At 74.6% G+C, this 56,944-nt stretch carries 51 protein-coding genes, 2 pseudogenes and 1 riboswitch (1 of these 54 cut by a window edge); of the genes and pseudogenes, 39 read left to right on the forward strand and 14 right to left on the reverse strand.

Translation table 11 applies throughout. From position 1 onward, the window contains the following. Positions 1-86: 86 nt before the first annotated feature. The 6 genes from ACPXCB_RS28695 to ACPXCB_RS28720 form a co-directional block, all read right to left on the reverse strand. Complete coding sequence (locus ACPXCB_RS28695) at positions 87-1,046, reverse strand: TIGR03557 family F420-dependent LLM class oxidoreductase (protein WP_357576306.1); 960 nt, start codon at positions 1,044-1,046, stop codon at positions 87-89. Between the two features lie 396 nt (positions 1,047-1,442). Beyond that, the gene (locus tag ACPXCB_RS28700; RefSeq protein ID WP_091630565.1) at positions 1,443-1,649 is read right to left on the reverse strand and encodes a hypothetical protein; all 207 of its coding nucleotides are present in this window, start codon (positions 1,647-1,649) and stop codon (positions 1,443-1,445) included. Positions 1,650-1,910: 261 nt separating this feature from the next. After that, positions 1,911-3,149, reverse strand: a complete 1,239-nt coding sequence (locus ACPXCB_RS28705) for a helix-hairpin-helix domain-containing protein (protein WP_425878997.1) — start codon at positions 3,147-3,149, stop codon at positions 1,911-1,913. Between the two features lie 269 nt (positions 3,150-3,418). Continuing rightward, positions 3,419-4,768, reverse strand: a complete 1,350-nt coding sequence (locus ACPXCB_RS28710) for an FAD-dependent oxidoreductase (RefSeq protein WP_425878999.1) — start codon at positions 4,766-4,768, stop codon at positions 3,419-3,421. A gap of 15 nt (positions 4,769-4,783) precedes the next feature. Further along, positions 4,784-5,134: a TcmI family type II polyketide cyclase gene (locus tag ACPXCB_RS28715; RefSeq protein WP_151456453.1), complete on the reverse strand. Its 351-nt coding sequence runs from the start codon at positions 5,132-5,134 to the stop codon at positions 4,784-4,786. 123 nt (positions 5,135-5,257) lie between these two features. Next, positions 5,258-6,067, reverse strand: a complete 810-nt coding sequence (locus tag ACPXCB_RS28720; protein WP_425879000.1) for an AfsR/SARP family transcriptional regulator — start codon at positions 6,065-6,067, stop codon at positions 5,258-5,260. A 417-nt stretch (positions 6,068-6,484) separates the two neighbouring features. Here ACPXCB_RS28720 and ACPXCB_RS28725 point away from each other — a divergent pair, with 417 nt between their 5' ends. The 10 genes from ACPXCB_RS28725 to ACPXCB_RS28770 all read left to right on the forward strand — a co-directional run bounded on the left by ACPXCB_RS28725 (position 6,485) and on the right by ACPXCB_RS28770 (position 16,834). Continuing rightward, positions 6,485-6,823: a TcmI family type II polyketide cyclase gene (locus tag ACPXCB_RS28725; protein ID WP_425879002.1), complete on the forward strand. Its 339-nt coding sequence runs from the start codon at positions 6,485-6,487 to the stop codon at positions 6,821-6,823. Beyond that, entirely contained in the window at positions 6,820-8,541 is a 1,722-nt protein-coding gene (locus ACPXCB_RS28730) for an acetyl-CoA carboxylase carboxyltransferase subunit alpha (RefSeq protein ID WP_425879004.1), read from the forward strand. Before ACPXCB_RS28725 ends, ACPXCB_RS28730 begins: the two co-directional genes overlap by 4 nt. Before the next feature lie 203 nt (positions 8,542-8,744). Then, positions 8,745-9,254, forward strand: coding sequence for an acetyl-CoA carboxylase biotin carboxyl carrier protein (accB, locus tag ACPXCB_RS28735; RefSeq protein ID WP_425879093.1), 510 nt, complete (start codon positions 8,745-8,747; stop codon positions 9,252-9,254). A 13-nt stretch (positions 9,255-9,267) separates the two neighbouring features. Beyond that, positions 9,268-10,647: an acetyl-CoA carboxylase biotin carboxylase subunit gene (locus tag ACPXCB_RS28740; RefSeq protein ID WP_425879006.1), complete on the forward strand. Its 1,380-nt coding sequence runs from the start codon at positions 9,268-9,270 to the stop codon at positions 10,645-10,647. Then, positions 10,644-11,369 (forward strand): SRPBCC family protein, encoded by a 726-nt coding sequence (locus tag ACPXCB_RS28745; protein WP_425879007.1) that lies wholly within the window; start codon positions 10,644-10,646, stop codon positions 11,367-11,369. The genes ACPXCB_RS28740 and ACPXCB_RS28745 overlap by 4 nt, the downstream gene beginning before the upstream one ends. Next, the gene (locus ACPXCB_RS28750; RefSeq protein ID WP_425879008.1) at positions 11,362-11,766 is read left to right on the forward strand and encodes a cupin domain-containing protein; all 405 of its coding nucleotides are present in this window, start codon (positions 11,362-11,364) and stop codon (positions 11,764-11,766) included. Before ACPXCB_RS28745 ends, ACPXCB_RS28750 begins: the two co-directional genes overlap by 8 nt. 55 nt (positions 11,767-11,821) lie before the next feature. Further along, positions 11,822-13,096, forward strand: coding sequence for a beta-ketoacyl-[acyl-carrier-protein] synthase family protein (locus ACPXCB_RS28755; protein ID WP_425879010.1), 1,275 nt, complete (start codon positions 11,822-11,824; stop codon positions 13,094-13,096). After that, positions 13,093-14,340, forward strand: coding sequence for a beta-ketoacyl synthase N-terminal-like domain-containing protein (locus tag ACPXCB_RS28760; RefSeq protein WP_425879012.1), 1,248 nt, complete (start codon positions 13,093-13,095; stop codon positions 14,338-14,340). The genes ACPXCB_RS28755 and ACPXCB_RS28760 overlap by 4 nt, the downstream gene beginning before the upstream one ends. Before the next feature lie 83 nt (positions 14,341-14,423). Continuing rightward, on the forward strand, positions 14,424-14,726 hold the full coding sequence (locus ACPXCB_RS28765; protein WP_311412701.1) for an antibiotic biosynthesis monooxygenase family protein: 303 nt from the start codon (positions 14,424-14,426) through the stop codon (positions 14,724-14,726). A gap of 722 nt (positions 14,727-15,448) precedes the next feature. Then, a complete protein-coding gene (locus ACPXCB_RS28770) occupies positions 15,449-16,834 on the forward strand; it encodes a class I adenylate-forming enzyme family protein (protein WP_425879013.1) in 1,386 nt (461 codons plus the stop codon). Here the strand turns inward: ACPXCB_RS28770 and ACPXCB_RS28775 are convergent. Then, positions 16,765-17,550 carry a 4'-phosphopantetheinyl transferase family protein gene (locus tag ACPXCB_RS28775; protein WP_425879015.1) on the reverse strand — a complete coding sequence of 262 codons (786 nt, stop codon included), beginning with the start codon at positions 17,548-17,550 and terminating at the stop codon, positions 16,765-16,767. The two genes, ACPXCB_RS28770 and ACPXCB_RS28775, sit on opposite strands and share 70 nt — an antisense overlap. Before the next feature lie 15 nt (positions 17,551-17,565). On the opposite strand from ACPXCB_RS28775, the gene ACPXCB_RS28780 reads away from it, so the two are divergent. From ACPXCB_RS28780 to ACPXCB_RS28845, 14 genes are all read left to right on the forward strand, one after another. Continuing rightward, positions 17,566-17,832, forward strand: a complete 267-nt coding sequence (locus ACPXCB_RS28780; RefSeq protein ID WP_132234722.1) for an acyl carrier protein — start codon at positions 17,566-17,568, stop codon at positions 17,830-17,832. Continuing rightward, positions 17,832-18,116 (forward strand): acyl carrier protein, encoded by a 285-nt coding sequence (locus ACPXCB_RS28785; protein ID WP_425879017.1) that lies wholly within the window; start codon positions 17,832-17,834, stop codon positions 18,114-18,116. Before ACPXCB_RS28780 ends, ACPXCB_RS28785 begins: the two co-directional genes overlap by 1 nt. Next, positions 18,109-19,191: a beta-ketoacyl-[acyl-carrier-protein] synthase family protein gene (locus tag ACPXCB_RS28790; RefSeq protein ID WP_425879019.1), complete on the forward strand. Its 1,083-nt coding sequence runs from the start codon at positions 18,109-18,111 to the stop codon at positions 19,189-19,191. Before ACPXCB_RS28785 ends, ACPXCB_RS28790 begins: the two co-directional genes overlap by 8 nt. Further along, a complete protein-coding gene (locus ACPXCB_RS28795) occupies positions 19,188-19,745 on the forward strand; it encodes a beta-ketoacyl synthase chain length factor (RefSeq protein ID WP_425879020.1) in 558 nt (185 codons plus the stop codon). Before ACPXCB_RS28790 ends, ACPXCB_RS28795 begins: the two co-directional genes overlap by 4 nt. Continuing rightward, positions 19,742-21,358, forward strand: a complete 1,617-nt coding sequence (locus ACPXCB_RS28800; RefSeq protein ID WP_425879021.1) for a class I adenylate-forming enzyme family protein — start codon at positions 19,742-19,744, stop codon at positions 21,356-21,358. Before ACPXCB_RS28795 ends, ACPXCB_RS28800 begins: the two co-directional genes overlap by 4 nt. Next, complete coding sequence (locus ACPXCB_RS28805) at positions 21,355-22,593, forward strand: beta-ketoacyl-[acyl-carrier-protein] synthase family protein (protein ID WP_425879023.1); 1,239 nt, start codon at positions 21,355-21,357, stop codon at positions 22,591-22,593. Before ACPXCB_RS28800 ends, ACPXCB_RS28805 begins: the two co-directional genes overlap by 4 nt. A 71-nt stretch (positions 22,594-22,664) precedes the next feature. After that, positions 22,665-23,768, forward strand: a complete 1,104-nt coding sequence (gene hppD / locus ACPXCB_RS28810) for a 4-hydroxyphenylpyruvate dioxygenase (protein WP_425879025.1) — start codon at positions 22,665-22,667, stop codon at positions 23,766-23,768. After that, on the forward strand, positions 23,765-24,694 hold the full coding sequence (locus tag ACPXCB_RS28815) for a phytanoyl-CoA dioxygenase family protein (protein WP_425879027.1): 930 nt from the start codon (positions 23,765-23,767) through the stop codon (positions 24,692-24,694). The genes hppD and ACPXCB_RS28815 overlap by 4 nt, the downstream gene beginning before the upstream one ends. 1 nt (position 24,695) lies before the next feature. Continuing rightward, positions 24,696-25,493: a DUF3050 domain-containing protein gene (locus ACPXCB_RS28820; RefSeq protein ID WP_425879029.1), complete on the forward strand. Its 798-nt coding sequence runs from the start codon at positions 24,696-24,698 to the stop codon at positions 25,491-25,493. Then, positions 25,490-26,461 carry a thiamine pyrophosphate-dependent dehydrogenase E1 component subunit alpha gene (locus ACPXCB_RS28825; protein ID WP_425879031.1) on the forward strand — a complete coding sequence of 324 codons (972 nt, stop codon included), beginning with the start codon at positions 25,490-25,492 and terminating at the stop codon, positions 26,459-26,461. Before ACPXCB_RS28820 ends, ACPXCB_RS28825 begins: the two co-directional genes overlap by 4 nt. Then, entirely contained in the window at positions 26,462-27,433 is a 972-nt protein-coding gene (locus tag ACPXCB_RS28830) for an alpha-ketoacid dehydrogenase subunit beta (protein WP_425879033.1), read from the forward strand. After that, positions 27,434-28,792, forward strand: a complete 1,359-nt coding sequence (locus tag ACPXCB_RS28835) for a hypothetical protein (protein ID WP_425879034.1) — start codon at positions 27,434-27,436, stop codon at positions 28,790-28,792. 38 nt (positions 28,793-28,830) lie between these two features. Continuing rightward, positions 28,831-30,201, forward strand: a complete 1,371-nt coding sequence (locus tag ACPXCB_RS28840; RefSeq protein ID WP_425879036.1) for a hypothetical protein — start codon at positions 28,831-28,833, stop codon at positions 30,199-30,201. A gap of 52 nt (positions 30,202-30,253) precedes the next feature. Further along, a complete protein-coding gene (locus tag ACPXCB_RS28845) occupies positions 30,254-31,213 on the forward strand; it encodes a phosphotransferase family protein (RefSeq protein ID WP_425879038.1) in 960 nt (319 codons plus the stop codon). A 59-nt stretch (positions 31,214-31,272) separates the two neighbouring features. On the opposite strand, the gene ACPXCB_RS28850 is transcribed toward ACPXCB_RS28845, so the two are convergent. The 3 genes from ACPXCB_RS28850 to ACPXCB_RS28860 form a co-directional block, all read right to left on the reverse strand. After that, complete coding sequence (locus ACPXCB_RS28850) at positions 31,273-33,909, reverse strand: ATP-binding protein (RefSeq protein ID WP_425879039.1); 2,637 nt, start codon at positions 33,907-33,909, stop codon at positions 31,273-31,275. Positions 33,910-34,039: 130 nt separating this feature from the next. After that, a complete protein-coding gene (locus ACPXCB_RS28855; RefSeq protein WP_425879041.1) occupies positions 34,040-34,687 on the reverse strand; it encodes a response regulator in 648 nt (215 codons plus the stop codon). After that, positions 34,651-36,576 (reverse strand): sensor histidine kinase, encoded by a 1,926-nt coding sequence (locus tag ACPXCB_RS28860; protein WP_425879043.1) that lies wholly within the window; start codon positions 36,574-36,576, stop codon positions 34,651-34,653. The genes ACPXCB_RS28855 and ACPXCB_RS28860 overlap by 37 nt, the downstream gene beginning before the upstream one ends. 131 nt (positions 36,577-36,707) lie before the next feature. On the opposite strand from ACPXCB_RS28860, the pseudogene ACPXCB_RS28865 reads away from it, so the two are divergent. The 3 genes and pseudogenes from ACPXCB_RS28865 to ACPXCB_RS28875 form a co-directional block, all read left to right on the forward strand. After that, positions 36,708-37,376 (forward strand): annotated as a pseudogene (locus ACPXCB_RS28865) (ABC transporter ATP-binding protein); the annotation flags it as partial. A gap of 62 nt (positions 37,377-37,438) precedes the next feature. Then, positions 37,439-38,182: an ABC transporter permease gene (locus tag ACPXCB_RS28870; protein ID WP_425879044.1), complete on the forward strand. Its 744-nt coding sequence runs from the start codon at positions 37,439-37,441 to the stop codon at positions 38,180-38,182. Positions 38,183-38,500: 318 nt separating this feature from the next. Then, a complete protein-coding gene (locus tag ACPXCB_RS28875; RefSeq protein WP_425879046.1) occupies positions 38,501-39,187 on the forward strand; it encodes a hypothetical protein in 687 nt (228 codons plus the stop codon). A 17-nt stretch (positions 39,188-39,204) separates the two neighbouring features. On the opposite strand, the gene ACPXCB_RS28880 is transcribed toward ACPXCB_RS28875, so the two are convergent. After that, complete coding sequence (locus ACPXCB_RS28880) at positions 39,205-39,882, reverse strand: SGNH/GDSL hydrolase family protein (protein WP_425879048.1); 678 nt, start codon at positions 39,880-39,882, stop codon at positions 39,205-39,207. 136 nt (positions 39,883-40,018) lie between these two features. Between ACPXCB_RS28880 and ACPXCB_RS28885 the strand changes: the two genes are divergently transcribed. Together ACPXCB_RS28885 and ACPXCB_RS28890 are read left to right on the forward strand one after the other, a co-directional pair. Beyond that, entirely contained in the window at positions 40,019-40,498 is a 480-nt protein-coding gene (locus tag ACPXCB_RS28885) for a hypothetical protein (protein ID WP_425879094.1), read from the forward strand. Between the two features lie 76 nt (positions 40,499-40,574). Then, complete coding sequence (locus ACPXCB_RS28890; RefSeq protein ID WP_425879049.1) at positions 40,575-41,798, forward strand: MFS transporter; 1,224 nt, start codon at positions 40,575-40,577, stop codon at positions 41,796-41,798. Positions 41,799-41,872: 74 nt separating this feature from the next. Here the strand turns inward: ACPXCB_RS28890 and ACPXCB_RS28895 are convergent, their stop codons facing one another. Both ACPXCB_RS28895 and ACPXCB_RS28900 read right to left on the reverse strand, forming a co-directional pair. Further along, positions 41,873-43,108 (reverse strand): MFS transporter, encoded by a 1,236-nt coding sequence (locus ACPXCB_RS28895; RefSeq protein WP_425879051.1) that lies wholly within the window; start codon positions 43,106-43,108, stop codon positions 41,873-41,875. Continuing rightward, positions 43,105-44,700: a class I adenylate-forming enzyme family protein gene (locus ACPXCB_RS28900; protein ID WP_425879053.1), complete on the reverse strand. Its 1,596-nt coding sequence runs from the start codon at positions 44,698-44,700 to the stop codon at positions 43,105-43,107. The genes ACPXCB_RS28895 and ACPXCB_RS28900 overlap by 4 nt, the downstream gene beginning before the upstream one ends. A 299-nt stretch (positions 44,701-44,999) precedes the next feature. Here ACPXCB_RS28900 and ACPXCB_RS28905 point away from each other — a divergent pair, with 299 nt between their 5' ends. The 8 genes and pseudogenes from ACPXCB_RS28905 (at position 45,000) to araB (ending at position 54,432) form a co-directional block, all read left to right on the forward strand. Then, on the forward strand, positions 45,000-46,274 hold the full coding sequence (locus ACPXCB_RS28905) for an SGNH/GDSL hydrolase family protein (RefSeq protein WP_425879095.1): 1,275 nt from the start codon (positions 45,000-45,002) through the stop codon (positions 46,272-46,274). Between the two features lie 66 nt (positions 46,275-46,340). After that, positions 46,341-47,561, forward strand: a complete 1,221-nt coding sequence (locus ACPXCB_RS28910; protein WP_425879055.1) for a cytochrome P450 — start codon at positions 46,341-46,343, stop codon at positions 47,559-47,561. Further along, positions 47,558-48,496, forward strand: a pseudogene (locus ACPXCB_RS28915) (alpha/beta hydrolase); the annotation flags it as partial. The gene ACPXCB_RS28910 and the pseudogene ACPXCB_RS28915, both read left to right, overlap by 4 nt. Before the next feature lie 101 nt (positions 48,497-48,597). Then, complete coding sequence (locus ACPXCB_RS28920) at positions 48,598-49,722, forward strand: alpha-hydroxy acid oxidase (RefSeq protein WP_425879056.1); 1,125 nt, start codon at positions 48,598-48,600, stop codon at positions 49,720-49,722. A gap of 3 nt (positions 49,723-49,725) precedes the next feature. After that, positions 49,726-51,054, forward strand: a complete 1,329-nt coding sequence (locus ACPXCB_RS28925) for a PLP-dependent aminotransferase family protein (protein ID WP_425879057.1) — start codon at positions 49,726-49,728, stop codon at positions 51,052-51,054. A 67-nt stretch (positions 51,055-51,121) separates the two neighbouring features. Further along, entirely contained in the window at positions 51,122-51,382 is a 261-nt protein-coding gene (locus tag ACPXCB_RS28930; protein ID WP_132234668.1) for a hypothetical protein, read from the forward strand. 109 nt (positions 51,383-51,491) lie between these two features. Beyond that, on the forward strand, positions 51,492-52,643 hold the full coding sequence (locus ACPXCB_RS28935) for a hypothetical protein (protein WP_425879059.1): 1,152 nt from the start codon (positions 51,492-51,494) through the stop codon (positions 52,641-52,643). A 124-nt stretch (positions 52,644-52,767) separates the two neighbouring features. Further along, positions 52,768-54,432 carry a ribulokinase gene (araB, locus tag ACPXCB_RS28940; RefSeq protein WP_425879061.1) on the forward strand — a complete coding sequence of 555 codons (1,665 nt, stop codon included), beginning with the start codon at positions 52,768-52,770 and terminating at the stop codon, positions 54,430-54,432. Between the two features lie 267 nt (positions 54,433-54,699). Here the strand turns inward: araB and ACPXCB_RS28945 are convergent, their stop codons facing one another. Beyond that, entirely contained in the window at positions 54,700-56,136 is a 1,437-nt protein-coding gene (locus ACPXCB_RS28945) for a glycine hydroxymethyltransferase (protein ID WP_425879063.1), read from the reverse strand. A gap of 17 nt (positions 56,137-56,153) precedes the next feature. After that, a riboswitch (ZMP/ZTP riboswitch) is annotated at positions 56,154-56,243 on the reverse strand. A 106-nt stretch (positions 56,244-56,349) separates the two neighbouring features. On the opposite strand from ACPXCB_RS28945, the gene ACPXCB_RS28950 reads away from it, so the two are divergent. Beyond that, on the forward strand, positions 56,350-56,616 hold the full coding sequence (locus ACPXCB_RS28950; RefSeq protein ID WP_425879065.1) for a hypothetical protein: 267 nt from the start codon (positions 56,350-56,352) through the stop codon (positions 56,614-56,616). Between the two features lie 88 nt (positions 56,617-56,704). Next, on the forward strand, positions 56,705-56,944 hold the 5' end (the start) of the coding sequence (locus ACPXCB_RS28955) for a metallophosphoesterase family protein (RefSeq protein ID WP_425879067.1). 612 nt of this gene lie beyond the right edge of the window; only the first 240 of its 852 coding nucleotides appear in the window; its start codon is at positions 56,705-56,707; its stop codon lies off the right edge, out of view.

Consider the following 56,944-nt stretch of genomic DNA (forward strand, 5'->3'; position numbering starts at 1 on the left):
CCCCCCCCCCGCGGGGGCGCCTCCCGCCCCGGCGGGTTTAACCGCCTCGGGGGGGGCCCCCCCCCCCGCCCCGTGTGGCGGACGGCTCAGCCGAGGGCGCGCAGCCGGGCGGCGAGGTCGCCGGCGAAGAAGTCGAGGAAGCCGTCCGGGTCGGGACCGGCGTTCTGCAGCACGACGTGGTCGTAGCCGGCCTCGACGTACGGGCGGACGGCCGCCACGTGCGCCTCCGGGTCCGGCCCGACGGAGAACAGTTCCCGGACGTGCCGCTCCTCGACGTACGCGCTGGCGGCGTCGAAGTTGACAGGGTTCGGCAGTTCGCTCATCACCTTCCAGCCGGTCACCATCCACCGGCTGGTCTCCAGCACCGCCCGTACGGCCTGCTGGTCGTCGGTGGCCCAGGCCATCGGCACCTCGGCGTAGCGGGGACCGTCGCCACCGGCCTGCCGGTAGTGCTCGACGATCGACGCCTTCGGCTCGGTGACGAACAGGCCGTCGCCGAGTTCCGCCGCCATCGTGGCCGAGGACCGGCCGCTCGCGGCGACCGCGATCACCGGTGGGGTCTCCGGCAGGTCGAAGATCCGGGCGTCCTCCAGGTGCAGGTGCTTGCCCTCGAATGAGTGGTAGCCGCCCTGCCAGAGCAGCCGGATGATCTCCAGCGCCTCGCGGAGCCGCTCGTGCCGGCCCCGTACGCTGGGAAAGCCCTGCCCCACCACGTGCTCGTTGAGCCGTTCCCCGGCCCCGACGCCGAGGGTGAACCGGCCGTCGGAGATCAGCGCGAGGGTGGCCGCGGCCTGCGCGATGATCGCCGGGTGGTACCGGACGGTCGGGCAGGTCACCCCGGTGGCGAGGCCGATCCGTTCGGTCTTCGCCGCGACCGCCCCGAGCACGCTCCAGGTGAACGACGAGTGCCCCTGCGTGTCGAGCCACGGGTGGAAGTGGTCGCTCATCTCGACGAAGTCGAAACCAGCCTGCTCGGCCCGGACGGCCTGACGGATGATCTCCTGCGGTCCGTACCCCTCCGAGGCGAGCTTGTAGCCGATCCTCATGCCGGTGCTCCCGTCCCGTGCGGCGCTGGTGGCGCAACGCCGGTTCCCGTGCCGAGGGTCGACAAACGTCGGGCCGCGCGGGCGGCCCCGGGACGCCGGTACCGATGACCCAGCCTCCTAGGACGCCCTACGCGGTGTGGCGCACCGCGCGCTGTCCTCGATGGGCGTGGAAGGCGAACCACCCGCCGGCGCCGCCGGACTCGGCCTCTGGGCGAGCCCGGCTGTATCGCCGTCCCGGCACGGCAGATTCGGGGCCGACGAGCGGGACAGGCGGCCGAGGGGCCTGGCCGGCCCGGACCGACGTCGGCAGGAGGGACGGAGCCGGGGAGCCGGCGCGGCGTACCCCGGACACGGCTCGGCCCGCGCCCGAGTGGGCGCGGGCCGGAGAAGTGCGTCCTACTTGGACGGCTGGGGCAGTTCGCAGTCGACCTTCGGGTTGGCCCCGATGTAGTTCAGCGGCCCGGCCACGATGGTCACCAGGATCGTGCCGGCCTCGGCGCAGTTCGTGTCGTCGCCGCTGTAGTAGCCGCGCTGCCCGGCGGCGACCGCGCCGATGATCAGCCAGATGACGACCAGGACTCCGAATATCGACGTGCCGCGCATCGCTGCCTCCGCAAAGGTGTGGTGGATCGAGGTGTTGGGCGTTGTACCCAATCGCGATGAACGGCTAACGGTGCCGCCGCCGAGGAACCGGCGCGGCGGACGGCCGACAGGTGGGCGGACGGCCCGGAACGCCGACATCGCGGCGCCCGGTGGTCGGGGCGCCGCGATGTCGACGGCGGATCGGTCGTGCGGCGGTACCCGATCCATCCGGGTACCGCCGTCCGGCGCCGACGGGGAACGCGGCAGCCGGGGCGAAGCCGGTCAGGAGTCCGCGCCGCCCACCGGGGTCGGCAGGGCGGCGGCCGCCTCCTGCGGGGCGCCGGCGAGCACCTTGGCCTGCTGCGGCCAGGTCGCCAGGCTCGGCGCGGCCCGCAGCCCGGCCGCCCGGATCGTCTCCCGCAGGGCGGCCTCGTCGAGCTCCGCCAGCTGCCGGTACGTCCGGATGCCGGCCTCCTGCAACGCCGCGGCCATCTTCGGGCCCACGCCCTGGATCCGGCGGAAGTCGTCGGCGGCTTCGGAGTCGGTCGCGGCCGGAGCGTCCACCTCGCCGCGCGGCGCGGGAACGACCACCGGCTCGGCCGGCGCGTCGGCCGGCGTCGACTCGGGCTCGACGGGTGCGGCGGCGGAGATGGCCGGCTCGACCACGGTGGCGGCGGCCGGTGCCGGCTCGACCGGGGCGGGCTCGACCACGGTGGCGGCGACCGGGGTGGCGGCGACCGGGGCCGGCTCGATCGGCGTGGCGCGGGTCGGCTCCGGCTCGGCGGGTGCGTCGGCCGGCTCCGGCTCGACGGCGGAGGCGGCCACGGCAACGGGCTCGGCAACGGGCTCGGCCGGGCCGGCGGCGGTGGGAACGGGTGCGGTCTCCGGCTCGGCCGGGGTCACGCTCGTCGACGCCGAGGCGACGGCGGCCGGGACGGGCTCCGCGTCGGCGGCGGGAAGGGCTTCCGTCGCGGCGGCCGGGAGGGGCTGCGCGTCGGCGCTCGGGGCGGGCTCCTCCGCCGGCCGGCGGTCGACGGGGCCGGTCACCTCGGCGGCCACCGGCAGCACGACCTCGTGCTCCGGCCGTACGTCGGTGGTGGTGGCGGACGGCATGGGGTCGGCGTCGGGCGCCGGCACCGGGTCGCCGGTCAGCGCCATGTCGGCCGGGTCGACGGCGTCGGCCCGGGACGCGTCGGCCGATACGACCGTGGCCGCCGGGGCATCGGTGCTGCCCGGGTCGGCGTCGGTCGGGGCGTCGACCCCGGGCGCGGCGGGGACGCGGTCGGCGACCGCCTCCGGCGCGGGGTCCACGGTCACCTCGGGGCGCGCTTCGTCCAGGGTGGCGACGGGCGGCGGGTCGACCACCACGGCGGTCATGCCGGCGACCGGGTCACCATCCACCATGGGCGAGCCGTGGGTGGCGGCTGTCGCGTTCCGCCAACCGCGCCCGAACCAGCCGCCCACCAGACCCACCAACAGAGCCACGATCAGTATCAGCCAGTGCCCGAAAGACCACGCCACGGCAAACCTCCCTATCGTTCACGTCCGGAAATCCGCGAGAAAAACTCGCCGCAGCTTCGCACACGCCTGACGACGCCGACAGGCAGGACCGGGTGCCCGACGTGGCGGTGGGACGGGTCGCGACGGGCGGTGTCCGCCGGGGCGACGGAGGGTCGCCGCGTCCGCGTCCGCGTCCGCGTCCGCATCCGCGGGCGGTGGGCGGGTAGGCGGTGGGTGGGCAGGCGGGGACCCCGGCACCCACTGGCGGCGCCGGGGTCCCCGTCGGACGGTCAGTCCTCCTCGCCCCGGTAGCTGTAGAAGTCGTCGACGAACCGGCGCGCCAGCCGGGGTACCCGGCTGGTGACGCCGAAGTAGCCCCGCGCGCCGAGCAGCGCGAGCCGGCCGACGACCGGCTTGTACATCCGGTCGTCCCCGCTGGTGCCGCTGCGGTTGAGCGAGTCGGTGACTCGGGCGAACCCGTACGGCACCATCGCGGCCTCGTAGTCGGCCACCGCCTGGAGCAGCGTCTTGTCTCCGGTGGCGGCCTGCCGCAGCTGGCGGCAGAGCAGGGCGGCGTCGCGCAGGGCCGTGTTGGCGCCCACCCCGCGTCCCGGCGTCATCGTGTGGATGGCGTCGCCGAGCAGGGTGACGGTGCTGCTCTTCCAGGGCGGCACCGGCTCGCTGGTGGACACCCTGATGGGCAGGGCGCTGCCCGGGTCGCTGCGGGCGAGCAGTTCGCGCAGGTGGGGGTGCCAGTTTCGGGTGAGTCGCAGGGCGAGCAGGACCAGGTCCTCGCCGCGCAACTGCATGACGTCGCTCGGGAAGCGGCGGGCCGTGCTCCAGACGACCAGGTTGATGTTGTCGCGGGTGTTGTCGTGGCGCAGCCCCGGCCAGCCGCGCAGCAGCTCGGCGTCGGCGGGGTCGACGCCGGGCTTGAGCGCGCCGTCGCGGTCCCACTTGAACTCCATCACGTGCAGCACGCCCATCATCCCGCCGGTGCCGAAGATCAGCGAGATGCCCTGTTCGATCCGCTCGGGCAGCAGCCCCCGGGTGTGCGGGGTCAGGGGGATCCGGGTGGCGATGTTGATGGTGCCGGCGTCGCGGGTGACCGCGTGCGGCAGGTACTGGCGGCGTACCGCCGAGTGCGTGCCGTCCGCGGCGACCAGCAGGTCGCCGGTGGCGGTGCTGCCGTCGGCGAAGTGCGCGGTCACGGTCCCGTCGTCGCGTTGGTCGTACCGGGTGAAGGCCTTGTCGAAGTGGACGATGTCCTCCATGCCCGTGAGCAGGACCTGGCGCAGGGTCATCCGGGCGACGGACCGTTCGGTGTTCACGGGGTCGGTGTCCGGCCGGAGCGTGAACGAGGCCGTGCGCCGCATGCCCTGGGTGATGACGTTGAAGTAGCGGGGGGAGCGGGCGCAGGTGGCGAGGTAGACGTCGAACAGGGCGGGCGGCAGGCACTCGCGCAGCGCGCGGCTGCCGGTCGGCCCGATGCCGACCCGGTAGCCGAGCAGCCCTTCGCCGCGGGTGCGGTACCGCTCGTAGACGGCGACGCTGATGCCGGCACGGCGCAGGCCGTGCGCCAGGCACAGCCCGCCCGTGCCGGCCCCGATGATCAGGACGTGCGGTGGTCTGGACGACATGGCGACCGCCCCCGTTCAGCCGGCCGGGTGCGACGACGCCGCCGCGTCCGCGGCGTCCCACCGGTAGAAGCAGCCCGCGATCGCGTCGCGCGGCGAGCGCCAGGTCGGCAGGTACGGCGTGGTGTGCGCGGAGAGCCGCTCGTTGACCTGGCGGTAGAGCGGGTGGTTGCGGGCCTCGGCCAGCGCGTCCGGGGCCACGTCGGCGGTCTCCATCAGGTGTACGCACAGGTCGTGCAGGCAGTACAGGGACCGGTGACGGACCCCGGTGAGGGCGGGTAGCTCGGTCGCGTCGGACTCGGCGAAGATCTGCGCCACCCGACCCTCCGCGCCCGGGATGATCCTGCTGACGATCAGTAGACGGCTCATGGGACCCCTCTCGCCGGTGGCGCTCCGCGACCATGTCGCAGACCACGGACTGTTGTGCGGCCCACCGTGCCCCGGCGACTGTCACCTGTCCGTCACTCGCCCCGCCGCGCCGGTGACGCCGCCTCAGCGCGCGCGGGGCGCGATCCGGTGGGCCGGCGGCCGGCGGGGCCCGGCCGGGGCGGTACGGGTGGCCTCGCGGATCGGCGCGAGGGTGTCGTCGAGCAGGGCGGTCATCGCCGCCGAGGGCTCCAGCCGCAGTTCCCGCAGCAGCAGGTCGCGGTAGACGTAGAAGGCGTGCACGGCCTCGAAGGCGTTGCCCTCGGCGAGGTGGATGCGGACCACCAGCCGGTGCGGCGTCTCGCGCAGGGGCTCGGCGGCCATCGCCTCCAACGCGGCTTCCAGTGCCGCGCCGTGGCGGCCCGCCGACAGGTGTTGGCCGGCCAGTTCCTCCAGCATGTGCAGGCGCAGCTGGCGCAGGCGCTCCCGGTCGGCCAGCACCCAGTCGTCGTACCAGCCGGGGAGCAGGTCGTGCCGGCCGGCGGCGAGCGCGGCGGCGGCGCAGGGGTCGTCGCCGTCGCGTACCCGCGCGGCCGTGCCGACGAGCGCGTCGACGTCGACCCGGACGACCGGGCCGAGGGCGATCGTGTCGCCGGAGGTGGTGATCGGGCAGCAGGGGTCCTGGCGCAGCCGCCACAGCGCGGTCCGCAGGGACGACAGCGCGCGGTCCTCGGGCGCGTCCGGCCAGAGCAGGCCGGCCAGGTTGCTGCGGGTGGCGCCGGGGCGCAGCCCGATCAGGGCGATGACGCGTTGCAGGCCGCGCGGCACCACGACCGGGGCCTCGCCGTGCAGCAGCCGGAACCCGCCGAGCAGGTGCAGGGAGATCTCGGCGTCGACACGGCAATCGGTGGTCGGCGTCGATCGATCAGCGGCCACGGCGGCACCCCCTGCGGAACGCTCGTCCCGACTCGTCTGCTGTCCCCGGCGCGGCTGCCCATGACCCCACTGTCGGATCGCTCCGCCGCGGCACGGCCTCGCACACCGCGGCCGCCGGGCTGACCGTGACGAAGATTATCAATTGTGGTCACTCTCGGTCAATCTCTTGTCCAGGATGGCGCTTGCCTGTCGACGTCCACGAGAACCCTTCCTAACTGCGGATATTCCACACCAGATGATCGGTGCCGCACAGCGGATACACAGCTCGCGTCAACGCAGCGTCACAAAAGCTGCGTCGCCGTTCGGCGGTCGCCGGTGACGCCGCCGTGACGCCCGGGGCCGGATCGTGTCGCCAGTCGTCCGGCTAGGCCGGTGCCGTGGTCACCGATTCCCGATGCCGTGGAGGGAGGCCCGTCCATGGACCGTTCGCTGATCGTCGCGAAGGTGCTGCCGAGCGCCGAGGCGCGCGTCGCCGAGATCTTCGCCGATTCCGACGCGACCGAACTGCCGCGCCTGGTCGGGGTCCGGCACCGGTCGCTCTACCGACTCGGTGACCTGTACGTGCACCTGCTGGAGACGGAGTCGCCGGGTGGGGAAGCGGTCGAGGCGGCCCGGGGACACCCCGAGTTCGCCAGGGTGAGTGCCCGGCTGCAGCCGTACGTGTCGCCATACCTGCCGACGTGGCGGGAGCCGCGCGACGCGATGGCCCGCTGCTTCTACCGCTTCGACGCCGCGCCCGTCGGGCGGCCGTCGTGACCGCCACCGCGCCCCGCGAGGGGCAGCTCTGGTCCCGCTGCGGTGGCTGCGCCACCCTGCTCTACCGCAAGCGGCTGCGGCGCAACCTCGACGTCTGCCCCGAGTGCGGGGCGCACGCCCGGGTCGACGCGCCCGAGCGGCTGCTCCAGCTCGTCGACCCGGGGTCGTTCACCGCCCTGGCGGAGCGGCCGGCCGAGGTCGACCCGATCGGCTTCGTCGACCTGCTGCCGTACCCGCACCGGCTCACCGCGGCGCGGGCCGGCACCGGGCTGGCCGAGGCGGTCGTCTGCGGCACGGCCGCCGTCGGGCGGCAGCCGTGCGTGCTCGCCGTGATGGACTTCCGGTTCCTCGGCGGCAGCCTGGGCTGTGTCGTGGGGGAGCTGATCACCCTGGCGGCCGAGCGGGCCCTGACCGACGGGGTCCCGCTGGTCCTCGTCACCGCCTCCGGCGGGGCGCGGATGCAGGAGGGCGCCCTGTCGCTGATGCAGATGGCCACGGTCAGCCAGGCGATCGCCGCGCTGCGGGAGGCCGGCCTGCTCACCGTCAGCGTGCTCACCGACCCGACGTACGGGGGCGTGGCCGCCTCGTTCGCCACCAACACCGACGTGGTACTCGCCGAGAGCGGCGCGCGGATGGGCTTCGCCGGCCCCCGGGTGATCCGGCAGGTCACCGGCCGGGACCTGCCGGAGGGCTTCCAGACCGCCGACTTCCTGCTGCGGCACGGCCAGGTCGACATGGTGGTGCCCCGGCACGCCCTGCGGGGCCGGCTGGTGGCGCTGCTCGCCGCCGCGCGGGCCGGGCGGCGGCCGGCGGCGCGTCCCGGCGTACCCCGGCAGGAGCCGTCGCCGCTGGTGGCGCGGCCGGCCGGCGGAACCGCCACCACGACGGCGCCGGGCCCGGGCGGCGACGCCTGGGAGACGGTGCGGCTGGCCCGGCACCCGGGTCGTCCGACCACGCTGGACTACCTGGAGACGGCGTTCGACGGCTTCGTCGAGCTGCACGGCGACCGGCTCGGCGCGGACTGCCCTGCGGTGGTGGGCGGGCTGGCCCGGCTCGCCACCCGGCCCGTCATGGTCATCGGGCACCAGAAGGGGCACACCACCGCCGAGCTGGTCGGGCGCAACTTCGGCATGGCCAGCCCGGCGGGGCACCGCAAGGCGCTGCGGCTGATGCGTCTCGCCGCCCGCCTCGGCCTGCCGGTGGTCACCCTGGTCGACACCCCCGGGGCGGATCCCGGCGTGCGGGCCGAGGAACAGGGCCAGGCGGCGGCCATCGCGGAGACCATACTCGCCCTGACCGTGCTGCCCACCCCCGTCGTCGCCGTGATCACCGGCGAGGGCGGCAGCGGTGGTGCGCTGGCGCTCGCGGTGGCCGACCGGGTGCTCATGCTCCAGCACGCCGTCTACTCCGTGATCAGCCCGGAGGGCTGCGCGGCGATCCTCTGGCCGGACCGGGGTGCCGCGCCGCAGGCGGCCCGCGCGCTGCGGCTCACCGCCCCCGACCTGTGCCGGCTCGGGATCGTCGACGACCTCGTTCCCGAGCCGGCCCCGGCCGCCCACCACGATCCGCAGGCCGCCGCCCGGGCGCTGCGCGAGGCGGTGCTGGCGCACCTGCTGCCGCTGCTCGACGTGCCGCCCGCGACGCTGGTCCGCCGCCGGCGGCAGCGCTTCCGGCGCTTCGGCGCCGCCCGCCTCGGCGCCCGGGCGGGGGCCCGGTGAGCGCCGGCGGGATCCGGGCCGCCGTGCCGCCGGCATTCGGCCTGGAGGCGGTCTTCGCGGTGCCGGCACCCGGCACCCGGACGGCCCCCGACGCCCACCTGACGCCGCAGGCGTACCCCACGCCCAGCCCGCATCCCACGCCCGACGCGGCGCGGTCGTCCGACGCGGTTCGGTCGTCCGACGTCGAGCGGGCCGCCGGCCCGGTGCCGGCGGCTGCTACGCATCCGTCGCCCGGCGTCGGACTGGCGTCCGGCGTGGAGGCGGCGTCGGAGGTGGGGCAGCGGGTGGACAGCGTGCTCGTCGGGCTGCGGCGGCACGCCCGACACCTGGCGGCCGAGATGCCCGGCCCGCTGCGGCGGATCAGGCTGCGCGGCGGCGACACGGTGCTGGAGGTGGAGTGGCACGCCGCCCCGGCCGGGACCGCCCCCGCCGTGGCGAGCCCGGCACCCCCGCCCACCGTCGCGCCGCCGGAGGGGTACGCCGTGCGGTCGCCCATCGTCGGCACGTTCTACCGCGCGCCGGAGCCGGGCGCCGCGCCCTTCGTCGCCGTCGGCGACCTGGTCCGTCCCGGGCAGGTCGTCGGCATCGTCGAGGCGATGAAGCTGATGAACGAGGTGATCGCCGACCGGGGTGGCCGGGTCGTCGAGGTTCTCGCCGCCGACGGCCAGCCGGTCGAGTACGACCAGCCGCTGGTCGCGCTGGACCCGGTGTGAGGGGCGGGTCGCGATGTTCGAGAAGGTCCTGATCGCCAACCGGGGGGAGATCGCCCTGCGGGTGCTGCGCGCCTGCCGGGAGCTGGGCGTGCGTACGGCGGTGGTCTACTCCACCGCGGACGCCGACTCCGTCGCCGTGCGCCTGGCCGACGAGGCCGTACGCATCGGGCCGGCACCCAGCCGGCGCAGCTACCTCAACGCCGCCGCGATCGTGGAGGCGGCCCGGCAGGTGGGGGCGCAGGCGGTGCACCCCGGCTACGGGTTCCTCTCCGAGGACGCCGACTTCGCGGAGATCTGCGCCGACAACGGCCTGGTCTTCATCGGCCCGCCGCCGGAGGTGATGTCCGTGCTGGCCGACAAGTCCTCGGCGCGGGCGCTGATGCGCCGGGCCGGGCTGCCCCTGCCGCCGGGCAGCGTCGCGCCGGTGCCCACCGCCGCCGCGGCGGCGGAGGTGGCCGCCGAGGTGGGCTACCCGGTGATCGTCAAGGCCGCGGCCGGCGGCGGGGGCCGGGGCATGACGGTGGTCGCCACCCCGGCCGAGCTGCCCCGGGCGTACGCGCGGACCCGGGCCGCCGCCCAGGCCGCCTTCGGCGACGACCGGGTGTACGTCGAGCGGTACCTGACCGGTGCCCGGCACGTCGAGGTGCAGCTGCTGTGCGACTCCCACGGCAACGGCGTGCACCTGGGCACCCGGGACTGTTCGGTGCAGCGCCGGCACCAGAAGCTGGTGGAGGAGGCGCCCGCTCCGACACTGTCGGCCGGCACCTCGGAGGCCATCGCGGAGTGCGCCCTGCGCGGCGCCCTGCACGCCGGCTTCACCGGCGCCGGCACCGTGGAGTTCCTCGTCGACCCCGACGAACGGTTCCACTTCCTGGAGATCAACTGTCGGATCCAGGTCGAGCATCCCGTCACCGAGATGATCACCGGGATCGACCTGGTGCACGAGCAGCTGCACATCGCCGCGGGGGTGCCGCTGCGCTGGCGGCAGGAGGACGTCCGGTTCCACGGGGTAGCCATCGAGTGCCGGGTCAACATGGAGGACCCGGACCGCGGCTTCGCGCCGACGCCCGGCCGGCTGGAGCGCTTCGTCCCGCCCGGCGGCCCGTTCACCCGGGTCGACACGCACGGCCACGCCGGCTACCTGTTCGGCCCGCACTACGACTCCCTGCTGGCCAAGGTGGCGGTCTGGGCGCCGGACCGGGAGCTCGCGCTCAACCGGCTGGAACGCGCCCTCGACGAGTTCGACATCGCCGGCCCCGGGGTCCGCACCACCATCCCGTTCGCCCGGCGGGTGCTCGACGACGCCGGGTTCCGCAAGGGCCGCTACTCCACCGGCCTGGTCGAGCAGTTGCTCGCCGGCCCGCCCGACGCACACCACAGGAGGCTCCGATGACCGTCACCCATGGCCGTCCGCTGACCGCCGAGATCACCGACATCCTGGTGGCCAACTGCGGGCTGGACGCCGACGCCGCCGCCCGCGCCCCGGCCGCGTCCCTGGAGGAACTCGGCATGGACTCGCTGGCGCTGCTCGAACTCTCCGCCGTGGTCGCCGACCGGTGGCAGGTGCAGATCCCCGAACAGGCCGGGCAGCTCAGCATCGCGGGCGTCGCCGAGCTGGTCGCCCGCGACGCCGACCAGCCCGGGCACACCGAGAACAGCGTGCTCATCGTCGCGCCGCTGCCGCTGGTGTGGGACGTCACCAACGACGTCGCCAACTGGCCACAGCTGTTCACCGAGTACGCCCGGGCGGACATCCTGCACCGCGACGGCGACACGGTGCGGTTCCGGCTCACCATGCACCCCGACGAGAACGGCACGGTGTGGAGCTGGGTCAGCGAACGTACCGCCGACCCGGTCACCCGGCAGGTCGACGCCCGGCGGGTGGAGACCGGGCCGTTCGAGTACATGCGCATCCACTGGCGCTACACCGAGGAGCCCGGCGGAACCCGGATGACCTGGGTGCAGGACTTCGCGATGAAGCCCACCGCGCCGGTGGACGACGCGGGCATGACCGACCGGATCAACGCCAACAGCGCGGTGCAGCTCGCCGTCATCAAGGAGAAGATCGAGCGGCTCGCCGACGCCGACCGGGCGACGGGAGCCGGCGATGAGTGAGCGGACCCTGCGGCTGGTCGCCGCCGCCGACGTCGCGCCCGACGGCCGACGCGGCGGCGAACTGCGGGTGCTGCTCGGCCCCAAGACCGTCGGCAGCACCTCGGGTTTCATGGGGGTGGCGACGCTGCGCCCGGGGGAGCGGATCGCCGAGCACTACCACCCCTACAGCGAGGAATTCCTCTACGTCGCCCGGGGCGCGATCACCGTCGACCTGGACGACGAGCCGGTGCCGCTGGCCGCCGGAGAGGCGCTGTTCGTGCCGCGCAACGTCCGGCACCGGCTGCGCAACACCGGGGACGGGTCGGCCGAGGTGGTCTTCCACCTCGGACCGCTGGCGCCCCGGCCCGAACTCGGTCACGTCGACACCGAGCTGGTCGAACAGCGAGGCGGGTCGTGAGCGTGAGGAGTGAGCCGGGGTTGCGAGCCCCGCAGTCGCGAACCGAGGTGACGCCGTGAGCGGGCGCCGCACGGTGGTGACCGGCGTCGGGGTGGTCGCCCCCGGCGGCGCCAGTCGGGACCGGTTCTGGAAGACCATCACCGAGGGGCGTACGGCGACCCGGCGGATCACCTTCTTCGACCCGTCGGCCTTCCGCTCCCAGATCGCCGCCGAGTGCGACTTCGACCCGGTCGCCGCCGGCCTCACCGGAGACGAGCTGCGGCGCGCCGACCGGTACGTGCAGTTCGCCCTCGCCTGCGCCGCCGAAGCCCTCGCCGACGCCGGCCTGGAGCTCACCGACGCCGAGCGGGACCGCACCGGCGTGGTGCTCGGCACCGCCGTCGGCGGCACCACCGCCCTGGAGCAGGAGTACGTCACGGTCAGCGACACCGGCCGCCGGTGGCTGGTCGACGCCGGGCGCGGCGGCCCGTACCTCTATCAGGCGCTCGTGCCCAGCAGCCTCGCCGCGGACGTGGCGTGCCGGCACGGACTGCACGGCCCCGCGCAGGTGGTCTCCACCGGCTGCACCTCCGGCATCGACGCGATCGGGTACGCCCATCAGCTCATCGCCGACGGCGAGGCCGACGTCGTGCTGGCCGGGGCCGCCGACTCGCCGATCTCCCCGGTCACCGTCGCCTCGTTCGACGCGATCAAGGCGACCAGCCCGGACAACGACGACCCGGCGCACGCCTCCCGCCCGTTCGACGCCGACCGGCACGGCTTCGTCCTCGCCGAGGGGGCGGCGGTGCTGGTGCTGGAGGAGGCCGGGCACGCCGCGCGCCGTGGCGCGCACGTCTACTGCGAGGTGGCCGGCTACGCCAGTCGCAGCAACGGCTACCACATGACGGGGCTGCGGCCTGACGGGCTGGAGATGGGGCTGGCCATCTCGGCCGCGCTGAAGCAGGGCCGCATCGCCCCCGAGCAGGTCTCCTACATCAGCGCCCACGGCTCGGGCACCCGGCAGAACGACCGGCACGAGACCGCCGCCTTCAAGCGGGCGCTGGGCCAGGCCGCGTACCGGGTGCCGATCAGCTCGATCAAGTCGATGGTCGGGCACTCGCTCGGCGCGATCGGCTCGATCGAGATGGCCGCGTGCGCGCTGGCCGTGGAGTACGGCGTGGTGCCGCCGACGGCCAACTGGAGCACCCGCGACCCGGAGTGCGACCTGGACTACGTCCCGAACGAGGCGCGGGAGCTGCCGGTCGACGTGGCGCTCTCGGTGGGCAGCGGGTTCGGCGGCTTCCAGTCGGCGATGGTGTTCCGCCGGCTGCCCGGGCGGGTGCTGCCGTGACCGCGCGGGCCGTGGTGACCGGCATCGGCGTCGTCGCGCCCAGCGGGATCGGCGTGGACGCGCACTGGCGTACCGTGCTCGCCGGCACCCGCCGCACCGGGCCGATCACCCTGTTCGATCCCGCCGGCTACCCGACCCGCCACGGCGGGGAGGTGCCCGGCTTCGACGCCGCCGCGTACGCCGACAACCGCCGGCTGGTGCAGACCGACCGGTGGACGCACCTCGGCTTCGCCGCCACCCGGCTGGCGCTGGCCGACGCCGGCCTGCCCGAGCGGGCCCCCGACCCGTACGGCTACGCCGTGACCCTGGCCAGCTCGTCGGGCGGGAACCTGTTCGGGCAGCGGGAGCTGCAACGGCTCTGGGGCGGGCCGTCGCGCACCGTCGGGGCGTACCAGTCGATCGCCTGGTTCTACGCGGCCAGCGTCGGGCAGCTCTCCATCCACCACCAGTTCAAGGGGCCGTGCGGGGTGCTGGTCGCCGAGACCGCCGGCGGGCTGGACAGCCTGGCGCACGCCGCGCGGGCCGTACGCCGGGGCACGCCCGTGGTGATCGCGGGGGCGACCGAGTGCCCACTGAGCCCGTACGCCCTGGCCTGCCAGCTCCGTTCCGGCCTGCTCAGCGACGTGGCCGACCCGGAGCGGGCCTACCGGCCGTTCGACGCCGCCGCCAGTGGCTACCTGCCCGCCGAGGGCGGCGCGGTGTTCGTGGTGGAGGAGTTGGGCCACGCGCTGTCCCGGGGCGCCCGCGTGTACGGCGAGGTGACCGGCTGGGGCGCCACCCACGACGCCGTCCACACCGGACCGGACACCGCCGGCGACCCCGGGCAGTACGCCCGCGCCATGCGGCTGGCCCTGGACCGGGCCGGCGTCGGGGCGGAGACGGTCGACGTGGTGCTGCCCGACGCCCTCGGCGTGCCCCGCTACGACCGCAGCGAGGCTGTGGCGCTACGCGCCGTCTTCGGCGACCGGCCGCCCCCGGTCAGCACCCAGAAGCCGCTGACCGGCCGCGCACACCAGGGCGGCTCGGCGCTGGACGTGGCCACCGCGTTGCTCGCGTTCGGCCACGACACGCTGCCGGCGTCCGCCGGTCCGGACGAGGTGGCCGAGGGCTGTGAGCTGGACTTCCTGCGGGAGCACCGGCGACCGCGCAGCCGCCTGGCGCTGGTCTGCGCCCGCGGCTTCGACGGTTTCAACAGCGCGCTGGTCCTGCGTGGGGCCGCGCCGCAGAGGGGAGTGACGCCGTGAGCGAGCAGGTCACCGGTACGACGCCCGTCGGGTCCCGGGTCGGGGCGCAGCGGGCAGCCGACGCGAACGGGCAGCGGGCCCGGGTGGTGTTCCTGGTACGGGTACCGCAGGAGCGTACGGAGGCGTTCCTGGCCGCGTACGAGGCGGTCCGGCACCTGGTGGCCGGGGGCGTCGCGGGGCACCTCGTCGACCAGGTCTGCCGGTCGTCGGCCGACCCGGAGCAGTGGCTGATCACCAGCGAGTGGGCGAGCCTGGCCGACTTCGAGGCGTGGGAACGCAGCCCGGAGCACCGGGACCTGGTCCGGCCGATGCGGGAGTGCTTCACCGACGCCCGGTCGCTGCGCTTCCTCATCCACGCCCAGACCCCCGCCACGTCCCGGACCTGAGCCCCGCCCTCCCGGCTGTCCGCCCTCCCGGCTGTCCGCCCTCCCGGCTGTCCTCACCGTCCGGTGAGGGGGCAACGACGCGGTGGGCCGTTCGTCCGCCGGCCCCAGGGCACGAGTGGAACACCACGGGTGTCACCGGCTGTCGTTGACACCCATGGTGTTCCACTCGTGCGGTGGCACGCGGGGTGTGTCGCCCGGCACGCGTTGCTTCTGGCGCGGTCCGTCGCGCAGCACGCGATCCGCCCGCCGCCCGCGTAGCCGCACCGTCCGCCCGGGCCCGTCGGCCGTCGCGCCCCGCCCGCGAGGCCGTCTCGTCTTGTCCCGCCCGTGCGAGCGTCTCGACCCGCCCCGTCGGCCATCCCACTCCGGCCCGTGCGAGCGTCTCGACCCGCCCCGTCGGCCATCCCACTCCGGCCCGTGTGGCCGTCCCAACCGGCCTACCCCGGGTGGCCGAACCGATGCGGCTGAAGACCACCATCGGCCGTCCGGTGGGCGTGCCGCGCCGTAAATACGACGGGTCATCCGGCGGATACCCTCAGTCGACGTACACGCCCGATCCTGCCCGACGAACCGGTCGTGGGCAATCCGGCCGGCCGCCCTTTCTGATCTAGCCATTTGCATCTAGCTATGCATCGGGCGGCGTCGTAAGGTTCCCCGCAGCACCCCGACAGGCACACCTTATGGGCGGTTTCGCCCTTATTGAGGCTGGGCGGTGAACGGTTGTGACGACGGGAAATCCTGCGGCGACAGACCCGCTCTGGGTTGACGAAATTCTGCTCGAAGGCCGTTCGACCGACATTTGTCTCCGACTTCCCGAACCGGTCGACCGGGGCACTCTGCGGCGGCTGGTGACCGACGCGCAGGCCCGTCTCGGCGCCGCCGGACTGCGCCCCGGGGGCGCCGCCGCGCTGCGGCTGCCACCCTCGCTGGCGTACGTGGTGAACCTGCTGGCCACCTGGCGCAGCGGGGCACAGGCGATCCTGCTCGACCACCGGCTCACCGACCACGAGGTCGACCGGGCGCTCGCGCGGCTCACCCCGCAGGTGGTCGTGGCCCCGGTCCGTACCGGCGGCGGCGGACTGCGGATCTTCGTCGACGTCACGGAGGGCGTCACCGCGTACGCCGATCGCCCGGCGGTCAGCGGGCACGCGGTGATCCAGCTCAGCTCCGGCTCCACCGGACCGTCCAAGGTGATCGGTCGTACCGCCGACGATCTGGTCGCCGAGGTGCGCCGCTACACCCGCATCGACGGCGTGGCGCTGCCCGGCGAGCGGATCGTCCTGCTGCCCTCGATGGTGCACGTGCTCGGCCTGGTCGGTGGCCTGCTCTACGGCCTGCACGCCGGCGTCGAGCTGGTGCCACCGGAGCGGCTCGCCGGCGACGCGGTGCTGGCCGCGATCGCGGCCGACGACTCGCCGGCCACGGTGCTCGGCGTGCCGTTCCACATCGGACTACTCGCCTCCACCCGTCCCACCGGGCCGCTGCCGCAGTTCAAGCGGATGACCACCGGCGGCGAGCTGGTGCCGGCCGCCGTGGCCCGCGCCTTCACCGACCGGTACGGCGTGCCGCTGGGCAACATGTACGGGATGACCGAGGTCGGCGTCATCGGCACCGACCTGCACGGCCGGCACCGCCCGTCGATCGCCCCGGCGCCCGGCGTCGAGGTCCGCGAGGTCGACGGTGAGCTGTGGGTGAGCTGCCCCGCGTCGCCGTACGTCGGGCCGAGCGACCCCACCCGCTGGGCCGACGGCTGGCTGCGCACCCGCGACGCCGGCGTCGTGCACCCGGACACCGGCCTGGTCACCGTTCGCGGGCGGCTCGACTCGCAGGTCTCCGTCGGCGGTCTGAAGGTCGACCTGACGGAGGTGGAGGCGACCGTCGCCGAGCTGGCCGGCGTCGCCGCCGCCGTGGTCGTCTTCGACGGCGGCATCACCGCCTACGTGCAGCCGGACGGGCCGCTGTCGGAGGAGGCGCTCGACAGGCTGATCGCCGAGCGGCTGGCCGGCTACAAGCGCCCCCGCACCCTGCGTCTGGTGGATCAGCTGCCGCGTACCACCACCGGCAAGCTGGTCCGCTCGACCGACGCGCTGCGGGCGGCCGCCACGTGAGCGCCGCACCGCGCGGCCCCGAGCGCCCCGTCCGATCCGACCGGCGCCGACCCGACCCGCGCCGACCCGACCGGCACCGCCTGGACCAGCAGCGCCCCGACCGACACCACGTGGACCGGTACCGCCTCGTCGGCGACCACCGCGACGGCCAGGACCAGGCCCCCGCCCACGCGGGGATGCCCGACGCGCAGGCGCCTGCCGCCGAGCGCCGGCCCCAGCCCCCCGTCGGGGTCGTCCGGCACCGGCATGAGCCGCCGCAGACCGCCGCCGCGCAGCCCCGTCCCGAGCGCCTTGCCCACGGCCTCCTTCGCCGTCCACAGCCGCAGGAAGTCGCGCGCCTGCCCGTCGGCGTCGCGCTCCGCCAGCCACGCCGCCTCGGCCGGCGCGAACCATCGCCCGGCCAGCGCCAGCGCGGGCAGCGGACGGCACCACTCCACGTCGATCCCCACCGGGCCGGCCGCCCGGGCGGCGACCGCGACCACCCCGTCGGCCCGACTGACGCTGACCGGAAGCTCCACCCGGGCCTCCGCGCCGGACACCGTGACCAGCGGACGCCCGTCGCGGCCGTGCTCCACCACGATCTCCGCCTCCGCGCGGCCGAGCAGCGCGGCACCCGCGCGCCGCAACAGCCGCCCGGCCGGGACCGGCCGACCGCCGACGCCCCGGCCGATCCACACGTACGCGGTGTCCCGACCGGGCACCGGTAACTGGCTCACGGAAAGAGGTTAACCATGCGACCCGAGATCCGCGCCTTCGTCGTCGAGCAGCTCGAGGACATGAACTACGACGTCGAGGGCCTCGACGACGAGACGACCCTCGGCCCGTCCGGGGTGGACCTGGAGTCGTTGGCCCTCGCCGACCTCGCCGTGCGCGTCGAGGACCGCTACGGCCTGAAGTTCGCCGACGACGAGTCCGAGAAGCTGGCCCTGATGACGGTCGGCGAGTTCACCACGATGGTCGCCGACCGGGTCGCCGGGGCGCCGAGCGACGACTCCTGATGGCCGGTCAGCCCGACCTGGAACGGGCCGACCTGGTGACCATGCTCGCCGACCTCGCCGGCAAGCCCGCCGCCGAGGTCGGCGACCGGATCGGCTCCATGGAGCTGGCCTGGCTGGTGCACCTCGTCGAGCAGCGCCTCGACCGGCGCCTCGACCTCACCGACGACCAGCTCGCCGGGATCCGGACCGTCGACGACGCCCTGGCGGTCTTCCGGGCGTGCCTGGTGGCTGCGACCCCGCCGCACACCTCGCCCGGCCCGATGACCGCCGCCGCCGATGGCTGAACCGGCGGCCGTCCAGCTCACCGGCGTCCACGCGACCAGCGCGCTCGGCAGGGGAGCCGACGCGCAGCTCGCCGGCGTGCTGGCCGGCGTCCCGGCGTTCCGGCCGGTGGACCGCTTCGACACCGCACCCCGCCGGGTCGACGCCGCCGCCGTCCTGCCCGACGCCGGTGACCTGGCCGACGAACTCGCCGAGGCGGTCGACGCGGCCTGCCGGGACGCCGGGCTCGACGCCGGTCGCCGGGCCGGCACGGCCCTGCTGCTGGCCGTGCACGGCGGCGCGCACGTGCCGGCGCTCACCACCGCGCTGGCCGCCCGGACGGGGCTCACCGGCCCGGCCCGGGCGTACACCACCGCCTGCGTCTCGGCCAGCAGCGCGGTCGCCGACGCCGCCGCCCTGATCCGCCGCGGCGACGTCACCCGGGCGGTGGTGGCCGCCGGCTACCTGGTCGAGCCGGACCAGTACGCGCTCTTCGACGCCGGTCGCGCCCTCGCCACCGACGGCGCGGTACGCCCGTTCAGCGCCGGCCGCACCGGGCTGCTGCTCGGCGACGGCATCGCCGCGGTGGTGCTGGAGTCGCGGGCCGCCGCCCGGGGCGCGGTCGCCGACCTGCTCGGCTGGGGCCGGGCCGGGGACGCGTACCACCCCTGCCAGCCGGAGCCGGGCGGGCGGGGCCTCGCCCGGGCGGTCACCGCGGCGCTGCGCCGGGCCGGACTCCCGGCGGAGGCGATCGGGTACGTCAACGCCAACGCCACCGGCACCGGCCACAGCGACGCCGCCGAGGCGGCGGCCCTGCGCACCGCGCTCGGCGCGGCGGCGGCACGCGTCCCGGTCAGCTCCACCAAGGCGCTGCACGGGCACGCCCTGGAGGCCTCCGGCCTGCTGGAACTGGTGGTGACCGTGCTCGCCCTGCGGCACGGGAAACTGCCCGTCAACGCCGGCTGGCTCGGCCCCGACCCGGCCTGCCCGCTGGACGTCGTGCGCGACGCGCCCCGGCCCGCCGCCACCGGGTACGCGCTGAGCCTCAACGCCGCCTTCGGTGGCGCCAACACGGCGCTGCTGGTGGGTGCGGCATGAGCGGGACCGCCGGGCATCCCGCCGGCCGCCTCACCGTGCTGGCCGAGGCGGCCTGGCCCGAGCCGGACGACGGGGCGCCGCCGCCGGTGCCCGGGTACGTGCACTCCAGCTTCCCGCCCCTCGTCGCGGCCGTCGCCGAGCGCTGCCTGACCCGCGCGTACGGCCGGCGGCCGGCCCCCGACGGCGAACGGACCGCGGTCGTGCTGGTCAGCGCGGCCGGGGACCGGGCCAGCGCGGCGCACGTGCGCGCCACGGTCGCCGCCGGCGGCCGGCCCGGGCCGCTGTTCTTCTTCCAGTCGGTGCCCAACAGTGTGGCCGGGCACGTGGCCGCCCGGTGGGGCCTCGGCGGGCCGGTGCTCTGCCTCGCGCCGCCCGGCGACCCGCGCGCCGAGGGCACCGCCGAGGCCGAGCTGCTGCTGCACGACGGCGACGCCGACCGGGCGTTGCTGGTCCTGATCGAACAGGCACCCGTCGACGGCGGTGCGCGGGACACGGGCGGACAGCCCGAGTCCCGAGCCGTCGCGGTGCTGCTGGGGGGAGGAGACGCACCATGAGGAAGAGGGGACTGCGCGGGGCGCTGGCCGCCGACGAGCGGATCGGCGCCGGCAACGTGCTGGCCCGGGTGCTGGCGCACGGCGCCGACCCGGACGGGCCGGGCCTCACCTTCGACACCGCCGTGGACGGCCACCCGGCCGGGCGGGCGCTCACGCTGGGCCGGCTCGACGAGCGGGTCGCCGCCCGCGCCGCCTGGCTGCACGAGCGGGGGATCACGCCCCGCGACCCGGTCGCCGTGTGGGCCACCGCCGCCGCCGACATGGTGCTCAGCTACCTCGCGCTGACCCGGCTCGGCGCGATCCCGGCGCTGATGAACGGCGGGCTGCGCCCCGAGATCGCCGCCGAGTACGTGCGTCGGCTGCGCGGCGTCGGGGTGCTCGCCGACGACGCGCACCGCGCCCTGCTGGCCGGCCACGACCTCGGCGTGCCGGTGCTCGGCACCCCGGCCGAGACGGGTACCGGCGATCCGGCCGCCGCGCCACAGCACTACCGGCACCACGGCGACGACCCGGTCGTCATCACCCACACCTCGGGCACCACCGGGGTGCCCAAGGCGGTGCTGCACTCGCACGCCAGCCTCTTCGCCGCCACCCGGCACCTGCTCGCCATGCCGCAGGCGCAGGGCACCGGCCGCATCCTCAACGCGCTGCCCGCACCGCACACCGCCACCGTGCTCATGGTCAACCAGGCCCTCGGCAACCGCGCCGAGATGCTCCTGCTCTCCGACCAGGGCGGGGAGCGGGTGCTGGAGGCGATCCAGCGTTGGCGTCCCGACGGGGTGTTCGGGTTCTCCGTGACGTGGGCGGAGCTGGCCCGCTTCGACCTGTCCGCGTACGACCTGGACTCGGTGTCGCTGTGGTTCAACACCGGCGACTGCTCGCACGAGCCGCACGTGCGCCGGCTCGTCGCGGTCGGCTCCCGCGACGTGCTGACCCGCGAGGGGGTCACCCGGGTGCCCGGCTCGGTCTTCATCGACGGGCTCGGCTCCAGCGAGATGGGCCACTCGATGTTCCACATCACCCACCGCGTCGACACCGACCGGTACGGCCGCTGCGTCGGCCGGCCCTACCGGTTCGCGAAGGTCGCCGTGCTCGACGCCGGGGGCGACCCGGTGCCGGCCGGCGAGGTGGGCTGGCTCGGCGTCGACTCGCCGTCGCTGTTCCGGGGCTACTGGAACGACTCGGCCACCACGTACCGGTCCCGGCAACGCGGCTGGTACCTGACCGGCGACCTGGTGTACGCCGACGACGAGGGCCGCTACCACCACCTGGACCGGGCCGTCGACGCGGTCGACGCGGGGGACGGGCGGTGGTTCTACACGGCGCTGTCCGAGGAGCGCGTCCTCGCCGCCTGCCCGGACGTCACCGACTGCACGGTGGTGATCACCTCGGGGGCCGGCGGGGTGGTCACCGACGTGCTGCTGGAACTCGCCGCCGGGGTCGACCCCGCCGAGGACCGCACCGGGCGGGTCCGGGCCGCGCTCGGCCCGGACGTCGGCGCGACCCTGCGCCGCGTCGTGCCGGTCCGCTCCGCCGACATCCCGGTCACCGTCACCGGCAAGGTGCGCAAGGTGGTCCTGCGGGAGCGCTACCTCACCGAGTCGCCGTCATGACGGCCGTCATCACCGGGATGGGGCTGTTCACCCCCGCCGGGCGGGGCGTCGACGCCACCTTCGACGCGCTCTGCTCCAGCCGCTCCGGGCTGAGCCGGCCGCCGGCCGGGCATCCGGCGGCCGGGTCGCTGGAGGTGGCCGGCGTGCTCCCGGACGTCGACCCGCGTACGGTCGCCACCGGGCCGGAGACCCGGGTCCTGGACCGGGTCGTGGTGCTCGCCCTGCTCGCCGCCGCCGACGCGCTCGCCGACGCCGGCATCGAGGTGGGCCGGGACGTGGACCCGGGCCGGATCGGGGTGATCGTCGGCGGCGTCGGCGGGATGGCCACCCTGGAGGCGCAAGTGCTCGCCCGCGCCGCGCGCGGCCGGTCGGCGGTCAGCCCGTACCTGCTGACCGGGATCCTGCCGAACATGCCGTCGGCCCGGATCGCCATCCGCCACGGCGTCCGTGGCTACACCTCGTCGGTCGGCACCGCCTGCGCCTCCGGTGCCCAGTCGATCGCCGACGCGGTCCGGCTGATCCGTGCGGGGGAGGCCGACGTGGTGCTCTGCGGGGCCAGCGAGGCGCCCCTCTTCCCGACCTTCGCCGACACCTTCGGCAACGCCCGGGCGCTCGCCCGGGGCTGGGCCGACCCGACCGCGGCGAGCCGGCCGTTCGACGCCCGCCGCAACGGGTTCGTCCTCGCCGAGGGTGCGGCCCTGCTGGTGCTGGAACGCGCCGAGCACGCCGCCGCCCGGGGCGTCACCGGATACGCCGAGGTCGCCGGGTACGGGGCGACGACCGACGCGTACCACCCGACCGCCCCGAGGCCCGACGGCGCCGGCGCGGCGGAGTGCATGCGGCGCGCGCTGGCCAGCGGCGGCGTGCCCGCCGCGCGGGTCGGCTACGTCAACGCGCACGGCACCGGCACGAAGCTCGGCGACATCGCCGAGACCACCGCGCTCGCCGACGTGTTCGGCGTCGGGGGCGTGCCGGTCAGCTCCACCAAGGCGCTCACCGGCCACCTGCTCGGCGCCTCCGGGGCGCTGGAGGCGGCGGCCACCGCGCTGGCGCTCGGCCGGGGCCTGCTGCCGCCGACGCACAACCTCGACGACCCGGACCCGGCCTGCCCGGCGGACCACATCCGCGCCGAGCCGCGCAGGACGGACACCGGATACGCGCTGACCAACTCCTTCGGCTTCGGCGGGCAGAACGTGAGTCTGCTGCTCGCGCGGGCCGCCCGGCCGAGGGACTGACCCCGCACCATCCCGGGCGGACCGCGCCCGGACGGCAACCACGGCGGAGACCGTGGAAAGGGCTGAGGACATTGGACATCCGAGCAATCGACCACATCGAACTCTTCGTGGGGGACGCCCGGCAGGCGGCCTTCTACTTCGACCGGGCGGTCGGCTTCCAGCTGCGCGGCCAGGGCGGTCCCGAGACCGGGCTGGCCGACCAGCGGTCGCTGCTGCTGAGCCAGGGCGACGTCCGGATGGTGCTCACCACCGGGCTCACCGCCGAGCATCCGGCCTCGCGGTACGTGCAGCGGCACGGCGACGGCGTGGCCGTGGTCGCGTTGGAGGTCGACGACGCCGCCGGCGCGTACGCCGAGCTGGTGCGCCGGGGCGCGACCGGGGTGACGCCGCCGACCACCTTCACCGGCGCGGACGCCGAGGTGGTGACCGCCGAGGTGGGCGGCTTCGGCGACGTGCTGCACCGCCTCGTGTCCCGCCACGGCGACCGGGAGGAGTTCCTGCCCGGGGCGGTCGAGCTGACGCCTCCCGACGACGACGGCGGCAAGCTGCTCGCCGAGATCGACCACCTGGCGGTCTGCGTGCCGCCCGGTCAGCTCGGCGAGACCGTCCGGCACTACCGGGACGTGTTCGGATTCGCGGAGACCTTCGCCGAGCACGTGGAGGTCGCCGGACAGGCGATGAACTCCACGGTGGTGCAGAGCCCGTCGGGCCGGGTGACCCTGGTGCTGCTGGAACCCGACCATTCGCGCCGGCCCGGGCAGCTCGACGCCTTCCTCGACCAGCACGCCGGCGCCGGGGTGCAGCACCTGGGGCTGCGCACCGACGACATCGTCACCGCGGTGGCCGCCCTCGCCGAGCGGGGCGTGCGCTTCGCCGGCACCCCGGCCAGCTACTACGACGCGCTGGAGGCGCGGGTCGGCCCGGTGGACGCGCCACTGGACCGGCTGCGCGACCTCGGCGTGCTCGTCGACCGCGACCACGGCGGGCAGCTGCTGCAGATCTTCACCGAGTCCATGCACGTGCGCCGCACGCTCTTCCTGGAGCTGATCGAGCGGCGCGGGGCGCGGACCTTCGGCAGCGGCAACATCAAGGCGCTCTACGAGGCCAAGGAACGGGAACTGGCCGCGGCGGGCACCACCGTCGCGGCCCCGACACCGCAGGAGGTGCGGACGTGACCGCGACCGAGTTCGAGCCGGCACTGACCGCCGAGGAGGAGGCGCTGCTGCCCTCCGAGGACGACGTGGCGTTCTACGCCGCGCACGGCTGGTACCTGTCGAAGAAGCTGCTCACCGACGACGAGGTGGACGCCCTCACGGCCGCCGCCGACCGTTACTACGCCGGCGAGCGGGACCGCCGCCTGCCGGTGCGCCCGGCGAGGCTCGCCTACTGGGAGCCGTCGAAGGGTCCGGTGCAGAGGCACAACGACTACGTCCACCACGAGCACGACGTGCTCGGGGCGATCCTGCGCAAGCCGCTGATCGGCGCGGTCGCCGCCCGCCTCGCGCGGGCCACCGAGATCCGCGTCTTCCAGTCCACGCTGATCCAGAAGCCGCCGGTCTCGGGCGAGCCGTCGAACATCGTGCCCTGGCACTTCGACAAGCACTACTGGGCGTCCTCGTCGTCGGAGAACATGCTCACCGCGTTCATCCCGTTCCACGACTGCGGCGAGGAGATGGGCACCATCACGATGGTCGACGGCTCGCACCGCTGGGCGGAGATCGGCGCCGACGACACGGTGGTGCGCCACTTCGCCGACCGCGACCGCGGCCAGTTGGAGGAGATGCTCGCCGAGAACGCGGCCCACAACGGCGTGGAGATCCGCAAGGTGCCGATGGTGATCCCCAGGGGACACATGAGCTTCCACCACTGCCGCACCTACCACGGCAGCGGCGCCAACGTCAGCGGCCGCCCGCGCCGGGCGATCTCGCTGCACCTGCAGGACGGCGACAACGCCTGGCGGGAGTATCCGCTCTCCGACGGCACCCTCGCCGCGTACAACCACGACGTGCTGGTCCGCCGCACCGACGACGGGCGGCCGGACTACGCGGACCCCGAGTACTGCCCGGTCATCTGGCGCGACCGCGCCCCGCAGGGAGGCTGACATGTCACGGTACGACTGGGGTAGGACGCACCCGGGGATCGAACGGCTGGAGAAGGCGGTGGGCGAGCGCCGCGAGGCGGTCGTGCGGCACCCGCTCTACGCCGCTCTCGACACCCACGAGGCGCTGGTGACCTTCATGGAGCACCACGTCTTCGCCGTCTGGGACTTCATGTCCCTGCTGACGTCGTTGCAGCGGCAGCTCACCTGCGTCACCGTGCCGTGGATCCCCACCGGGCCGACCGGCAGCCGCCGCCTGATCAACGACATCGTCATGGTGGAGGAGAGCGACGAGCTGGGCGACGGCCACATCAGCCACTTCGAGCTGTACGTGCGGGGCATGCGTGAGGCCGGCGCCGACACCACGGCCGTGGACGCGCTGATCGACCTGCTGCGGGCCGGCCGACCGGTGGCCGAGGCGCTGGTGGAGGCCCGGGTGCCCGCGCCGTCTGCGGCGTTCGCCGCGACCACCTGGCGGATCATCGAGAGCACCCCGGTGCACTGCCAGGCCGCCGCCTTCGCCTTCGGCCGGGAGGACCTGATCCCCGACATGTTCACCCAGGTCGTCGCGGTCAACGAGCGCAGTCGGCGGCTGCACACGTTCGTCGACTACCTGGAACGGCACATCGAGGTCGACGGCGAGCAGCACACCCCGATGGCCATGCAGATGCTCGCCGACCTGTGCGGCGACGACGACGTCAGATGGCAGGAGTGCGCGGACACGGTCAACACCGCGCTCGCCGCCCGTGCCCGGCTCTGGGACGACATCCTCGCCGCCGTCAAGCAGGGGCGCGGCCGGTGACCGACGCCGACCCGGTCCGGCTCTACCGGACGGTCCGGCTGATCCGCCGCTTCGAGGAACGGGCGATCGAGCTGGTCCGGTCCGGGCACGTCGTCGGCGGCATCCACCCGTACCTCGGGCAGGAGGGGATCGCCGCGGGGGTCTGTGCCGCGCTGCGGGCCGACGACGTGGTCGCCGGCACCCACCGGGGGCACGGGCACGTGCTCGCCAAGGGCGCCGATCCGGCCCGGATGATGGCCGAACTGTGCGGCCGGGTCACCGGCCTCAACGCCGGCCGGGGCGGCTCGATGCACGCCGCCGACTTCGGCGTCGGCGTGCTCGGCGCCAATGCCATCGTCGGCGCGTCCGGGGCGATCGTCACCGGGGCGGTGTGGGCGCGTCGCCGCCGGGGCGACGACATCGTCGGGGTGAGCTTCTTCGGCGACGGCGCGGTGAACGAGGGGATGCTGCTGGAGGCGTTCAACCTGGCCGCGCTGTGGCGGGTGCCGGTGCTGTTCGTCTGCGAGAACAACGGCTACGCCACCACCATGCCCGTCGCGGGCGCGGTCGCCGGCAGCATCCCCGGCCGCGCCGCCGCGTTCGGCATCCCGGCCGCCGTCGTCGACGGTCAGGACCCCGAGGCGGTACGCGACGCCGCGAGCGCCGCCGTCGACCGGATGCGCGCCGGCGGCGGACCCGAGCTGATCGAGGCCCGCACCTACCGATTCGACGCCCACCACACCTTCGAACACGCGGTACGCCTCGACTACCGCCCGCCCGACGAGGTGGCCCGGGGCCGCTCCCGCGACCCGGTGGACATCCAGGGCGCGCGGCTGCCCGCCGCCGTACGGGCCGACGTGGACGCCGAGGTGGAGGAGGTGTTGACGCGGGCCGTCGAGTTCGCGCTCGCCAGCGCGGAGCCGGACCCGGCCGACGCCCTCGCGCACCTGTACGCCAGCGGCCTGTCCGCCCGCACCGGAGGTGGCTAGATGCCCAGGCTCTCCTACCGCAGGGCGCTCACCCGGGCGCTCGCCGACGAGCTGGCCCGCGACGAGTCGGTGTTCCTGCTCGGCGAGGACATCCGGGTGGCCGCCTCGAACGTCACCGCCGGGCTGGCCAAGCGGTTCGGCCCGGACCGGGTGCGCGACACCCCGCTGTCGGAGCAGGCGTTCACCAGCTTCGCCACCGGGGCGGCCCTGGCCGGGATGCGTCCGGTGGTGGAGTTCCAGATCCCGTCGCTGCTGTTCCTGGTCTTCGAGCAGATCGTCAACCACGCGCACAAGTTCCCGCTGATGACCGGCGGGCAGTGCGCGGTACCGGTCACGTACCTGGTGCCGGGCTCCGGCTCCCGGACGGGCTGGGCGGGGCAGCACTCCGACCACCCGTACAGCCTCTTTGCCCACGTCGGGGTGACCACTGTCGTGCCGGCCACCCCGGCCGACGCGTACGGGCTGCTGGTGTCGGCGGTGCGGTGCGACGACCCGGTGGTGGTCTTCGCCCCCGCCGGGGCGCTGGACGTCCGCGCCGACGTGGACCTCGCCGCGCTCGCCCCGGTGCCGCTGGGGCGCGCCCGGGTGCACCGGCCCGGCGACGACGTGACCGTGGTCGCGGTCGGGCACCTGGTGCACGACGCCCTCGCGGTCGCCGAGGAACTCACCGACCAGGTGTCGGTGGAGGTGTTCGACCCGCGCACGCTGTACCCGTTCGACTGGGACGCCCTCGCCGAGTCGCTGCGGCGCACCGGGCGGCTGGTGGTGGTGGACGACTCCAACCGCTCCTGCGGCATCGCCGGGGAGATCATCGCGACGATGGTCGAGCGGGTGCGGCTGGTGGCGCCGCCGCGCCGCGTCACCCGCCCCGACGGCGCGGTCCTGTCGTTCGCCCCGGCGCTGGACCGGGCCGTGCAGCCCAGCCGTGAGCAGCTCCGGGCCGCCATCGGACACGTCATGAAGGAGGGATGAATGGACGACGTCGACTACCGCTGGCCCTCCGCCGCGCGGGCGTGGCTCGACCTGCCCGCGCCGGTGCGCGCCGAGATGGTGGCCGCCGGGGCGGAGTCCTGGCGGGAGGTCTTCGACGGCCGGGCCACGTACAACGAGCAGTGGCGGCTGGCCCGGCCGCCGGTGATGGACGAGACGTCGCTCGGCGTGCTCAACGCCGTCTCCGACCGGATCGCCCAGCTCATCTTCGAGGCGTGCCGGCGGCGGGCCGGCACGGCGGGGGAGCTGCGCCGGCTGCTCAACGTGCCCGACGGCGAGACCCGGCTGCTCGACGACGACGAGCCGCTGACCGAGGCGCTGCTGGACGCGTTCCGGCCGGACGTGCTGCTCAGCGACGGGGTGCCCCGGTTCGTCGAGTACAACATCGACAGCAGCCTCGGCGGCGCGTTCGACGCGGACACGACGGTGCGCCGCTTCGTCGAGGTCTACCGGCGGCGCGGCCTCACCGACCGGGCCCGGCTGGCGGCGGCGCCCTCGGCCGTCGACCGGCGGTTCGCCGCGATCCGCGCCGGCCTCGGCCTGCCCGACGGTGCCCGGGTCGCCATGCTGATCGACTTCGACTCCGAGTACCCGGGACTCGACGACCCGCAGCGGTTCATCCGGCTGCTGTCGCCGGTCGTCGAGCGGGCCGCCGCGTGCGACATGGACCTGGTCGTCGCGCCGGTCTCCCAGGTCACGCTGGACGACCGGAAACGGCTCGTCGCCGGCGGCGCCCCGGTCGACGCGGTGTTCCGGCTCTTCGTGCCCAACCGGGTCACCCCGAGCGCCGGGGTCGACGCCCTGGCGGCGGCGCTGGCGGCGGGCACCGTGCCGATGTGGGTGTCGGTGGCGGCGTGGCTGGTCGCCAACAAGCGGGCCTTCGCCTGGCTGTGGGAGGACGCCGACGCGCTGCCGGCCGCCGACCGGGACCTGGTGCACCGGCACGTGCCGCGTACCTGGTCGCTGACGGCGGACCTGCTCGACCGGGCGGTCGCCGACCGGCGCGACCTGGTGGCGAAGCCGGCGGACGGCTCCGCCGGGGTGGACGTGCTGATCGGCCGGGAGACCGACGCCGACGCGTGGCGCGACGGGCTGACCCGCGCCGTCGACCGGGGCGGCTTCATCCTCCAGGAGTACGTGAGGGCCGACGACGTCGGGCTGGACTTCGTGCACATCGGGACCGGCGAGACGGTCGCCGCCGAGGTGCCGTACAGCATCGCCCCGTACCTGTTCGGTCGCCGGGCCGCCGGCGCCTGCATCCGTACCGGCTTCCCCGGCTGCGACGGCGTGCTCAACCTGGCCCGAGGCGTCCTCCTCTCCGGCCTCCTGGTGGTCGACTGACGCCGCGCGGCGCGGCGGCTCGCCCCCGCCCCGCCCCGGTGACCGGATGCGGAGTTCCGGCGGATCCCGCACGCCGCGCCGCGCAGACGTTTGCATCAGTCGATGTGAGCGGTTTGACTGGGGGCGTCGACGACGATCGCCGCCTGCTGAAGGAGCCCACCATGGGTCTTGGTCATCGATGGCTGTCGCGCACGGCGGCGGTGACGCTGCTCGTCCTCGCCGGGCTGGCCGTCCCCGGCGGTCCCGCTCCGGCGGCGAACGCGGATCCGAAGTTCACGTTCGACGTGACCGGTACGACGGTTCCGTTGGGGGTCGGGAAGAAGCGCATCCACCTCAGACTCACCAATCTGACCGACCGGACGCCGAGAGAGGCGATCTTCTACGTCCGCCCGGGCGAGCAGGACTGGCCGGACGGGATCTCCCTGATGTGGCCGGAGGGCGGTGGCTCCGGCGAGTGCGACGGCGATGCCGCGGGTTGGTACTGCCGGATCGGTCCGGACGCTCTTCCGGAGCTGCTGCCGGCCGCCGGCGAGACGGTGGATCTTCCCTTCGACGTCAACGTGCAGGAGAACCAGCAGCCCTACGAAGGCACGTTCTCCGTCGAGGCCGGCATGGCCTGGGGTGACGAGCCGATGCAGACCGCTGCCCCCAAACGGTTCACGCTCAGGTTGGTCGACGATCCCGAGGCCGATCTGTCGGTGGTGGCGCCGGACGTGAAGCAGTCGGTACGCATCGGTGCGGGCGGCCGGCTCGAACCCACCGGGACGTTGCAGCCGGGTGAGACGGGCGCGGTGCGGTACCGGATCGTCAACCAGGGCCGCAAGGCGGTCGGTGGCATCAAGGTCACGCTGCGCCTGCCCGAGGCGGTGACGTTCACCCGACCACCGAAGGAGTGCGTCGTCGCTCGCGACCGGCGGTCGGCCGTCTGCACCCACGACACGCTCGCGCTGATTCCGGCCGGCCAGGACACCGACCCGACCGACGGCAGTCACTCCGCCGTCGAGTTGCACGAGCTGGTGACGGTGGCGGCCGCCACGAAGGCGCCCGTCACGTTGGCGGGCGGGACGGTACAGGTCGAGGGCCTGGCCGCGCGGACGGACGGCCGCTCCGGCCTGCCGCGTACCGAGCTGCCGGCGAACGCCGTCGCCGTGCCGGCGGCGGACGTGGACGACAGCGACAACCGGGACGGGTTCGCGGTCCTGGTCGCGGCGAAGGGCGGTGCCGGGGACGACGACGGCGACGATGGCGACGGCGGTGGCGGTGGCGACCTGCCGATCACCGGGCCGCGGGCCGGACTGGTCGCGGGAACCGGTCTCGCCCTGGTGGCGGGCGGCGGAGTCGTGTTGCTCCTCGCCCGGCGCCGCCGCGTGGTCGCGGTGCGCGGCGGTGGCGGGACGCCTGCCGCCTGATTCTCGGCTGCGGGAGCCGCCGGGGCAGGATGGCCGGGTGGGTGGCGCGCGGGTGGGGCTGACAATCGACGAGCTGCTGCCGGTGGCGCGGGCGGCGTTCGGGCGGGGGCGGGCGCTGGTCTCGGTGCGGCGGCTGACCGGCGGCACGAAGAAGGGCGTCTACCGGCTGACCCTCGACGACGGGTCCACCGGCGTCGCCTACGTCTGGCACCCGGGGGAGGACTACTGGCCGGCGCCGGCACCGGCACCCGACGACCCGTTCGGGCACGCCACCGGGGCCGGCCTGTTCGCCGCGGCGCACCGGGAGCTCACCGCCGCCGGGGTGCGCGTGCCCCGGCTCCTGCTGCACCCCACCGCGACCCTGCTGCCGGGCGAGGTGGCCGTGGTGGAGGACGTCCGGGGCGGCACCCTGCACGACCTGCGCCGGCGCGACCCGCGCCGCGCCGGGGCGGTGCTGGCCCGGCTGGGCGACGCCGTCCGGAGCATGCACTCCCGGCGCCGCGACCGGTACGGCCGCCCGGGATCCGCCGAGCCGGCAGTGCGCCGGCCGGTGGAGCGGCTCGTCCTCGACCGGGCGCTGCGTGACCTGGCCGAGGCCGCCGCCCGGGTCGAGCGGATCGCGACCGTGCGGGACCGGCTCGCCGACGCCCTGGCCGAGCGGTACGCCGCCGTGGCCCCCCGCTCCCGCCACGGACTGATCCACGGCGAACTGGGCCCGGACCACGTGCTGATCGACGCCCGGGAGCGCCCGGTGCTCGTCGACATCGAGGGCACCATGTTCCTCGACGTGGAGTGGGAGCACGCCTTCCTCGAGCTGCGCTTCGGCGACGACTATCCGGCGCTGGCCGTGCCCGGTCTCGACGAGGACCGGCTGCGCCTCTACCGGCTCGCGACGTACCTGTCGCTGGTGGCGGGCCCGCTGCGCCTGCTCGACGGCGACTTCCCCGACCGCGCCGGCATGCTCGCCATCGTCGCGCACAACACCACCCGGGCGCTGGACCAGCTCGCCTGAGCCGTCCTGGCCGAGCCGGCCGGGCTACGTCTGAGCCGGTCCTGGCCGAGCCGGCCGGGCTACGTCCGGGCGGCCCGGACGGCCGACGCCTCGGCGCGGATCCGGGACGAGGCGACCGGGTCCCCCGCCAGGCGGTGCGCCTCGGCGAGGGTGTCGAGGCCGATGGCCAGCCAACTCCGCGAGCCCACCCGCCGCCACAGGTCCACGGCGGCCTCCGCCCGCCGGCGGGCCTGCACCGGGCGGCCGGCGGCGAGCTGCGCCTCTGCCAGCGCGTACGACGCGGCCGCCTCGCCCCACAGGTTGCCGAACTCGCGGTAGGTCCACAGGCTCCGCGCCAGCAGCCGCCGTCCCTCGCCGTGCTCACCCTGGCGGACGAGGACGTCGCCGAGCCAGCAGGTGGCGTGGGTCGCGGAGAGCCGGTCGCCGAGGTCCTCGCTGATCGAGGCGGCCCGTCGGAAGCAGTCGGCGGCGACCGGGTAGGCGCCGAGGGCGCGGTGGCTCTGCCCCAGGCACCGCAACGCCTGGGCCTCACCGGGCCGGTATCCGGCGGTCCGGCTCACCTCCAGGCACTCCTCGAACCGTTGCCGGGCGGCGTCGACCCGCCCCTGTTCCAGCTCGATGACGCCGATGCCGTTGGTGGCGTAGACGAGGCAGTTCACGTTGCCGGTGGCCCGAGCCAGCTCGACGGCCTCCTCGAAGTGATGCACCGCCGGGTCGTACCGGCCGAGCAGTCGGTGCACGTACGCCAGGCCGGCGGTGGCGCTGGCCAGGAAGGCAGGGTCCTGACCGTGGGCGAGCCGCAGGGCCTGTTCGAAGTGGCCCAGCGCCTCCGGGTACCGGTCCAGGACGGTGGTGAGCTCGCCGAGGCAGCGGTGGAGCGCGGCGGCGCCGCGCTGGTCTGCGGCATGCAGCGCGACCTTGAGCGCCCGCCCCTGGAGCCGTTCCCACTCGTCGAAGTGGCTGCGGACCTGGAAGAACGTCGTCAGCCCGGCGGCCAGCCCCGCGGCCAGTCCGGCGGTCGGCTCGGCGGCCGGCCCGCTCCCGGCGTCGTCGAGCGCCTGGTCGACCAGGGCGGTGAGGAAGCGACGCTCGTCGTCGAACCAGGCCACCGGATCGGCGACGAACTGGTCGGTGTCTGCCGCCGGGAGCCGCCAGGACACCAGGTGGGCCGGTGGGCCGCCCTGGAAGTCCGCCTGCAGGGCGTCCGCGGTCAGGTCGGTCAGCTGCAGGCTCGCGCTGAGCAGCCGGGTGAGCGCCTCCGTCCGGCTCTGCCGTGACACCTCCCGCTCCAACAGCTCCCGGCCGAGCAGGCGTACGAGGTCGTGCAGACGGTAGCGGAATCCGCTGGCCCCGACCGCCCCGATCTCGACCAGGTGCACCTCCACCAGGTCATCGAGGACGGCCTCCGCGTCGGAGAGGGTGGTGTCGAGCAGCGCGGCCAGCGTCCACGCGGCGAAGTCCGGCCCGGGCGACAGGCTGAGCATCAGCAGGGCCCGCTGCGCCGTCGGGGTCATTCCCCGGTAGGTGAGTTCGAGACTGGCCCGTACGGCGACGTCACCGACGGCCAGTTCGTCGAGCCTGCGCTGCTCGTCGGCGAGCGCCTGGGCGACCCTGCTCAGCGGCCAGTGCGGTCGGGCGGCCAGCCGCGCCCCGGCCACCCACACCGCGAGGGGCAGGCCGCCGCAGGTCTGCACGATGAACCGGGCCGCGGCGGGCTCCGCGGCGGCCCGCTCGCGACCCAACATCTCACCCAGCAGCGCAAGTCCTGCGGCCTGGTCGAGGGTGCCCAGCGACAGGCGGCGGCTGCCCAGGTCCGCCAGCGTGGTGCGGCTGGTGACGATGGCGGCGCACCGACCGCCGTTCGGCAGCAGGTCGGTGACCTGCCGGGTGCTCGCCGCGTTGTCCAGGATGATGAGCATCCGCCGCTGCGCCAGCAGGGTGCGGTAGAGGTGGATCCGGCTCATCAGCTCCGCGGGCACCGTGCCTCCGCGCACGCCGAGCGCGCGCAGGAAGGCGCCGAGGACCGTGCTCGGCTCCAGCGGCTCGTCGCCGAAACCGCCCAGGTCGATGTAGAGCTGACCGTCCGGAAACTGCGCGGCGAGCAGGTGCCCGAGGCGTACCGCGAAGGCGGTCTTGCCGACGCCGGCCGGTCCGCTGACCAGCATGGTCACCGGCCCGGAGGCGGCCAGGCCCAGCAGCCGCCGCGTCTCGGACAGTTCGCTGTCCCGACCGACGAACAACGGCAGGTCCGGGGGCAGGAGACAGGGGGCCACCGGCCGCGCGGCCGGCCCGTCCGGGCGGAGGCCGGCGTGAGTGCCCGGCTCGTCCCCGGCGGGTGCCGCCGGGGACGCGGCTGCCGGTTCGGCGGACGGGTCGGGAGTCCGTCCCGGCGCGCCCACGGCCGACACGAAGTGGTCGGAGAGGGCCAACGCGCGGCGGGCCTCCACCCACTCCCGTACCGCCGCCGGATCGCCGCCGCAGGCCCGCACCAGGGCTGCGACCACCTCCTCCGACGGCAGCGAGAGCCGGTTGAGCGAGGTCGCGACGGTGCTCGCCGGCAGCTGGTCCCCGACTCTGCGCGCCCGCCGCTCCAGCGCCCGGTAGGAGAGCCGGGACCAGGCCTTGACGCCGCGCAGCCGAGCGACGAACTCTGCCGCCGTCCGTGCCGTGCCGGGTCCAGGTAGCGGCGTCGTCACGGAGAGCATCCTATCGACGCCTGTCATGCCGGGTCATCCGCATGGCCGGCTCGCCGGAGCCGTGCCGCCGGCGTCGGCGGTTAGCGCGGGCCGCGCGGTGTCGGTGGCGGCTCCACGCCGGGGAGCGCGGTCAGGCGTCGTTGAGGTAGGCGAGGACGGCGAGGACGCGGCGGTTGTCGTCGGAGGACGGGGGGAGGCGCAGCTTGCCGAAGATGCTCGCGGTGTGCTTGCCCACGGCGCTCTCGCTGAGGAACAGCCGCTGCGAGATGGCGGCGTTGGAACGGCCCTGGGCCATGAGTTCGAGGACGTCCCGCTCGCGCGGCGTGAGGCGGGCCAGGGGCGAGGCGGTGCCGCTGGCCGTCAGCAGCTTGGCGATCACCTCGGGGTCCATCGCGGTGCCGCCCGCCGCGACGCGGCGCACGGCCTCGATGAACTGGTCGGCGTTCAGGACACGGTCCTTGAGCAGGTAGCCGACCGCGCCGGCCCCGTCGGCCAGCAGCTCCCGGGCGTAGAGCTGCTCGACGTGCTGGGACAGCACCAGCACCGGCAGGCCGGGGACGTCCCGCCGGGCGGCCAGCGCCGCCTGGAGTCCCTCGTCGGTGAAGGTCGGCGGCAGCCGCACGTCGACGATGGCCACGTCGGGCCGGTGCCGGGCCAGGGCAGTGCGTAGGGACGGCCCGTCGCCGACGGCCTCGGCGATGGTGAAGCCGTGGCTCTCGAGGAGCAGGACCAGCCCGTCCCTCAGGATGTGGAGGTCTTCGGCGAGGACGACGCGCACGGGATCTCCATGGTGACGACGGTGGGTCCGCCGGGCGGACTGTGCAGGGTCAGGGTTCCGTCGAATGTAGCGAGCCGCCGTTGGACGCCACGCAGCCCGGTCCCCGCAGCCGGGTCGGCCCCGCCGGGACCGTCGTCGGCCACCACCATCCGGAGCACCCCGTCGCGGTGCGACAGCGAGACGGAGATGTGGGCCGCGCAGCGGGCCGCGTTGGTGAGGGCCTCGCAGGTGACGAAGTAGGCCGCCGACTCGACCGGCGCGTCGAGCCGGTGGGGCAGGTCGACGTCCACGTCCACCGGCAGCGGGGTGTCGAGCGTGATCGCCCGGATCGCGTCGCCGAGTCCGCGTTCGGCCAGCACCGGCGGATGGACGCCGCGTACCAGGTCGCGCAGCTCGGCCAGCGCGGCCGCGGACGTCTCCTGCGCCTGCGCCAGCACCAGCCGCGCCCGCGCCGGGTCGGTCTCCATGAGCCGCGCGACGGCGGCCAGGCCGAGCCCGACGGCGATGAGTCGGGCCTGGGCGCCGTCGTGCAGGTCGCGTTCGATGCGGCGCAGCTCGGCCGCCTGCACGTCCACGGCGTCGGCCCGGGTGGTGGCGAGGTGCGCGACCCGCGAGGCGAGTACGGCGGCCGCCGTGGGGGTGAGCAGGAGCCGGTCCCACGCCAGCCGCAGCCTCATCAGCGGGCCGGCCAGGCCGAGCCCGAGCAGCGCCATGGCCAGCCCGAGGGGCATGCTCGCCCAGTCCGGTAACCACGGCCCGACGAGGCCGACGTGCTCGATGCCGAACCACAGGTAGAACGGGGTGACCCAGTAGCCGGTGGACAGGCCGATCGGCACCGCCCAGCTCGCCCAGGTCAGCGGCTGGCAGAACAGGCCGTAGAAGCCGAAGCCGACCAGGACCGCCGGGACGAACGAGAACGGGGCCAGGGCGAGCGAGCCCAGTGTCCACAGCTGGTCCCGCCAGGTGGCCGGGTCGCCGAGCAGCCACCCCGGCCGCTGACCCTGGACGGCCGCCACGAGATTGGTGTAGAGGACCCGCCCGACCCGGTAGTTGCCGTCCTCGCCGGGGCTGGGCGGCGGCGGGTACGGCCGGTACGGTGCGGGCAGGTCGGCGCCCGTCCACCGGCGGACCTGGCGCCGGTAGAGCTCCACCACCGATCGCGTGGCCGGCAGGGTGTACGGCAGCAGCCCACCCCACGACACGACCGCGGTGAGCAGGTTGAGCAGCAGGCCGCCGAACGCGGCGAGGGACAGCCCGGCCAGGCCGGCCGTCCGCCAGGTCGCGGCCGACGCTCGGGTGACCCAGCGTCCGACCGCCGTCCGCGGCGGCTCGCCGCTCCCCAGCAGCACGCCGGTCCACCGCCCGTACGCCCGCAGCGCGCCCGGCGCGAGCAGGAACGCGGCCACGATCGCCGCGACGGCCACCGGCACCGACCACGCGAGCGGCCAGGGGGGCGACGTGAGCAGGAACCCGCCGGCCGTGATCAGCGCGGGCGGCACCAGGAGGGGGACCGCGCCGGTGACCGGAGTGAGGATCAGCCACGCCCATTCCCGGCCGAGCGTCGGGTCCTTCGCGTGGTGGTCCAGCGTGAGCAGGAACGCCGGCACCCGGGGCGACCTGAAGACCGTGTCCCCGTGGACGTACCAGCCGTCCGCGCGCCGGTGCGGTGCGGGTGGCGGCGACCGTACGGGCTCGGGGAGGTCCGCTCCGGCCCAGGCGCGGGCGAGTCGGCGGGCCAGCGCGGTCAGCCGGAACTGGCCGGAGAGGCCGAGCGGATAGGGGATCACCAGGGTGGCGGCGACCACGAGGAGGTACCCGTAGGCGAACCCGGCCGCGACCAGGACGACCAGGGCGACGCAGCGTGGTACGGCGAGCACGAAGCGGGTCATGGGTCGAGTCTTCGCCGCGCCGACCGCCACCGCATCGGGGCAGGCAACCGACCAGGGGTGGGGCTGGATACACCCCCACCGGGCGGCTGGACCCATTCTCCGCGCCCGCCGCGATTCCTAGCGTTGCCGGCATGTCAGTCATCGAGGTGCGCAACCTCCGCAAGCAGTACGGCGACCATCTGGCCGTCGCCGACGTGTCGTTGAGTGTGGAAGAGGGTGAGATCTTCGGGCTCGTCGGCCCGAACGGCGCCGGCAAGACCACCACCGTGGAGTGCGTCGAGGGGCTCCGGACCCCGGATTCGGGGACGGTACGGGTGCTGGGGCTGGACCCGTACCGGGACCGCGCGGCGGTGCGGCGGAAGCTGGGCAGCCAACTCCAGGAGAGCCAGCTACCGGACCGGATCAAGGTGTGGGAGGCGCTCGACCTCTACAGCTCGTTCTATCCGCACCCGGCCGACTGGCGGGAGCTGATGGACGAGCTGGGCCTGGCCGCCAAACGGAACACGGTGTTCGCGAAGCTCTCCGGTGGCCAGAAGCAGCGGCTGTCGATCGCGCTCGCCCTGGTCGGCAACCCGTCGGTGGCGATCCTGGACGAGCTGACCACCGGCCTGGACCCGCAGGCGCGACGGGACACGTGGGAGCTGGTCCGGCAGGTCCGGGACCGTGGCGTCACGGTCGTGCTGGTGACCCACTTCATGGACGAGGCGGAGCGCCTCTGTGACCGGTTGGCGGTCGTCGTGGCCGGCCGGGTCGTCGCCGTCGACACTCCTCGCAACCTGATCGCGGGTGCCCAGGTGCCCGGCGTCGAACGGCCCACCCTCGAGGACGCGATCCTCTCCCTCACCTCTACCAGGAGCCTCTGATGACCGCCCTTGCCAAGATCGTCCGCGTCGAGGCGAAGCTGTTCCTCCGGGATCCGGTCGGCACGTTCTTCGCCATCGCGTTCCCAGCCCTGCTGATCCTGGTGCTCGGCCTGGCCATGCCCGGGTTCCGGGAGCCGGCGGACGAGCTGGGCGGCCGGCTCCCCCTGGAGGTCTACCTGCCGATCACCATGACGCTGGCCATCGCGACGGTGACGATGATGACGCTGGTGAGCGTGGTGGGCACCTACCGCGAACGGGGCATCCTGCGCCGGCTGTCGACCACCCCGGTCTCGCCGGCGGCGGTGCTCGTCGCGCAGGTGGCCGTGAACGTCGCCGCACTGCTTGTCGCGTGCGGCCTGGCCTGGCTGGTCGCGGCGACCGTCTTCGACGTCTCCCCGCCCGGCAACGCGGTCGGCTTCGTGCTGGCGTTCACGCTCGGGTCGACCACGATGTGCGCCGTCGCGCTGCTCGTGGCGGCGGTCACGCCGAGCGCCCGGGCCTCGTCGGGGGTCGGCCAGCTGATCTACTTCCCGATGATGTTCTTCGCCGGGGTGTGGACGCCGGGGCCGCTGATGCCCGACCTGGTGCGGAAGATCGCCGACTTCACCCCGCTGGGGGCCGTGTCCCAGGCACTACAGGATGCCTGGGCGGGCTCCTGGCCCACGCTGCTGCACCTGGCCGTGATGGCGGCGTTCACCGTGGTGCTGGGCGGGCTCGCGGCCCGCCACTTCCGCTGGGAGTAGTGACGACATGGCCTCTGGCCTGCATCTCAAGGGCCGTTCGGGGTCGCCTGAGCCATGGTCATGCCGTCTCCAAGCCGTAACAGGCATTCAATCCGTCGGCGTCGACGGCCTGGTCGGCGCCGAACGCCTTGTCAGCTACTCACGGGCGCGGTCCTCGCTTGCGTCTGCGGCCGGCGCCGGACCTCCGCGCGTCAACTCGGCGATCACCGTACCGCGCCGACTTATAGTCGTGGTGCGGCCGGCGACTGTCTTGGTAGAAAGGCGTCCGTGCGTACCGTCGTGGAGCCGTTGCGGGCACGGCCGCGGCCGGGTGACCAGATGGACCGGCTGTTTGCGGGTGGCTGGCCGGCGTTCATCAAAGCCGACCGGCAGGTCGACCGGTACCTCAGCCGGGTGCGGGAGGTGTTCGCCGACCTGGAGCTCGTGCTGCTCGACGGCGACGGCGACCTGGTCGCCGCGGGGTGGGCGGTGCCGATCCGCTGGGACGGCGACCCGGCGCACCTGCCCGAGGGCTACACCGACTCCCTGCGCCGCGCGGTCACCGGCCACGACCGCGACGAGATCCCCGACACCCTCGTGGTGATGGCCGCCCAGGTGCGCGCCGACCTGCGTGGCCAGGGTTTGGCCGGCGACCTGCTCACGGCGCTGCGGTCGGTGGCCGAGCAGCGTGGCTGGGCGCGGGTGATCGCCCCGGTGCGGCCCACCCTCAAGGCCCGTTACCCGCTGACCCCGATCGAGCGGTTCGCCGCCTGGACCAGGGAGGACGGCTCCCCGCTCGATCCCTGGCTGCGCACCCACTGGCGGCTCGGAGCCCGGGTGATCGCCATGGCGCCCCGGTCGCAGACGATGACCGGCACCGTGGCCGAGTGGCGGCAGTGGACCGGCATGGTCTTCCCCGACAGCGGCGACTACGTCATTCCCGACGGCCTCAGCCTGCTGCGCGTGGACCTCGATCTCGACCAGGGCACCTACCTCGAGCCGAACGTGTGGGTCCAGCACCGCTGAGCCGCGTCACCGGCTGGTCAGGGCGCGAGGTGGGCGCCGAGGCGGCGGACGGTCTCGGCGGCGGCGACCGCGTCGCTGCGGGCGCTGCCGTGCCGGCCGTCGCTGCTGTACATCGTCGCCTCGGCGGTGAGCGGGTGGTCGGTGAGCCGCACGTGCAGGGTGCCGAGCCGTTCCGCGAGGGCCCCGGTGTGCGCCGAGAGCCGCCGCATCCGCTCGCTGAGGCCGGCGCGGTGCCGCTCGGGCACGGCGGGGCTGAGCGACACGTCGAACATGCCGACCGTGATCACGTCCGCCCCGGCGGCGTGAAGCGCCTCGATGATCGCGGTCAGCTCCGCGTCGACGGCGTCCGCGTCGTAGCCCCGCCCGAAGGCGTCGTTGCCGCCGCAGACCACCAGCGCCAGGTCGGGGCGGAAGGCCAGCGCCGGGGCGAGCTGGGCGGCGCGCACCTCGTGCGCCCGCAGCCCCCGCAGGCCCAGATTGAGGTACGCCAGCTCCGGCCGGACGGCCCGCAGCTCGGCGGCGATCCGGTCCGCCCACTGCACGTCGGGATAGCCGTCGACGGGCTCGCAGAGCCCCTCGGCCACGCTGTCGCCCAGCACCGCGAAACGCCGCCAGGGATGGTCGCGCAGCAGCGCCGCGCTCTCCCCGTCGCGCAGGCACCACGGATCCGTCGCCTCGGTCAACGTCGATGGCATGCCGGCACGCTAGCCGGCATCCGGGGGCCGGAGAAGGTCCTTGTGGACTGACGCGACGCGACGGTCGGTCGGCTTCCCGCTGCCCGGCTGTCGCGGGCGACGCGCGGTCCGCGTGTCAATGTAGCGTTGACATGTGATGCCCGAGCTGAGCCAGTTGTCCACCGTCGTGGCCGACCGCGCGCGGCTGGACGAGCAGGAGCTGGAGCTGATCGACCGCGCGCGTCACCTGGGTGCGACGTGGGCTCAGATCGCTGCCGCGCTCGGCTTGGGCAGCCGGCAGGCCGCGGAGCAGCGCCGGCAGCGCCTGGCAGCCGCGCGGCGGTCGCGGCGGCAGGAACGGGATCTCGGATACTCGGCCCGGATCGCGGCGATCCGGGGCGCGGTCTTCGACCTCCAGCGGTGGATCGACGCGGACCGGCGGTGGGATGCGCGGTTCGGGCGCGCGGCTCTCGTGAGGAGGACCGCCGAGGCGGCCCTCGACGCCGATCCGGGCTCGCTGTATGCGCTGGCGTCGCTCCTCGCGGTCGACCTGGCCGACGTGGAACGTGGACGGTTGCCGGCACCGGTGCGGGCCGTCGCGTCGACTCTGGACGACCTGCTGTCAACGACACATTGACGAGTCGCGGCAGTCTTGCCTGGGTCTCACTCAGGGCTGAGGATTTGAGTCGACAACGCTCAACCTTGGAGGGCTCGTGCGCCCCAACGCCGCGCTGTTCATCGCGATCTCGCTGCTGTCGGGCTTCGGCAGCAGCGCCATGTCACTGGTCGCCGGGATCTGGATCCTGGACCTCACAGGCTCCGTCAGTCTCGCGGCCCTCGCCGGTCTCTGCGTGTACGCCCCGGTTCTCGGCGGCCCCTGGCTGGGAGCTCTGCTCGACCGGGCGCCGAGGCGACCGCTGGTCATGGCCGTCAACCTCGCGTTGTCCGCCGTACTGCTCAGTCTCCTCACGGTGCGGGGACCGGAGCAGACGTGGCTCATCTTCCTGGTGTCCTGCGCCTACGGCCTCAGCTACGTGCTGATCGACGCGGGCGAGTCGGCGCTGCTGCCCTCCGCGCTGTCGCCCACGGAACTCGGCGACGTCAACGGATGGCGTTCGAGCGCCCAGGAGGGCATGAAGCTCGTGGCGCCCCTGGTCGGTGCGGGCCTCTACGCGTGGCGCGGGGGCCACGCTGTCGTCCTGCTCAGCGCGGCGACGCCGGTCCTGGTCGCCGTCCTGTACGCGGCCGTACGGCTGAAGCGGCTGCCACCCGTCCGGCCGAGCGACCGGCCGACCGGCGTACGCGTGGGACTCGCCGTCCTCTTCGCGCATCGGGCGCTGCGCGTCACCGTCGTGCTCGCCGCCGTGTCGATCGCCATGTCCGGCTTCACCACCGCTGCCAACTACGCGATCGTCACCACCGGGTTGGGCCTACCGACGACGTTCCTCGGCGTGCTGCTCAGTGCGCAGGGGGCCGGGTCCGTCGTCGGTGGCATCGTCGTCGGCCGGCTCATCGCGCGGTGGAGCCCGGTCACCGTGGGCGTCGCCGGCACGACGCTCTTTGCCGTGAGTTGCCTGGTGCGTTGCCTGCCCTGGTGGCCCGGGACGGTCGCCGCCTCCGTCGTCGCCGGCGTCGGCCTGCCCTGGGCCCTCGTCGCCGCGGTGACCGCGGTGCAGACGCACACGCCGACAGCGATGCTCGGCCGGGTGTCCGGCACCGCCAACACCGCGATGTTCGGCCCCGTGGCGCTGGCGATCCCGCTCGGCTCCGCCATCGTCCACTTCGGCGAACGCCGCACGCTCGTCGCAGCCGCCGCGATCTGCCTGGCCTGCGCGGCCGGCGCGGCCCAACGCCACTGGACGTGGCGACAGACCGAGCGGGCTTCGACGGTGTCTCCCCGGCGGAGTGGCCGCCTCCACGCCGGCACCCCCTGGTAGGACGGGTGCCCGCCCGTCTCCGGCAGACCCAGCGCGATCCGGCGTACGTCCTCCCACGTGGCCATGTCCCGACCCTACGCCCGGCCCACGACACCCGGCGCCCGCTCGGCCGGCGCCACCGTCGACCGTGGCCGCAGGCCGGGCAGGAGCGGCAGCAGGGTGACGACGAGGGAGAACGCCGCCATGACCAGCAGGGCGGGGGCGAGGCCGAGCGCGGTGGCCGACCAGCCGCCGAGCAGCGCGCCCAGCGGCAGGCCCGCGAACGCCAGCGACCCGGCCAGCCCGATCACCCGGGTCTGCAGGGCGGCCGGCACCCGCTCGTAGATCGCCACCCCGAGCAGCGGGTTCACCGCCGCGATGCCGATGCCGGAGGCGAACGTCACCGCCAGCACCACCGCCAGTTCCTCGCTCAGCGCCAGGACCAGCAGGCGCGGGGCGCCGCCCAGCGCCGCGCCGACCACGAAGGTCAGGTACCGGGGCAGCCGGGGACCGTACGCCGTGAAGAGCAGGTTGCCGAGCAGCGCGCCCGCCGAGAACGTCCCCAGCAGCAGGCCGAGCCCGGCGGGGTTGTGCAACACGTCGGCCACCCAGAGCGGGATGTAGACCGCGACACTCGCGTTGACCACCATGTTCAGCGCCGAGATCACCAGCAGCATGGTCAGCAGCATCCGGTCGCGGCCCAGGTGGCGGAACCCGCCCGCGAGCGCGCGCAGGTAGCCCTCCGGTGCCGCCGGTCCCGTCGCGGCGGCCGGCGGCCGGACCAGTAGGCCGACCAGCAGGGCGCAGGCGGCGAAGCTGGCGGCGTCGATGAGCAGCGCCTGCGTCACCCCGAACCACCAGACGAGCAGCCCGCCCAGCCCCGCGCCGAGCAGGGTGACCAGCCGGCCCAGCCCGTCGTAGACGGAGGTCAGCCGGATCAGCCGGACCCCGGCGGCCTCGGCGGCCGGGCGGAACATCACGTGCTTGACCCGGTCGCCGACGCCCCGCAGCGCGCCCACCAGGGCGACCAGGGCGAGCAGCGCGCCGAACCCGAGCCATGGGGTGAGGGCCACCGCCACCATCAGCCCGGCGCTGCCCGCGTCGGCCAGGATGGAGGTGCGGCGCAGCCCGATCCGGTCCGCCCAGGGCGTGCCGAGGGCACTGGAGAGCAGGTAGGGCAGCGTCTCGGCGGCGGCCACCGCGCCCATCTTCGCCGCGCTGCCGGTGGTCTCCAGCACCAGCCAGGGCAGGGCCACCACCGAGATCCGGCTGCCCAGGTTGGAGATCAGGTCGGCGGCGACCAGGACGGTCAATTCCCGCCGGGGGGTCACGCCAGGCTGCCGATCGACGCCTCCGGGTGCTCGACCGACGACGGGTGGTCCGCGGCGTACCGGGCCCGCAGCGCGCGCTTGTCCACCTTGGCCGAGCGGTTGAGCGGCAGCCGGTCGACGAACTCCACCCCGCCCGGCGCCCAGGTGTCGCTGAGTTCGGCGGTCACCAGGTCGATCAGCTCCCCGGCGGTCACCGTCGCGCCGGGCGCCGGCACCACGTAGGCGTACGGCAGCTCGCCGGCCGCCTCGTCCGGCACGCCGATCACCGCCGCCGCCCGTACCTGCGGGTGCCCCGCCAGGACGTCCTCGATCGGGCGGGAGTGGATCGGCCAGCTGCGCCGCCGGGTGAGGATCCGGTCCTGCAACCGGTCGACGAGGTAGAGGTAGCCGTCGGCGTCGAGGTGCCCGACGTCGCGGGTACGGACCCAGCCGTCGACAAGCGTCTCGGCGGTCAGCTCGGGCTGGCCGTGGTAGCCGGCGAAGCGCAGGCCGGTGTGCACCCACACCTCCCCGTTCTCGCCGGGTGGCAGCACCGTGCCGTCGTCGGCGCGGATCTCGACGCGCACGTCGCCGTAGGGGCGCCCGCAGGAGCGCAGCCGCTGCGGGTGCGCCGGGTCGTCGGTCAGCCCCGGCAGGGCGGTGACGACGACGGCCTCGCTGAGGCCGTACACGATCCGCAGCACCGGGCCGAAGCGCGCGATCGCCTGGCGCAGCCGGGCGGGCGCGGCGGGCCCGGCGCCCACGTTGAACATGAACATGGCGGAGAAGTCCGCGCCGTCGAGGGCCGGGTGGTCGAGCACCTCGTAGAGCATCGGCGGCGTGACGAAGGTCGAGTTGATCCGCTCCCGGTCGACGGTCCCGATGAACCGCGCCGGGTCCCAGCCGTCGCGCGGGAACAGCACCCCGCCGGTGAAGAGGTTGAACAGCGTGGTGATCTGGCCGCTGGCCAGCCACATCGGCGAGTGCGACAGGTGCCGCAGCGGCGGGTGCCCGGCGGCGCGGAAGTCGGCGGCCAGGGCGAGGATCTGGGTGTAGAAGCTCTCCCGGTGGTGCACCAGCTTCGGGGTGCCCGTGGTGCCGCTGGTCTGCAGGAACGACTCCGGCGCCGGCACGTCGGCCGGCAGCTCGACCGCCCCGGCACGCTCCGTCGCGGCGAGGAGGTCCGGGCCCGCGCCGCCCGGGCCGAGGCAGAGCACGGGTACGCCGGACAGCCCGCCGGCCAGCTCCGCGCCGAGGCCGGCCGGGTCCCGGGCGTCGTGGACGAACGCGTCGGGGCGGGCCAGCCGGACGAACTCGTCGACCTCCCGGCGGGAGGTGACCGGGGCGACCCACATCGTCCGGCAGCCCAGCAGGTGCAGGGCGAGCTGCACCAGCGGCCCCTCCACCGGGTTGCCGAGCGCGAGCAGCACCGCCTGCCCCGGCCGTACGCCGTGCCCGAGCAGCGTCGCGGCCAGCCCGCGTACCCGCGCGGCGACCTCGGCGTAGCTGAGCCGGTGTCCGTTTCCGACCAGCGCCTCCCGGTCGCCGAAGCCCGCGAAGAGCTCCAGCGCCCGGTGCACGTAGCCGGGTCGTCGTTCCGGTCGGTCGGTCATCCGACAGCCCCCTCGCCGCAGACGTGTGGCCGTGTGCCGGGCGGCCCGGCACGACGCGGCGGCCGGGCGGGCGCACCGCCGCCGTCCGTGAGCGTAGGGACCACCGACTGTCACCGGACAGAGCCTGAACGGCGCTCCGGGCGGACCGGAGGACATTTGATCGCGTCGATCAGGTTGATTGACGGTCGTGAAACGGGACGGCTAGGTTTCTGGACCATCGTCCAGGCGGTGCCGTCAGCGGACGGCCCTGGGCTGCCAACGATGGAGGTTCAATGTCGACTCCGAAGAGATGGCATGTCATCACGGCCGCAGCCACCCTGCTCGTCGCCGGCGCCCCGGCGATGGTGGCCAGCGCTGGCCCGGCGGACACCGGGGCGTCCCACCAGCGCACGGTCTGGGCGGGCAGCTGGGCCGCCGCCGTCACCAGGGGAAACGCGACCGGCCTGACCAACACCGGCCTCAACGACCAGAGCGTACGGATGGTCGTGCACACCACCGTCGGCGGCGAGCGGTTCCGGGTCCGGCTCAGCAACTCCTACGGCGAGCAGGCCGTCCGGGTCGGCCGCGCCACCGTCGCTAAGCCGAACACCGCGACCCCCGACGACCTGTCCGACATCGACCCCTCGACCCTGCGGACGCTCACCTTCGGCGGCGGCACCTCGGCCACCATGAACCGGGGCGCCGAGTTGGTCAGCGACCCCGTCGCGCTGCCCGTCGGCGACCAGCAGGACCTGGTGCTGACGGTGCACTTCCCGACCCCCACCGGGCCGGTGACCTTCCACGGCCAGTCCCGGCAGACCAACTTCATCGGCGCCAGCGACCTGACCTCCGCCGCCGGCGGGGCCGGGTTCACGATCCGACCGAACTGCTGCTGGTTCTTCCTGTCGGGCATCGACGTGCAGCGCCGGCACAGCCCCGGCTCGGTGGTGGTGCTCGGCGACTCCATCGCCGACGGCAACGGCAGCACCGTCAACGCCAACAAGCGCTGGCCCGACCTGCTGGCCGACCGGCTCATCGACGCCCGCCCGGACGTACGCACCCCGGGGGTGCTCAACCTCAGCCTCGCCGGCAACCGGCTCAACCACGAGGGCCCCGAGCCCGGGGCGGGCGGCTTCCCCGGCTACCACGAACTCGGCCCCAACGCCCTGGCCCGGCTCGACGAGGACGTCTTCGCCCAGACCGACGCCCGGACCGTGATCACCGGACTCGGCATCAACGACATCTGGATGTCGGGCGACTCCGCCGAGCAGATCATCGCCTCGCTGCGGCAGGTCAACCAGCAGGTGAAGGCGCGCGGCCTGCGCAGCCTCGTGACGACGCTCAGCCCGTACGAGGGGCACGGCAACCCGGGGGTGTGGACGCCGGAGAAGGAGGCCACCCGGCAGGCGGTGAACGCGTGGCTGCGCGGCAGCGACGAGTTCGACGGGCTGCTCGACTTCGACCGGGTGCTGCGCGATCCGGCGCAGCCGAGCCGGCTGCTGCCCGCGTACGACTCGGGCGACCACATCCACCCGAACGACGCCGGCAACCAGGCGCTGGCGAACGCCGTACCGCTGCGACTGCTCGGCCTGTGACACCGGCGCGGGCGGCGGGCGACCCCCGCCGCCCGCGGCACCCTCGACGGGGGGAGACGAAGGACCGTGGACGTCACTGAGCTGCTGACCCGTCTCTACAGCGACGAGGGCCGGCAGGATCCGTACCCCTGTTACGCCGCCCTGCACGCGCTGGGGCCGGTCAGCCCGGTGCCGGCGCGCGCGGAGCACCGCTCGGTCGCCGCCGTCGCCGTCGGCTACGACCTGGTCAGCCAGGTGCTGCGGGACCCGCGGTGGTACAAGCAGGCCCCGCCGGGCTGGCGGGAACAGGAGGTGCTGCGCACCCTCCAGACCTCGATGATGTTCGTCAACCCGCCGGAGCACACCCGGATGCGGGCGGCCTTCGCGAGGAGCTTCACCCCGCGCCGGCTCGCCGCGCTGGAGCCGATCGTGCACCGGGTCGTCGACGGGCTGCTCGACCGGATGGCCGACGCCGGCGACGCCGGCCTCGACTTCGTCGCGGAGTTCGCGTACCCGCTGCCGGCCCTGGTGATGGCGGAGTTCATCGGCATCCCCGCCGGGGAGCTGGACTTCTACCGGCAGCGGGTGGAACGGATCGACGAGTTCCTGGACGTGGCGGGCCAGACCCCGCAGCGGCTCGCCGCCGCCAACACCGCCGCCGCCGAGCTGCGCGACTTCTACGCCGGGCTGATCGCCCACCGGCGGCACCGGCCCGGCGACGACCTGATCAGCGCCCTGGTGGAGGCGGTCGACTTCGGGGACGTGGAGCTGACCGTCGACGAGCTGGTCAGCAACCTGATCGTGTTGTTCAACGCCGCGTTCGTCACCACCGTCTACCTGTTCTCCAACGGGCTGCCGCTGCTGCTGGCCCACCCCGAGGTGGCCGCCGCGCTGCCCGGCGACGACGCGCTGACCCGGGGCGCGGTCGACGAGATCCTGCGGCTGGAGGCCCCCGTGCACTTCCTGGCCCGGGCCGCGCCGGAGGACACCGAGGTCGGCGGGGTGCCGGTCGGGCGGGACCGCAACGTGCTGCTGATCCTCGGCGCGGCCAACCGCGACCCGGCGCGCTTTCCCGACCCGGACCGTTTCGACCCGCGCCGGAGCGGGTCACCGTCGTTGGCCTTTGGCGCCGGCCCGCACTTCTGTCTCGGCGCCGCAGTGTCCCGGCTGGAGGGTCGGCTCGCGCTGCCCAGGCTGCTGGCCCGCTTCCCCGGGCTCACCGTCGCCGAGCCGCCGACGTACAGCGGCAGCCTCTTCCTGCGTGGCGTCGACAAGCTGACCGTGCACACCCGAGGAGGGCCCGCGTGAGCATCCATCCGCAGGTGGCGGCGTACCGGGCCGCCCGCGCGGCGGCCGGCACCCCGCCGCTGTACACCCAGACCCTGGCCGAGGCCCGCGCCGCCGACCTCGCCGCGATCCGCGCGGGCGGCGGCGCGGTCGAGCCGGTGCACGAGGTACGCGACACGCACGTGCCCGGCCCGGCCGGCGACCTGCCGGTGCGCATCCACCGGCCGGCGGGGGAGGGGCCGCTGCCCACCCTGGTCTACTTCTTCGGCGGCGGCTGGACGCTGGGCAGCGTCGACACCGCCGACGGCATCTGCCGGCGCCTCGCCAACGCGGTGCCCTGCCAGGTGGTCACCGTCGGCTACCGGCTGGCCCCGGAGCATCCCTTCCCCGCCGCCGTGCACGACTGCCACGCGGCCACCGCGTGGCTCGCCACGCACCCGGAGGAGTTCGGCGTCGACCCGGAGCGCGTGGCGGTCGGCGGGGACAGCGCCGGCGGCAACCTCGCCGCCGCCGTCGCCCTGCTGGCCCGGGAGCGCGGCGGGCCCCGCCTCGCCGCGCAACTGCTGGTGTACCCGAACACCGACCAGAGCGCCGACCCCGACGGCGACGGCGAGGACCCGCTGCTGTTCAACCGCCGCTCGGTCGCCTGGTACCGGGGCCACTACCTCACCGACCCCGCCGACGCGCGGCACCCGCTGGCGTCGCCGCTGCTCGCCGCGGACCTGACCGGCCTGCCGCCGGCGCTGGTGATCACCGCCGAGCACGACCCGCTGCGCGCCGAGGGGGAGCGGTACGCGCACCGGCTGCGCGACGCCGGGGTGCCCACCACCCTCACCCGGTACGCCGGCATGATCCACGGATTCTTCGCCATGCCGGGGGCGTTCGACGACGGCCGACGCGCCCAGGATCAGGCCGCCGCGTTCCTGCGCGGCCGGCTCGGCACGCCGGGCGGCGACGCGCCGGGTAGTGGCGCGGCGGGTGAGGGATCGCCCGGCGCGACGGCCGGCAGGGCGGCGACCGTCAGTGGGGGCGGCGCCGGTGGGAAGGGAGAGCGGTGATGGTGGAGGGCGTACTGCCGAAGTCGGACCTGCCGGTGACGCAGCCGTCGCCGGCCAGCCTGGCCGACTTCGCGGGGCCGGCCCGGGCGGTGCTGCCCCCCGACGTGTGGGACTACGTCGACGGTGGCAGCGGCGCCGAGACGACGCTCGCCGCGAACCGCCGCGCGCTGGACCGGGTGGCCGTGCTGCCCCGGGTGCTGCGCGGGGTGCACACCCCCCGCACCGAGGCGCGGCTGCTCGGCGCGTCGTACGCCATGCCGGTGGCCGTGGCGCCCATGGCGTACCAGCGGCTCGTGCACCCCGACGGGGAACTCGGGCTGGCCGCCGCCGCCCGCGCGGCCGACGTGCCGTACGTGGCCAGCACCCTGAGCAGCGTGTCGATCGAGCAGATCGCGGAGACCGGGGCGAGGGTCTGGTTCCAGCTCTACTGGCTGCGCGACCGGGGCCTGGTCGCCGACCTGCTGGACCGGGCGCACGCGGCGGGCTGCACGGCGCTGACGGTCACCGTGGACGTGCCGATCCTCGGCCCGCGCCGGCGCGACGTGCGCAACGCGTTCGCCATCCCGTCGCAGGTCGTGGCGGCCAACCTGCCGACCGGCCGGGACGACCTCGCGCACGCCGCCACCCCGGGGGTCTCCGCCATCGCCGCGCACACCGGCGAGGTCTTCGCGCCCGCGCTGACCTGGGCCGACCTGGAGTGGTTGCGCGGCCGTACGGCCCTGCCGCTGGTGGTGAAGGGCGTGCTGGACCCGCGCGACGCGGAGCTGGCGGTGGCCGCCGGCGCGGACGCCGTGGTGGTCTCCAACCACGGCGGCCGGCAGCTCGACGGCGCGCCGGCCACCGCGACCATCCTGCCCGAGGTGGTGGCGGCGGTGGCGGACCGGTGCGAGGTGCTGCTGGACAGCGGCGTGCGCGACGGCGTCGACGTGCTGCGCGCGCTCGCCCTCGGCGCGCGGGGGGTGCTCGTCGGCCGGCCCATGCTGTGGGCGCTCGCCGCCGGCGGCGAGGCCGGGGCGCGGACGGCGCTGGCGCTGCTGGCCGGCGAGTTCCGCGACGCCCTCGCGCTGGCCGGCTGCGCCGACCCGGAGGCGGCCCGCGAGCTGCGCGTGATCAGGGAGGGCTGACCGGTGACGGAGACGGTGGACCTGCGCGTGGCCGACCTGCACCCGGCGGTCGACGACCCGGCGCTGAACTCGATGAACTTCCTCAACGAGGTGGCTCAGCACTACCCCGACGCGGTGTCGCTCGCGGCCGGCCGGCCGTACGAGGAGTTCTTCGACGTCGCGGCGCTGCACCGGCACCTGGAGACGTTCCGCCGGCACCTGGCCGACGACCTGGGGCAGAGCCCCGCGCAGGTGCACCGGACGCTGCTGCAGTACGGCCGCACCAAGGGCATCGTGCACCACCTCGTCGCCCGCAACCTCGCCGTCGACGAGCAGCTGACGGTCGACCCGGAGGCGATCGTGGTGACCGTCGGCTGCCAGGAGGCGATGTTCCTGGTGCTGCGGGTGCTGCGGGCCGACCCGCGCGACGTACTGCTCGCCGTCGCCCCGACGTACGTGGGGCTGACCGGCGCCGCCCGGCTGCTGGACCTGCCGGTGCGGCCGGTGCGGGGCGGCCCCGCCGGGATCGACCTGACCGACCTGCGCGAGCAGGTGCGCCTCGCCCGGGCGGCGGGGCTGCGCCCCCGCGCCTGCTACGTGATGCCGGACTTCGCCAACCCGTCCGGGACCAGCATCGGCCCGGCCGACCGGCGGCGGCTGCTCGACCTGGCCGCCGAGGAGGACCTGCTGCTGCTGGAGGACAACCCGTACGGTCTCTTCCCCGCCTCGGAGTCCGGTCGGCCGCCGACGCTCAAGGCGCTGGACACCGCGCGGCGGGTGGTCTACCTGGGCTCGTTCGCCAAGACGGTGCTGCCCGGCGCGCGCGTGGGCTACGTGGTCGCCGACCAGCGCGTCGCCGGCGCCGACGGCACGGTGGGGCTGCTCGCCGACCAGCTCGCCAAGATCAAGAGCATGGTCACGGTGAACACCTCGCCGATCGCCCAGGCGGTCGTCGGCGGGGCGCTGCTGGAGCACGGGTGCAGCCTCGTGGCGGCCACCGTCCGGGAACGGGCCGCGTACGGACGCAACCTGGGCCACCTGGTCGACGGCCTGGCCCGGCGCTTCCCGGCGGACATCTCGCCGGTGCGGTGGAACGTCCCGGCCGGCGGGTTCTTCGTCGTGGTCACCGTGCCGTTCCGGGTCGACGACGCGCTGCTGCACCGTTCCGCCCGTGGGTACGGCCTGCTCTGGACGCCGATGGCGCACTTCTACGACGACGGCGCCCCGGTCGACGCGCTGCGGCTGTCGGTCAGCGCCGTGACCCCGGAGCAGATCGACCTCGGGCTGGACCGGCTGGCCGCGCTGGTCGCCGACGAGACGGCCCGCCGGGCGGCGAACGCCGAGGTGGGATGACACAACGCGTTCACCGCATGGCAAAGCGCGACTGCCCGTGTTTCGCCGTCCTGGGTGGACACTCATAATGGACGCCATGGTCGCCTGGGAGTACGCGTTGCTGGTCCGCCGTTATCAGGGGCAGGGCCGCGCCTTTCACGTCAGCTTCACCTGGTACGGCCCGGACGGGTCGCGCCGGGACATCACCGCGTACGGCGACACGGCGATCGCGCACCTCAACCGGGCCGGCCGGGAGGGCTGGGAACTGGTCTCCGCCGCCGAGGACGTGAACAACGTCCAGGGCAGCACCGAGGTGCACCGCTACCACCTGAAGCGGCCCGTCGCCTGACGAGGTGCCATGACATCTCAGCGCGATCCCTCCCCGCCGTGTTGAGAAGATCACTCTGTGTCGCGTGTGTCGCCTCGCCGGCTCGGACGGGCGGATGCAACATGCTGTCATGGTGCGCGAAGACGACTCGCTGACTGGGTCCCCGGGGATGGCATGGTGGAAGCGACTGTCTGGCGCGTTGCTCGTCGCGGCCACCACCATGGGTTTGAATCTTCTCAGCGATGATCTGGGATATCGCGGCGTGTTCGCCGCCGCCGCGGCAGCGGCGGCAATACGCGCTGCCTTGGCTCTGCGAAGGCTTCCCGTGCGGGCGCCGGTCGTCCGGTACGCGTTCAGGCTTCTCCTGGTTTTCGGTTGTCTCGGAGCGATGGTCGCCGTGGTTGCGCCGGACTCCTGGGCGGGGCCGTTGGCCTTCATGAGCGCCCTGGCTGCCGCCCTTGTTCGGATGGCTGATCATGCCCGGCCTGACCGCCGATACTCCTCCTCTGCAACGACCATCAGTCTCGGTGTGGTGGTCGTGGGGCTCGTCAGGATGACCGAGGGCGACCTGCTGTTCGGGGTGCTGTCGATCGGTGTTGGCCTGGCAGCCGGGTTTCCGCGCGCCGACGAGAGGCGTTGGTTGTTCGGTCAGGCCGTGCTGCTCGGTGCGGTCTCCCTAAGCGCCCTGGGACTGGTTGCGCTCGGGCGCGAAGAACTCGGAGGCGGAACGAGGCCGGGGGAGTTGCCGCATCCGGCGACGCTCATGATGTTCATCCTGGGAGCGGCCGGCGTACTGGTGGGAATCGCCTGCCTGTTCGCTGTGGATGAGCTCGAGGAACTACCTCCCATATCCGTTTCCGCCGTCAGGCTATCGCTTCAGTCCCCCGGTCTCTCGGGTTTCGGCGCGGCGCTGTTGATGACTCCGATGATCGCCGTGATGGGTGAGCTGGGTGGTTACTTCGAGGTCGACCCCCTGGCGCTGATTCGGGCTCCCTGGACTCCTGTGGCGGCCATGGCGTTGGCAGTTGCCGGCATGGGTCATGCCACTGTGTTTGAAAGCGACGTGACCCTTCTCGGCGCGTTCCTCCTGGGCGGGGCGTCGTTCGTTGGTGTGGGCGTCAGAGGCATCGCGGACAGCGGGCCGTTGTTCGGGTTCGCCTGGATCGGCATGGGTGTCGCTACGACCGTCATGCTGCTTGCCATGGTTGCGGGGCAGTACGCGGTCGGGTCGATGTGGGCGAGGATCTCTCGCTTGAAGGAAGAACTGGTGACCGTCCGCTGACGGTCGCTCCCCTCGGCCTTGCCAGGCGATGCCGCCCACGCCACGGTGTTGCTAGCGTTTCCTCCCGCCGCTGCTGACCGGCCGCCCACCCGGGCGCCGACGCGCCGCGGCGAGAGGAGGAGTGGTGGCGCAGCCGGCAGCCGGCCCATCCCGGTACGTCGTCGGGGTCGACTTCGGCACCCTCTCCGGCCGGGCGGTCGTGGTCGACGTCGCCGACGGCGCCGTGCGGGGCGAGGCCGTCCATCCGTACCGGCACGGGGTGATCAGCGAGCGGCTGCCCGACGGAACCCCGCTGCCACCGGACTGGGCGTTGCAGCATCCCGCCGACCACCGCGAGGTGCTGCGGGTCGCGGTGCCCGCCGCACTGCGCGCGGCCCGGGTCCGCCCCGAGGACGTGTGCGGCATCGGCGTCGACGCCACCTCCTGCACGATGCTGCCCACCCTCGCCGACGGCACCCCGCTCTGCGAGCTGCCCGAGCTGGCCGGCCGCCCGCACGCGTACCCGAAGCTCTGGAAGCACCACGCCGCCCAGCGGCAGGCCGCCCGCGTCAACGACCTCGCCGCCGCCCGTGGCGAGACCTGGCTACCCCGCTACGGTGGCCGGGTCTCCGCCGAGTGGCAGCTCGCCAAGGCGCTGGAGATCCTGGAGGAGGATCCGGCGGTCTTCGACCGGGCGGAGCGTCTCATCGAGACCACGGACTGGCTGGTCTGGCAGCTCTGCGGCCGGGAGACCCGCAACGTCTCCGCCGCCGGCTACAAGGGGCTGCGGCAGGACGGGCGGTACCCGTCGGCGGAGTTCCTGCGCGCCCTGCACCCCCGCCTCGACGGCCTGCTGCCGCGCGTCGACGGTCCGCTCGTACCCGTGGGCGCCCGGGCCGGCGGGCTCACCGCCACGGCCGCCGCGTGGACCGGGCTGCCGGTCGGGACCGCCGTCGCGGCGGGCGCCATCGACGCGCACGTCACCGCCGCGGCGGCCCGCGCCGTCGAGCCCGGCCGGATGCTCGCGGTGCTCGGCACCTCCACCTGCCTGATCATGAACGCGGCGGCGTACCGCGAGGTGCCCGGCGTCTGCGGCGTGGTCGACGGGGGCGTCACCACCGGGGCCTGGGGCTACGAGGCGGGACAGAGCGGGGTCGGCGACATCTTCGCCTGGTACGCCCGCAACGCCCTGCCGGCCGGCTACGCCGACGAGGCGCGCCGCCGTGGGCTCAGCCCGTACGAGCTGCTGGACGCCCTGGCCGCCGACCAGCCGGTGGGCGGGCACGGGCTGCTGGCCCTGGACTGGCACAGCGGCAACCGCTCGGTGCTGATGGACCACGAGCTGAGCGGCGTGCTGGTCGGGCTGACCCTCGCCACCCGCCCCGAGGAGATCTGGCGGGCGCTGCTGGAGGCCACCGCCTTCGGCGCCCGGACCGTCGTCGACGCGTTCACCGCCGCCGGGGTGGCCGTCGACGAGCTGACCGTGGCCGGCGGGCTGACCGCCAACCGGCTGCTGCTGCGGATCTACGCCGACGTGCTCGGCCGGCCGCTGCACGTGCTCGACTCCGCCCACCCGGCGGCGCTGGGCGCGGCCATCCACGCGGCGGTCGCCGCCGGGGCGTACCCGGACGTGCCGGCCGCCTCGGCGGCGATGGGCGCCGGCCGGCGCGAGACCTGGCACCCCGACCCGGCCCGGGCGGCGGCCTACGACGACCTGTACGCCGAGTACCGCGCCCTGCACGACCACTTCGGCCGGGGCGGCACCGACGTCCTGCACCGCCTCCGCACCCTCCGCCACCGCCCCCACTAACCCACCCCACCCTGCCCACCCCGCCCCACCCTCACCAGCGTGTCGATCATGCAGTTGTGGTGTGTCATAAAACGGCATCAAGCCGGATGAAGCGGGCGCCAAAACTGCATGATCGGCGCGGTGCTGGGTCGGCGCCGTGCTGGGCGACGCCGCGCGGGGCGACGACACGCGGGGCGACGACGCCGGCGAAGCGGCGCCGGGGGATGGGGGCGGAGGCACCGACGCCCCCGCTCGGCGGGGCCGGCGGGGGCATCGGGGTGACGCGGGTCAGCCGAGGTCGACGGCCGGGTAGAGCGGGTAGCCGCTCAGCAGGTCGCTGGCCTGCTTGGCGACCCGGTCCGCGACAGCGGCGTCGAGGACGTACTTGGCCTTGGACGGGGTGCCGTCCGGGTTGGCGCCCGGCTTGGTCTGGCTGAGCACGGTGTGGATCAGCTCGGCCGTCTCGTCCATCTGCGCGGTGCCCAGCCCTCGGCTGGTCAGCGCCGGGGTGCCGATCCGGATGCCGGAGGTGTACCAGGCGCCGTTCGGGTCCTGCGGGACGGAGTTGCGGTTGGTGACGATGCCCGAGTCGAGCAGCGCCTGCTCGGCCTGCCGGCCGGTCAGCCCGTAGCCGGAGACGTCGATCAGCACCAGGTGGTTGTCGGTGCCGCCGGTGACCAGCGTGCCACCGCGCCGCAGCAGCCCCTCGGCGAGCGCCTGCGCGTTGTCGACGATCCGCTGCGCGTAGTCGGCGAAGTCGGGGCGGCGGGCCTCGGCGAGGGCGACGGCCTTGGCGGCCATCACGTGCGGCAGCGGGCCGCCGAGCACCATCGGGCAGCCCCGGTCGACCTGGTCGGCCAGCTCGGGCTGGCAGAGCACCATGCCGCCGCGCGGGCCGCGCAGCGACTTGTGGGTGGTGGTGGTGACGATGTGCGCGTGCGGCACCGGGTCGAAGTCGCCGGTGAAGACCTTCCCGGCGACCAGCCCGGCGAAGTGCGCCATGTCGACCATGAAGGTGGCGCCGACCGAGTCGGCGATCTCCCGCATGATCCGGAAGTTGACCTTCCGCGGGTACGCGGAGTAGCCGGCGACCAGGATCAGCGGCTTGAACTCCCGGGCCGCCTCGGCGACCTTGTCGTAGTCCACGAGGCCGGTGACCGGGTCGGTGCCGTAGCTGCGCTGGTCGAACATCTTGCCGGAGATGTTCGGCCGGAACCCGTGGGTGAGGTGACCGCCGGCGTCCAGCGACATGCCGAGCATCCGCTGGTTGCCCAGCTCCCGGCGCAGCGCGAACCAGTCCGCCTCGGTGAGGTCGTTGACCTGTCGCACCTGGGCCTTCTTCAGCGCCGGCGACTCCACCCGGTCGGCCAGGATCGCCCAGAACGCGACCAGGTTGGCGTCGATGCCGGAGTGCGGCTGCACGTACGCGTGGGCGGCGCCGAACAGCTCCCGGGCGTGCTCGGCGGCGAGCGCCTCGACGGTGTCGACGTTCTGGCAGCCCGCGTAGAAGCGGCGCCCGACGGTGCCCTCGGCGTACTTGTCGCTGAACCAGTTGCCCATGGTCAGCAGGGTCGCGGGGGAGGCGTAGTTCTCGCTGGCGATGAGCTTGAGCGACTCGCGCTGGTCGGCGAGCTCGGCGCCGATGGCGTCGGCCACCCGGGGCTCGACGGCGCGGATCACCTCGAGGGCGCTGCGGAAGGCGGTGGATTCGGCGTTCAGCGACATGCGACCTCCAGTGACGTGCGGAAGGCCCAGGCGCTCGGCATGCGTCCTCATGACGGGACCGCTTCCCGATGGTTCTCCATCCCTACGCGCCAGTCACGGCCCGCGCCGATCCTACCGGGTCGACCTCGGCGGTTCCCGGCCCACCTCGCCCCGGCGGCGGGCCCCGGCGGCGTCGGGGGCACCACGCTTGCGGACGAGCTGAAGGACACCGGGGTGACGGTGACCTCGCTGATGCCGGGGCCGATCGACACGGAGTTCTTCGACGGTGCCGAGATGGCGGACACCCGGGTCGGCTCGGGCCGCAAGGACGACCCGCGCACCGTGGCCGAGCAGGGCTTCGCGGCGATGCTGCCGGGCGACCAGACGGTGACCGCGGGTTCGCTGCTCAACAAGGTGCAGACCGCCGCCGGCAAGATCGTCCCGGACAAGCTGAAGGCGGTGCAGCACCGCAGGATGGCCGAGCCGGGCTCCGGCAGCTGACCCTTCCAGGTGCCGGCGGCGGGTCGTGCGGCCCGTCGCCGGCACGGGGGTCTCGCGGCCGGGCGCGCCGCTGCCTAGGATCAGCGGCATGGCGGGGGAGGACGGCGAGGGCGGCAGCCTGCTCGCCATCAGCGACCTGCACGTCGGTCACCGGGGCAACCGGGAGGTGGTCGAGGGGCTGCGCCCCGCATCGCCGCAGGACTGGCTGCTGGTCGCCGGGGACGTGGGCGACACCGTGGCCGACGTGGAGTGGGCCCTCGGCCTGCTCAGCCGCCGCTTCGCGAAGGTCGTCTGGGTGCCGGGCAACCACGAGCTGTGGACGCCGCCC

The organism is Micromonospora sp. DT62 (genome assembly GCF_049847285.1).
In the GTDB taxonomy this organism is placed as follows: domain Bacteria; phylum Actinomycetota; class Actinomycetes; order Mycobacteriales; family Micromonosporaceae; genus Micromonospora; species Micromonospora reichwaldensis.

Coding starts and splice junctions, on each gene's coding strand:
- ACPXCB_RS28695 (WP_357576306.1), bottom strand. CDS start 1,046: ATGAGGATCGGCTACAAGCTCGCCTCGGAGGGGTACGGACCGCAGGAG.
- ACPXCB_RS28700 (WP_091630565.1), bottom strand. CDS start 1,649: ATGCGCGGCACGTCGATATTCGGAGTCCTGGTCGTCATCTGGCTGATC.
- ACPXCB_RS28710 (WP_425878999.1), bottom strand. CDS start 4,768: ATGTCGTCCAGACCACCGCACGTCCTGATCATCGGGGCCGGCACGGGC.
- ACPXCB_RS28715 (WP_151456453.1), bottom strand. CDS start 5,134: ATGAGCCGTCTACTGATCGTCAGCAGGATCATCCCGGGCGCGGAGGGT.
- ACPXCB_RS28725 (WP_425879002.1), top strand. CDS start 6,485: ATGGACCGTTCGCTGATCGTCGCGAAGGTGCTGCCGAGCGCCGAGGCG.
- ACPXCB_RS28740 (WP_425879006.1), top strand. CDS start 9,268: ATGTTCGAGAAGGTCCTGATCGCCAACCGGGGGGAGATCGCCCTGCGG.
- ACPXCB_RS28745 (WP_425879007.1), top strand. CDS start 10,644: ATGACCGTCACCCATGGCCGTCCGCTGACCGCCGAGATCACCGACATC.
- ACPXCB_RS28750 (WP_425879008.1), top strand. CDS start 11,362: ATGAGTGAGCGGACCCTGCGGCTGGTCGCCGCCGCCGACGTCGCGCCC.
- ACPXCB_RS28780 (WP_132234722.1), top strand. CDS start 17,566: ATGCGACCCGAGATCCGCGCCTTCGTCGTCGAGCAGCTCGAGGACATG.
- ACPXCB_RS28785 (WP_425879017.1), top strand. CDS start 17,832: ATGGCCGGTCAGCCCGACCTGGAACGGGCCGACCTGGTGACCATGCTC.
- ACPXCB_RS28790 (WP_425879019.1), top strand. CDS start 18,109: ATGGCTGAACCGGCGGCCGTCCAGCTCACCGGCGTCCACGCGACCAGC.
- ACPXCB_RS28795 (WP_425879020.1), top strand. CDS start 19,188: ATGAGCGGGACCGCCGGGCATCCCGCCGGCCGCCTCACCGTGCTGGCC.
- ACPXCB_RS28800 (WP_425879021.1), top strand. CDS start 19,742: ATGAGGAAGAGGGGACTGCGCGGGGCGCTGGCCGCCGACGAGCGGATC.
- ACPXCB_RS28805 (WP_425879023.1), top strand. CDS start 21,355: ATGACGGCCGTCATCACCGGGATGGGGCTGTTCACCCCCGCCGGGCGG.
- ACPXCB_RS28820 (WP_425879029.1), top strand. CDS start 24,696: ATGTCACGGTACGACTGGGGTAGGACGCACCCGGGGATCGAACGGCTG.
- ACPXCB_RS28830 (WP_425879033.1), top strand. CDS start 26,462: ATGCCCAGGCTCTCCTACCGCAGGGCGCTCACCCGGGCGCTCGCCGAC.
- ACPXCB_RS28835 (WP_425879034.1), top strand. CDS start 27,434: ATGGACGACGTCGACTACCGCTGGCCCTCCGCCGCGCGGGCGTGGCTC.
- ACPXCB_RS28860 (WP_425879043.1), bottom strand. CDS start 36,576: ATGACCCGCTTCGTGCTCGCCGTACCACGCTGCGTCGCCCTGGTCGTC.
- ACPXCB_RS28870 (WP_425879044.1), top strand. CDS start 37,439: ATGACCGCCCTTGCCAAGATCGTCCGCGTCGAGGCGAAGCTGTTCCTC.
- ACPXCB_RS28875 (WP_425879046.1), top strand. CDS start 38,501: ATGGACCGGCTGTTTGCGGGTGGCTGGCCGGCGTTCATCAAAGCCGAC.
- ACPXCB_RS28880 (WP_425879048.1), bottom strand. CDS start 39,882: ATGCCATCGACGTTGACCGAGGCGACGGATCCGTGGTGCCTGCGCGAC.
- ACPXCB_RS28885 (WP_425879094.1), top strand. CDS start 40,019: ATGCCCGAGCTGAGCCAGTTGTCCACCGTCGTGGCCGACCGCGCGCGG.
- ACPXCB_RS28900 (WP_425879053.1), bottom strand. CDS start 44,700: ATGACCGACCGACCGGAACGACGACCCGGCTACGTGCACCGGGCGCTG.
- ACPXCB_RS28920 (WP_425879056.1), top strand. CDS start 48,598: ATGGTGGAGGGCGTACTGCCGAAGTCGGACCTGCCGGTGACGCAGCCG.
- ACPXCB_RS28930 (WP_132234668.1), top strand. CDS start 51,122: ATGGACGCCATGGTCGCCTGGGAGTACGCGTTGCTGGTCCGCCGTTAT.
- ACPXCB_RS28935 (WP_425879059.1), top strand. CDS start 51,492: ATGGTGCGCGAAGACGACTCGCTGACTGGGTCCCCGGGGATGGCATGG.
- ACPXCB_RS28945 (WP_425879063.1), bottom strand. CDS start 56,136: ATGTCGCTGAACGCCGAATCCACCGCCTTCCGCAGCGCCCTCGAGGTG.